At 39.4% G+C, this 49,763-nt stretch carries 33 protein-coding genes and 1 pseudogene (1 of these 34 only partly in view); 1 reads left to right on the top strand and 33 read right to left on the bottom strand.

Features of this window, described 5'->3' with window-relative positions; genetic code table 11:
- The 17 genes and pseudogenes from BM291_RS18045 to BM291_RS17965 form a co-directional block, all read right to left on the bottom strand.
- Positions 1 to 194, bottom strand: a pseudogene (locus BM291_RS18045) (hypothetical protein); the annotation flags it as partial.
- A gap of 34 nt (positions 195 to 228) precedes the next feature.
- A complete protein-coding gene (locus BM291_RS18040) occupies positions 229 to 1,731 on the bottom strand; it encodes a RagB/SusD family nutrient uptake outer membrane protein (RefSeq protein WP_092900043.1) in 1,503 nt (500 codons plus the stop codon).
- 18 nt (positions 1,732 to 1,749) lie between these two features.
- On the bottom strand, positions 1,750 to 4,818 hold the full coding sequence (locus BM291_RS18035) for a SusC/RagA family TonB-linked outer membrane protein (RefSeq protein ID WP_092900041.1): 3,069 nt from the start codon (positions 4,816 to 4,818) through the stop codon (positions 1,750 to 1,752).
- Positions 4,819 to 5,393: 575 nt separating this feature from the next.
- Positions 5,394 to 6,905, bottom strand: a complete 1,512-nt coding sequence (locus BM291_RS18030) for a sialate O-acetylesterase (RefSeq protein WP_092900039.1) — start codon at positions 6,903 to 6,905, stop codon at positions 5,394 to 5,396.
- Positions 6,906 to 7,129: 224 nt separating this feature from the next.
- Positions 7,130 to 7,321, bottom strand: coding sequence for a hypothetical protein (locus tag BM291_RS18025; RefSeq protein WP_092900037.1), 192 nt, complete (start codon positions 7,319 to 7,321; stop codon positions 7,130 to 7,132).
- 127 nt (positions 7,322 to 7,448) lie between these two features.
- On the bottom strand, positions 7,449 to 8,447 hold the full coding sequence (locus BM291_RS18020; RefSeq protein WP_175499738.1) for a family 43 glycosylhydrolase: 999 nt from the start codon (positions 8,445 to 8,447) through the stop codon (positions 7,449 to 7,451).
- A gap of 13 nt (positions 8,448 to 8,460) precedes the next feature.
- Positions 8,461 to 9,630 carry a DUF6786 family protein gene (locus BM291_RS18015; RefSeq protein WP_175499737.1) on the bottom strand — a complete coding sequence of 390 codons (1,170 nt, stop codon included), beginning with the start codon at positions 9,628 to 9,630 and terminating at the stop codon, positions 8,461 to 8,463.
- A 124-nt stretch (positions 9,631 to 9,754) separates the two neighbouring features.
- The gene (locus BM291_RS18010; RefSeq protein WP_245786909.1) at positions 9,755 to 11,650 is read right to left on the bottom strand and encodes a glycoside hydrolase family 97 protein; all 1,896 of its coding nucleotides are present in this window, start codon (positions 11,648 to 11,650) and stop codon (positions 9,755 to 9,757) included.
- Positions 11,651 to 11,715: 65 nt separating this feature from the next.
- Positions 11,716 to 13,143 (bottom strand): sulfatase family protein, encoded by a 1,428-nt coding sequence (locus BM291_RS18005; protein ID WP_092900029.1) that lies wholly within the window; start codon positions 13,141 to 13,143, stop codon positions 11,716 to 11,718.
- A gap of 52 nt (positions 13,144 to 13,195) precedes the next feature.
- Positions 13,196 to 14,986: an alpha-L-fucosidase gene (locus BM291_RS18000; protein WP_092900027.1), complete on the bottom strand. Its 1,791-nt coding sequence runs from the start codon at positions 14,984 to 14,986 to the stop codon at positions 13,196 to 13,198.
- Between the two features lie 146 nt (positions 14,987 to 15,132).
- Entirely contained in the window at positions 15,133 to 16,773 is a 1,641-nt protein-coding gene (locus BM291_RS17995) for a sulfatase family protein (protein WP_092900025.1), read from the bottom strand.
- 148 nt (positions 16,774 to 16,921) lie between these two features.
- Positions 16,922 to 18,709, bottom strand: coding sequence for an arylsulfatase (locus tag BM291_RS17990; RefSeq protein WP_092900023.1), 1,788 nt, complete (start codon positions 18,707 to 18,709; stop codon positions 16,922 to 16,924).
- 331 nt (positions 18,710 to 19,040) lie between these two features.
- Entirely contained in the window at positions 19,041 to 19,277 is a 237-nt protein-coding gene (locus tag BM291_RS17985) for an alpha-hydroxy-acid oxidizing protein (RefSeq protein ID WP_317045669.1), read from the bottom strand.
- 45 nt (positions 19,278 to 19,322) lie between these two features.
- Positions 19,323 to 20,105, bottom strand: a complete 783-nt coding sequence (locus BM291_RS17980) for an L-fucose dehydrogenase (protein ID WP_092900021.1) — start codon at positions 20,103 to 20,105, stop codon at positions 19,323 to 19,325.
- A gap of 70 nt (positions 20,106 to 20,175) precedes the next feature.
- Positions 20,176 to 21,024: a fumarylacetoacetate hydrolase family protein gene (locus tag BM291_RS17975; protein WP_092900019.1), complete on the bottom strand. Its 849-nt coding sequence runs from the start codon at positions 21,022 to 21,024 to the stop codon at positions 20,176 to 20,178.
- 4 nt (positions 21,025 to 21,028) lie between these two features.
- Entirely contained in the window at positions 21,029 to 21,796 is a 768-nt protein-coding gene (locus BM291_RS17970; protein ID WP_092900017.1) for an SDR family NAD(P)-dependent oxidoreductase, read from the bottom strand.
- A complete protein-coding gene (locus BM291_RS17965) occupies positions 21,793 to 23,400 on the bottom strand; it encodes a UxaA family hydrolase (RefSeq protein ID WP_092900015.1) in 1,608 nt (535 codons plus the stop codon). Before BM291_RS17965 ends, BM291_RS17970 begins: the two co-directional genes overlap by 4 nt.
- A gap of 112 nt (positions 23,401 to 23,512) precedes the next feature.
- Here BM291_RS17965 and BM291_RS17960 point away from each other — a divergent pair, with 112 nt between their 5' ends.
- Positions 23,513 to 24,553 (top strand): LacI family DNA-binding transcriptional regulator, encoded by a 1,041-nt coding sequence (locus BM291_RS17960; protein WP_092900013.1) that lies wholly within the window; start codon positions 23,513 to 23,515, stop codon positions 24,551 to 24,553.
- Between the two features lie 429 nt (positions 24,554 to 24,982).
- Here BM291_RS17960 and BM291_RS17955 read toward each other — a convergent pair whose 3' ends face one another.
- The 16 genes from BM291_RS17955 to BM291_RS17880 form a co-directional block, all read right to left on the bottom strand.
- Positions 24,983 to 25,423: a nucleoside deaminase gene (locus BM291_RS17955; protein WP_092900011.1), complete on the bottom strand. Its 441-nt coding sequence runs from the start codon at positions 25,421 to 25,423 to the stop codon at positions 24,983 to 24,985.
- Positions 25,424 to 25,630: 207 nt separating this feature from the next.
- Entirely contained in the window at positions 25,631 to 28,807 is a 3,177-nt protein-coding gene (locus BM291_RS17950; RefSeq protein ID WP_092900009.1) for a DUF7133 domain-containing protein, read from the bottom strand.
- 31 nt (positions 28,808 to 28,838) lie between these two features.
- On the bottom strand, positions 28,839 to 29,525 hold the full coding sequence (locus tag BM291_RS17945) for a 3-keto-disaccharide hydrolase (RefSeq protein ID WP_092900008.1): 687 nt from the start codon (positions 29,523 to 29,525) through the stop codon (positions 28,839 to 28,841).
- A 516-nt stretch (positions 29,526 to 30,041) separates the two neighbouring features.
- Positions 30,042 to 31,493, bottom strand: a complete 1,452-nt coding sequence (locus tag BM291_RS17940) for a helix-turn-helix domain-containing protein (RefSeq protein ID WP_092900006.1) — start codon at positions 31,491 to 31,493, stop codon at positions 30,042 to 30,044.
- A 396-nt stretch (positions 31,494 to 31,889) separates the two neighbouring features.
- A complete protein-coding gene (locus tag BM291_RS17935) occupies positions 31,890 to 34,298 on the bottom strand; it encodes a glycoside hydrolase family 18 protein (RefSeq protein ID WP_092900004.1) in 2,409 nt (802 codons plus the stop codon).
- 7 nt (positions 34,299 to 34,305) lie between these two features.
- A complete protein-coding gene (locus BM291_RS17930; RefSeq protein ID WP_092900002.1) occupies positions 34,306 to 38,577 on the bottom strand; it encodes a contractile injection system tape measure protein in 4,272 nt (1,423 codons plus the stop codon).
- Positions 38,574 to 41,435 carry a hypothetical protein gene (locus tag BM291_RS17925; protein ID WP_092900000.1) on the bottom strand — a complete coding sequence of 954 codons (2,862 nt, stop codon included), beginning with the start codon at positions 41,433 to 41,435 and terminating at the stop codon, positions 38,574 to 38,576. The genes BM291_RS17930 and BM291_RS17925 overlap by 4 nt, the downstream gene beginning before the upstream one ends.
- Entirely contained in the window at positions 41,436 to 42,191 is a 756-nt protein-coding gene (locus BM291_RS17920) for a hypothetical protein (RefSeq protein ID WP_092899998.1), read from the bottom strand.
- A 20-nt stretch (positions 42,192 to 42,211) separates the two neighbouring features.
- Positions 42,212 to 45,799 carry a hypothetical protein gene (locus BM291_RS17915; protein WP_092899996.1) on the bottom strand — a complete coding sequence of 1,196 codons (3,588 nt, stop codon included), beginning with the start codon at positions 45,797 to 45,799 and terminating at the stop codon, positions 42,212 to 42,214.
- A gap of 11 nt (positions 45,800 to 45,810) precedes the next feature.
- Positions 45,811 to 46,224 carry a GPW/gp25 family protein gene (locus BM291_RS17910; protein WP_092899994.1) on the bottom strand — a complete coding sequence of 138 codons (414 nt, stop codon included), beginning with the start codon at positions 46,222 to 46,224 and terminating at the stop codon, positions 45,811 to 45,813.
- 5 nt (positions 46,225 to 46,229) lie between these two features.
- A complete protein-coding gene (locus tag BM291_RS17905) occupies positions 46,230 to 46,529 on the bottom strand; it encodes a PAAR domain-containing protein (RefSeq protein ID WP_092899992.1) in 300 nt (99 codons plus the stop codon).
- A 7-nt stretch (positions 46,530 to 46,536) separates the two neighbouring features.
- A complete protein-coding gene (locus BM291_RS17900) occupies positions 46,537 to 48,333 on the bottom strand; it encodes a phage baseplate assembly protein V (protein ID WP_092899990.1) in 1,797 nt (598 codons plus the stop codon).
- A gap of 3 nt (positions 48,334 to 48,336) precedes the next feature.
- On the bottom strand, positions 48,337 to 48,975 hold the full coding sequence (locus tag BM291_RS17895; protein WP_139229133.1) for a CIS tube protein: 639 nt from the start codon (positions 48,973 to 48,975) through the stop codon (positions 48,337 to 48,339).
- A gap of 25 nt (positions 48,976 to 49,000) precedes the next feature.
- Positions 49,001 to 49,183, bottom strand: a complete 183-nt coding sequence (locus tag BM291_RS17890; protein WP_092899986.1) for a DUF5908 family protein — start codon at positions 49,181 to 49,183, stop codon at positions 49,001 to 49,003.
- Between the two features lie 3 nt (positions 49,184 to 49,186).
- The gene (locus tag BM291_RS17885; protein ID WP_092899984.1) at positions 49,187 to 49,642 is read right to left on the bottom strand and encodes a phage tail protein; all 456 of its coding nucleotides are present in this window, start codon (positions 49,640 to 49,642) and stop codon (positions 49,187 to 49,189) included.
- Positions 49,643 to 49,647: 5 nt separating this feature from the next.
- Positions 49,648 to 49,763 carry the end of a phage tail protein gene (locus BM291_RS17880; RefSeq protein ID WP_092899982.1) on the bottom strand. It continues 340 nt past the right edge of the window, so only the last 116 of its 456 coding nucleotides appear in the window; its start codon lies off the right edge, out of view; it ends in the stop codon at positions 49,648 to 49,650.

The following is a 49,763-nucleotide window of genomic DNA, read 5'->3' as shown; positions in this document are numbered from 1 at the left end:
AGGATTTTCGCCATCATCGGCATGGATTCCTCAGATCTATACTCATCATCTCCTGAGATCAATACGACATTTTTGCCTTTTCCAGGCCCTTCTTTTCCTTCAAACTGTAAGAAGGTTTTGCCTTTTTGGGCAAAACCTTCCATAGTACAGCATAGAAGAAAGGCCAAACAAGCAATTCTTAGTATACCTTTCATAGTGTTTTATTCTTAAATTCTTAACGGATTAAACTCAATATCCTGAGTTCTGAATCAGATTCTTGTTGTTTCTAATTTCAGCGGTAGGAATAGGGAATAGCAATTCACGCTCTTTCAAGGTAGGTCCATAGACGAACTTGTGACCAACATATTCTTCAAATTCCAACGTTTTGGCATTGAATCCTTTGCGAATTCTCACCATGTCAAACCAGGTTTTGTTTTCGTAGGACAACTCATAAAATTTCTCTCTCCAAATTGCTTCTCTCAACTCGTCTTTGGAAAGTCCGTCCAGAGGTGCAAGCTCTGCTCTGTTTCTCACTTTATTGATTGCATTATATGCTTCAGAATTAGGACCATTTGCTTCGTTTGAAGCTTCGGCATAAATCAAGAGTACCTCAGCCAATCTTAAAATTGGCCAATTCATTCCGCTACTAGTTGTGCTAGTTTGAGCTAACACATCAAAGTGCTTGTAGATATAATAATCGCCCAATTCCAATGTTTTGGATCTATCTGCTCGAAGCGAATAACTGGTGTAATAGAATTCTTTTTCATTTGCTCTTTTGTCACCCGTTTCATAAGATTTAACAAATTCCTCCTGAGCGAAAATACCACCGGTTTCTGAACTGTAATTGGAAATACCTCTGTTGTAGGGGATGATGGACACTTGCCAGCTTGATGGTAAAATAAATGCGGCAAATTGGGCCATAAAGATGTTTTCTCCCAAGTTTTTCATGGCAGGATTGTGCAAATCCCCGTAAGAAGTGAAGAGTGAAAATGTACCGGAATCTATTACCTCTTTAGATTTGGCTGCTGCGAGTGTATAGTATTCAGCTCCCTTTTGAAGCGGATATCCTGCCATTGTCAAATACACAGAAGACAACAATGATTTGGCTGCTCCTAAGGATGCTCGTCCACTAGCGTCACGCATCGGAAGTCCGGAAACTTCAGCATCTTTTAGGTCCATAACGATCTGATTATATACCGCTTCAGGATTGGCTGGGGCTGCAAATAAATCCTCAGAAGTTAAATCAATAGGCTCTAAAGTCAACGGGATGTTCCCAAAGATTCTTACCAAATTAAAATAGTAGTAAGCTCTCATGAATTTTGCTTCACCGATTAATTTTAGTTTCGCTGTTTCATCCATTGTGATTCCAGGAATTTTTGCAATCGCAATATTTGCGTTGGCTATCCCTTTATAGTAGCTAGTCCAGATAGTTTGACCGTAGCCATTATCGGAGTTGTTGACTAGGTCCTTGACAAATAGACTATTTTGAGCTTGACCCAATTCTGTGTCGGCCAATCCAGTAGCAAACTCAACCATCATCCATGGTCCGCCTCCGAATCCACTGGCCATAACTGGTTGTAAACTTTCATATACGGAGTTTACTACACTTTTTGCATGCTCAGGTTTGGTGAAATAATTGTCCAATGTGAAGTTTGAACTGTCACTTTCATCCAAAAAATCAGCACAGCTGGCGGCTGAAATCAGCAAAGCAACCAGAGATATCTTTTTTATATATTGTTCTATACGTTTCATAATTCTGCTAGTTAAAATTTACAATGTGATACTTACACCAAGCATAAAGACTCTCGGCTTTGGGTAGGCATAAAGATCTACCCCTTGATCAAATGCTGCTCCTGAGGTGGACACTTCAGGGTCATATCCAGCGTACTTTGTAGCTAGAAAGAAATTTTGCACAGACACGTATGCTCTCATTCTTTCCACGTTGATTTTTTCCAATGTCTGAGGGAGGAAATTGTAGGAGAGCATTAGATTTCTACCTCTTACGAATGATCCATCTTGCACACGGTCTGAGTCATTGTTTGTATTATACCCAGCGGTAAGCGGTCGGATTTGAGCAATGTTTGTATCCTGATTCTCTGGAGTCCATGCGTTTAGAATGGTTTTGAAACTGTTTGCGATCCCCGTTCTATCCTCGGCTGAGTGCTTACTTCTAAAAAGCACATCATTGCCATAGGTATATTGGATATCTACCAGTAATTCAAAGTTTTTAAAAGTAAATGTGTTGGCGAAAGTGCCAAATCCATCAGGTATACCTTTACCTATTACTACTCTGTCTGAATCATTGATAACTCCATCCTCATTCACATCCTTATACTTAATGTCTCCTGGGCGTTTGTTGTACTGGGCAGCTATAGATTCTTCACTTGTATTCCAGGTTCCTTCATGGACAAATCCAAAGAAAGCTCCTACCGATTCACCCTTTCTGACGATGGTGGATCCAAGGAAAATATCAGACCCTCCAGCAAGTTCCAGCACCTCATTCTTATTATAGGAGAAGTTGAACGTGGTATTCCAGGAGAAATTATTTCTCTCAAAATTGACCGTGTTTAGCCCCAGTTCAATTCCTGTATTTTCCATACTTCCCACATTCTGGCTCACTACTGAATACCCACTGCTTGATGGAACAGGAGCACTTAGGAGCATATCATCAGTAATCTTTCTGTATAGATCAATTTCAAACATTACTTTATTCTGGAACAAACCAAGTTCAGCACCTATATCAATCTGTGTTGTCTTCTCCCAGCGTAGGTTTGGGTTTGCCAACCTACTTATTCCTATTCCTATTTCTCTTTGGTTATTGAAAATCACCGAGTAATTCCCCATTCCGGCAAGTGCCTGATAGGCTGTTATTTCAGAGTTTCCAGTCATTCCTATGCTGGATCTGAATTTCAAATTCGAGATGGAAGAGCTATTCTGTAAAAAGTTTTCATCTGAGGCTCTCCAAGCAAAAGCTGCAGATGGGAAAAATGCATATTGGTTAGATTCACCGAATTTGGAGGATCCGTCAACCCTACCTGTGAACGTAAATAAATACTTGTCTTTTAGCGTGTAATTCAAACGCGAAAAGTAGGAATTAAGACCATATGCTACACTACCTGATTGCGGTTGGATTGCATTTGCTCCAGCCCCCAGATTATTAAACATGAAATAATCATCCTGAAAATTCTGAGCTCTTGCAGTAGAATTAAACCTGTCTACATGCTGCCAGGAAAGTCCAACCATAGCGTTGAGCGCATGATTTTCATTAATGGTTTTGATATAGGTAAGGTAGTTTTCAAATTGCCAGGAGTTGAGTCTATCATTAGAAACTGAAGCATCTCCGCCTTGATTTTTGGCGATGTAATTTAGATTTCTGCCTCCATAATAATCAACTCGCTGATTGACGATGTTAGTGGAGACATTGGATCTTAGCTCAAGGCCTTTTGCCAGAAAAAAGTTAGCATAAATATTTCCCAGAACCGTTTGTGTGTTCACTAGATATATCCTTTCCTTAGCCACCTGAAGAGGATTGTTTCCGCCTTCCATGCCAGGATAATCTGCATTTCCTGCCCATGAACCATCAGGGTATCTTACCGGAATAATTGGTAACGCTTCCAATACCTGGCGCATAGCTATAATACCACCATTTCCAAGAGGATCAACTTGACTTTCTTTTTGGTCATTGTAGCTTAAACCTCCACCAACTGTCACCCACTTTTTGATTTTACTATCGAATACAAATCGACCGGAAAATCTTTTCATCCATGACTCTTTCATCAAGCCATCTTCATCTCTATAACCTAAGTAAGCCCCGAAGCTATCATCTTGATTTCCGCCGGTTAAGCTTAGTTGATGGTTTTGGGTAATAGCTTGTTGGAATGATTCATCTTGCCAATCTGTATCATAAAGTGGGTTTCCATTACTATCGAAAAGCTTTGGATCTGTTCTTTTAAGTTTTGGGTCTTTATAGATTCCATTTGCCCAGCCATTAGGATCATATTTTTGAGCATTTTGATAGGCTAGATCTTCAGCTGCAAGGAATTCTGCTGAATTCAAAAGCGGAATTTTTTTAGGAAGTGTCCCTATGCTAAAGTTACCATCGTAAGTAATGGTACCACCTGTTTTGCTTCCTCTTTTAGTGCTTACCAAAATAACTCCGTTCGCTCCACGCGCACCATAAATGGCGGTTGCAGATGCATCTTTCAACACCTCTATAGAAGCAATGTCATTTGGGTTGATGTAATCAATTGGAGTGCTACCATTTGCTAGGCCAGCAGAATGTAGGATTACTCCATCAATCACATAAAGTGGATCATTTGCAATACTAACAGAGGTGTTACCTCTTATTCGAATATTTGCTCGTCCGCCTGGTCGGCCCGAATTGACAGAGACATTCACTCCTTGCACTCTACCTGAAAGATTTTGGCTAAGTGAAGCAGAAGGCCTATCTCTTAAGTCTTTTTCTCCTACAGAACCAACAGCACCTGTTAAATCCGATTTCTTTTGAGTTCCGTAGCCAATTACTACGACCTCATCAAGCTCAGATTCATCTATCTGTAACGTTATATTCAAGACGTTGCTACTTCCAACAGCTTTTTCAATAGTAGAATATCCGATGAAAGAAAATACTAATGTAGCTCCTTCAGAAACTGACAATGAATACTTCCCGTCGATATCGGAGGCTGTGCCGTTGGCAGTGCCTTTTTGGATAATAGTAACGCCTGGCATTAACTCTCCTGACGAATCGATTATTTTTCCGCTTACTATTTTGTTTTGGGCCTGTAAGCCAAAAACTGCTAATAGCATGAAAAACATAAGCATAGTAATGTGCTTTTTCATATGGTATAATTTTGGGTTAAAATGATTGATTAAATACAGCCTTATGCAGTATCCTAATTTTTCAAAAGGTATTATTATCAACTTGCTGCACTGTCCTGTTACACCTATATAAGTAGGACACACCTGTGCACAACTATTTTCAGAGTAATATTTTGTGTTTAACACAAACTTTCTATCGAATCAACTGACATTACCTATATGTCAGAAAGAAAATTTCGGAAATACAATTTTGATCTATTAACCTTCTATTTTTCATACACATCTCGAATGCTTCAGAAAAAAAAATGAGTAAAAGGCTGTGGGTCTTATAAATGTGGTGATTTAAGATTCCAAGCATGCGGGCGATAGTCATTTCCCAACATATAGTCTGTTTTTCTACAATCGCTATATCTTCAACTTCTGGTACTACCTCAAGAGCATTACCTTTCTACATAAGTTTGTAGATAAGCCTGCACTAGCGACTACACCAAATCTGGCCCTGAGAAGCTTTTTTTTTGGAAACACTATCTTGAATGAAATTTCAATTAGCTGTGAATTTCAGCAGCTTATGATCAATTTTCACAAAAAAATAATTTCTATTTCTTCTGAAGTGGTACAACTTCGCGCTGATGGAAACTCAAAGCTCCCAAATTATTTGCACTTCCTGTAAGCCAAGGACCTTCGTAGAACTCGTTGGTTCCTGTATAGAATTTACCAGGCAAATACGTGACAAACGGATACGACTCTGCTTTTTCAAATGTAAGGATCAACTTATTTCCTTGTGATTTTATACTGCTAATCATAGCAGAAACAAATGCGCTATCCAGTTCTATTTTGAAGAAAAATTGATCCTTTAGGAAGTACGTTTTTCCGTTGACTTCCCGCTTTTCTTCTACAGCTATGGCTTGGTCAAACAGAAGTTCCAATTCATTTTCACTAACATATTTTGCGCTCAGCAATTTGGGCGGAGTGATGACAGAAGTAGGCTGCTCTCCATAAAAATCACGAGAAACCAAAGGGAAGATGCGCTCGGCAAATTCCAGATAGCCCTGATAAGAAAAGTGACACCCATCATGACCACTCACTCCCATCGTAGACATAATCTCTACATTATCATAGGTGTCCGCTAGTTGGGTTTGAATCTCCCGAAGCTCATTATAATAACCTTCCGTTTTTGCTCCACATCCGGGATGCAATTGGAATAGATAGATTTTTTCAACTCCTGTATATACCCGCTCCCAGTCTTTTTTTAAGGTATCGAAATTTGCAGGATAGGACTGATATCCTTCCAGCGTATTGGTGTTGGTTTCTCCCTGGTGCCAAAAGATAGCTTTCACCTGATCCTTCAATCCTGCTTGGTTAACCCGATAGGCAAGGCGACCGAAACTGGTTTCCAATGAAGGTAGTTCCGGATAAAGCATATTTTCCTCGATGGAAGAGGAACCGCTGCCTCCATTGATAATGCATACAGGTACCTGATGTTTTTCTATGATCAATCTAGCCAACTCCATTCCCCAAACTCCAACGCCATGGGGATTCTTGATAAACCAACCTCCAACTTCCTTTTCCAGTCCGGGACAATTTCCGGTTGCACTTCCCCAACGCACGTTTTTATCTTCTTCACTATAGGGTTCATAACCTGTTTTGACGCCAAAACTTCTGGCGAATGGACTGCTATAGGTAGATAAAGTACTACTTGGGTGGGAATTGGATTGTCCGGTAATGATGTAAGCATCACCGCAAACCACATTGTCAGCTACCATATATATGCTTTCTTTCTGGCCTTCTAGGGTAAAAAGTTCAAAACGAAACAGATGAAGACCTGCATATATTTTAGAAGTAATCGAAAAAGCTTTATCAATTAGTGGCACTTCTTGAATTTCATACAGCACGTCGTCCTTATAGACTTTAAGTGTTAAACTGCTTACATCCTCTCCCTTTGTTACTTTCCCTGTATATCGCACCACAGCACTATCGTTCTGATTTCTTGCATACAGGCGGTAGTTTTCCGGAGCCTCAGTAAAAGTCAATTCCTGAGCGTAGCCAGCACTAAACACCAGCATACCTAAAAGAAACACATTTAAGGCAAAGAATTTTTGAGTTATCATATTACTATCTTTTGACTTCTAATCTTGTCTATCTTCAACTTATTCTCGAATGACTCAAATATTATTTATTGATTTATAAATCCTGCTAAATTATTTAATACTATCTCTTTACGTATGTCTGGTTTCGGGTGGTCATTGTCACATTCTTAAAGGTTATACTTGTTGCATTTTCAGCGAAAATCAAACATTCTGAATCCCCCTTTCTTGGATGCGTCAAGTTTTTATCATAAAACCGCCATATACTGACTTCCAAGCAATGAGGCCACATAATAGAGAGAAAGCGTGATGTTGCTCTTCAACTGAATAGTGCCAATTATATAATTACCAGCTGGTGCCCTGACTGTACCACCACCTTTGGCGTAACAAGCGTCAATTGCTGCTTGAACACCTTCGGTATCCATGGCAATATGTATCATTTATCCCCATAATTTTTCACATTGAAAACGTTAGGATCTGAGCTCACAGATGGAATTGTAGCACTGAATGCATGAGCAAAAACCATATTCATGGTAGGTATTAAATAGAGCGATGGTTTTATTCATATCATTTCATTTCAAAACGTACCAAATAGGCTTCTCCCTTTTTCGAGCGCATAGCTATTCCCCAACCAGGTGTCACACCAGCTTTGTTTCCATCCTCTAAATCTGGACGGTAAAGTCCCGGAGCTTGGGGAAGATTACTTATACTGTCCTGAAATACAGAAAACTGAAGTCCGTCAACAGCAAAGTTGATAGTGGAACTGATCGATGCTAAGGATGCTACTCCGCCATCTTTCATCCAAATCAATACTTCATGGCTTTTATCCAATAAAGGGCCATCATGTTTAGTAAAAGGACCTTCAGGATTATCAGCGAAGGCTACGCTCATCTTCGTGCGGCTCGGCCCCTGTTTACCATCCAAAATACATCTGCCTTTGTAGTAAAGCCACGTCTTTCCTCCTTTCACCAATAGGCTTGCATCATCAATTCTGAAGCTATCAAAAGCCGCTGAATCAGCAGATACTTCTAACACAGGCTCAGAATTTATCCGTTCGAAAGGTCCATCAGGACTATCTGACACAGCTAATCCAATAGCAGTAATGTCAGTAGTAGAATTATTCTCAAACTCCTTATTAACATTCCCCGGCGTTAGTTTTACTCCCGTGTAATAGAGATAGTATTTGCCTTCATGTACCAAAATATTTGGAGTAAAAACTGAATGTCCATCGAATGAATCTTCGTCCCCCAGTCCCAAAGCCATGCTTTGCTCAGTCCAGGTATATCCCTCATCCTCAGAAGTAGCATACCAGATGGTTCCCCAATATCCAGCCGTCACTGGACTATCCATTCGGGTGTACCAGACATAGTATTTGCCCCCTACTTTGATCACATCACTATTATCTCGTCTGTTGTAAATGGAATCCTTCCCTATTCCAGTAATATCCTGATAGGTAAACTGAATACTTGGCTCAGCTGAAGCTAATTCTGACACTTGATTCACTTTAGGTTGGCAAGCAATCGTGGAGAAAAAAGCTAAAATAATCCAGACAAAACTTCCTTTCATAGTATAGTATTTTCTAATTAAAAGCCTTAGAAATTTCATCAATCGAAACGCCCAAAATCTGCTTTGATATCCTATCCAAATCCTCTTCATCGCCTTCAAAATGGCATGTCAGTTGGATGTGTGACCCTTCTTGACCAGATTTCAAAGCAAGGGCCGGTGAAGAAGTTTCTAGCTCATAGAATGGCCCCATAGGTTTCTTTCCGGGCTCGGCAGGACCATCGTTATAAGAATTGATTACATCTCCAGTGAATGGAGAATCTTGAATTTCCCATATGGAGTTGACATAGTCTTGGACACCTTGAGGTTGATTGTATTGCAGTATGGTCAAAATACGACTAGTCGCATCGTATGAACCGAGAATGTTTTTTGCGCGGGCAGGTGATAAACCGATTTTGCTTCGATAGGTACCATCTGCAGAGAAGTACAATACACTGTCTTGGACGATTAGGCGTTCCTGTGGCACTTTGCCAAAGTAATTGTCGTTCACAGAGATTCCAAAATCTGATTCTGACCCAGGGTGAAAAGGAATGACAATCGTGGTAGATGGTGAGGGATTAAACATTCCTAATAGCCAAATGGACAAAAGTCCGGTCTCCTTCTTCCAATCCTCCGATCCGATATTTTTAAGTGTGTTAGTGGTTTGATAAGCTACTGCATTAATTCCAGAAATTGATTCAATACCTAATTGCATAAAAACCTCCGCAGTGGATAATACCTCTACTTTTCTTTCAATTCCCAGCTCAAATTGGAAACCTGAGTAGTTGGTTAATGTCGCTTCTTTGATAAAAACCACACTTGAAGCGCCTTGTTCTTTGATTTCAAATTTCTCCAAATCAATTAAGCGAGGTGTGTACCAATTATCCAAATTGAAGTCATCTCCATTTTTGAAAAACACAGAAAACTGCCCACCTTCTGGTCCTAGCCAAAACCGCTCTTCTCCACCATAAGCATTAAAATGCTCCGAAGTATCTCCTGAGTTAAAAAGTGCTCTATTGATCCACCCGTAGCTTCGCCCATTATCTCCCAAAGAAGCACTGGTCATCACACGACCCTGCAGCGCAGCCGAAACTGCTACTTTTGATTTTCCACTTGGATCCGTAAGTTCTATAACCTCTACAAAATCCTTTAAGAATGAAACATCGTCATCATAACTGGAATAGTCTTTTGAGTCAGAGTTTTTCATTTTCTGGTTTGTTGATCTCTTTTGATTACACCCACCCAAGAAGACAACTATTCCCAGAATAAAAAGACTTTTTCTAACGCTATGCATCATCCTGTATTTTATACTTTTAGTATAGTCATCACTTTCATTCTACCATTCTTATCCACATACAATGTCCCCCGCCCGGAGCCATTTTAGCATGGACTACATCTCCATTTTTCACCTGACCGGATCTTATCTGATATGCCTCTGGATTAGTTTCCCCGTGGGTTGCATCGGTATCTTCATAGTAAGTGATCTGATATTCTTTTCCTGGCTGAAGGAAATCAAGTGCTATATCCAATGTACCGCCCTGCTGATCATGTACAGATCCCACAAACCAACTATCGCCCTGCCGTCTCGCAGTAGAAATATACTCGCCCATCTTGGCGTCTAGTATCATGCTTTCATCCCATTTGCCTACTGGCTGCTTTTGGATAAACTCAAACAAGTCTGCCTTCTCCCTATATTCCTCAGGAGCATCAGGAATACAAACCAAACCACTGTGGATGATCAAGGTCCTTGCAGCTTCTGAAACCACCGTGGAAATGTAAGAATTAGTAATCTTAGGTCCTTTCTCCCGATCTCCCCGATTGATTCCAGAGAGATCAAAATTCCCGTTGTTCATATCCAAAGGACCTTGAATGGCGTTAATCAAAGCCATTTTGATAAAAGTCTCTGGAGTAAATGCCTTTCGTGAATCCTGCTGGGCATGGCAATATTCCTTGGTAATCGCATTAGGAAGTGTTCGCTCAACACCCGTAAAAGGCACCGGACTATCATGGAAATCAATGAGGAGTTCGCTCTCCGCACTGGAAGCAATTGCATCTCTGCTAAAGGGAACATTTTGTCCCATAAAGCCATATTTGATTCCCTTCATTCCTAAGGATTTATAATACTCAAATAGCTTCTCATCACCATATTCCCCGTGTCTTCTATCGTAATAAAGCATCAACTCCACATCTTTCTCTGCGGCATATGTAATTACTTTCTGAAGATCCAGTTTTTCTGATAATTCAAATTTTCCTGGTGTCACCTTGTCATACCAGGAATCATCTATTAGGAAATACTCTATGTCCATTTCAGCAGCAAAATCAATAAAACGCAAATAGCTTTCGGTATTGATTCCATAGGTAAAACCATCCGAGGCGGTATACCCATGAACCCGCCAATCCCACAGCGTTTTTCCGGGTTTGATCCACGAAGGATCCTCAATCTGATTGGGCGCGGCGAGGTTGAGTGTAACGGTGTTGGTAACCAAATCACCTATTTGGTCATTCACCAAAATAACTCTCCATGGAGTTACTAATTTTTCTTCTGTCACTTGAGCTGTGTTGGAAGAGACAATTGCAGACCTATTTTGATCATAAGATAAGCTTATTACATCAAACCCTGGCGCTGAAAACAGATCAGATTCTAAGATAGACAGGTAGGGCTTTTTGGTCTCCACAACTATAGGCATGCGTAGCTTAGGTGTTTCATCTGACGTTACCAATTCATTGATTGCCAAAGGTCCAACTGGAGGATTTTCACCTGAAGGAAAATAGAGGATATCATTACCATCTAACTTATACTCACAGTACAAGGTGACCTCCGCGCCAGCTTTCAATCCCATCAGTTCATACCTGAAGCCAAGTCCATGATCATACACTCGCGCAATTAACTTAGCCGAAACTTCACCTAAAGCTATATCCAATGTCAACTCATTGTAATGGTCGGTGATTTCACTAAACTGCCCCCAGACTGGTTTCCAAGTTTCATTTTTCGTGCTTGTAGCCGAACCTTGGATTTTAGATGCAGTGCTGGGTAAGATTGATATTTCAGAGGAATTGACGACTGCTTCCCCATTCCAAAACACTTGATAATTCACTGCCTCTCCCACTTCTGAAAGTTGCACTTGTAGATTTCCATCAGGAGAACTTACTATGAAAAGGCTTTGTGCATTTGCAACATTGAAAAGCATAAAGAAAAATAAGATTAACCTCAATTCGATGTTGATCATTTTATACATATGGCTACGCTTCTTCCTTTTTATTCACCTCTGATTTAACTAATTCAATTACTCAATTATTCCGGCAATTCGGATTTCCATTGATCCCACATTGCCAAAAGCTGTGTTACTTTCTCTGGATTAGCAGCAGCAACATCAATGGACTCAGCGCGATCATCTTTAATGTTATAAAGCTCAACTCTCCCGCGTTTTTCATCGGACATAAGCTTCCATTCCCCATCTCGAACTGCTGCCGAAACCCAGCCATTTGGACGGTCAGCTACCGCAAATCTCCATTCCCAGAAAAGTGGTTTTGTTCTATTGAAAGTCTTGTTATCGAAAATTGATATGATGTTTTCTCCATCAACTTGGTAATCTGAAGGCAAGTCTTTATGAGCCAAAGCAGCAAATGTAGGAAGTAAGTCTACTGTGGAAAGCACACTTGTACTATCAACTTTGCCAGCATCTACTTTTCCTGGCCACCTCACAATGAAGGGAACATTCACGCCGCCTTCAAAAATATCTACTTTTCTGCCTCTCAATCCTCCAGTCAAACCCGCTGTTAAGGATGGTCCATATGCGGCAGGACCATTGTCACTACTAAAAATCACGATGGTATTATCATCTAAGCCCATCTCTTCCAATGCTGCCATCAAGCGACCAATATGTCTGTCAGCATCCGTAAGCACTCCGAAATAAACTTCCTTATCTGGCCCCATCCCTGAATAAGGAGCTTTTTGCTCATCCGTTGGCCAAAGTGGCGTATGCGGATCTTTCAGCCAAAGATTCACAAACATTGGTGATCCTTTATCCTTATTTCTCTCGAGAAAATCGATGGTCACATCTACCACGATTCTACTTGAACTGTGCACCCAAGTACTGTCATCATCCATGTAGCGGGTAGTTGGCCACAATTGGTCGCCTTTCCAGGTTGGCCCATTGCCATTCCAAACACGGGTTTCATCGTAGCCATACGCCTTTGGTTCGGGAGCGGATAAATCACCGTGAGGTAATCCGCCTCCACCTAAGTGCCACTTGCCAAAATGAGCTGTAGTGTATCCGGCATCCTGCATTACCTGAGGCATGTAAACTGGCAGATTTTCGTCCAGCCAGTTAGGCATATTCCGCTTCGCATTGGGTTCATTCCCGGCAAAGTGTCCATGTACTCGATGCCTTGCTGGAAAATGTCCTGTAATCACAGAACTCCGACTTGGAGAACATACACCACTGGTCACATGAAACTGTGTGAATTTGGTTCCTTGTTCGGCCAATTTGTCAAGGTTCGGAGTCTTTACTTCAGTAGCTCCGTATGCGCCCAAATCTCCATAACCCCAATCATCCGCGAAGATGAAAATGATATTTGGGCGATCATCTGACACTACTGTGCTTTCTTCAGTTTTTGGAGCTTGGCAAGAAAATCCTAGGAAGAGCAATCCTCCTACGAGAGCTTTTGGAAGGCTCGGAAATTGAGGAAAAGTGAAAGACGGTAGAAAGGAGTTTTTCATGATGCTAAATTCTTCTTTAGATTCTAAAAGTTTGTGAAGCCATGTTCAAGGACTAATCTAAAATCGATAATGGTGTGAACCTGATTTCTTTCAGGCTTGCGCTTTTGATATCGCCCTCTTTCACTTCTACCGAGACCGTATGTTTTCCGGCTTTCTCAAACTTAAGTAGCCCCATTTCATAGTAATGATACACGTGAGAGGCATTTTGCTCATTTTGCACCAAATCACCTTCAGAGTTGGTCACTCGCCAAACCAATCTGCTGTCTCCGGCATAATTTAAGTCCACCTGATAATAGCCCGGCTCCAACACATCCACTTCCCAAGTTACTTTTCCACCTTCAGTAAAGTCCTGAGCTTGGGAAATATGCTTCCATTCTCCAAATTTCTCCATCCATCTCTTTTCCTTTACCGTAGCTCCATCACCCTTAGCAAAAGCTGCAGATAACATAGTTGAGTAATATGGATCTATGCTGAGGGATTGATCTATAGAAAGCTCCCCTTCTACTTCAATTTCAATTACAGAAATCAGTTTGTCAGGTCTATTTGCTGGAAGTGTAATGGAAGTCCAAGATCCGTTATTTACGGTTTTGACAGCCTGCAATTTCCCATCCACCCAAAGACCGGCTGATTTGATTTTATTCTTTAAACCAGGCAGAACTATTTGCCCATCGATAGGCCAGTCATATATAGCAAGGTTCAGTTTTCCATTGGTTTCTGTAGCATCTCCCCAAGGAAGTTCACGTCCCCATGGAGATGGATCAGCTGCATAAATTAACTGAGGATATGATTCTATCCATTCTCCAGCACCTCGAAAGCTGTTTTGAGCTTCATCAGGAATAGTACCATCTGGCTTTGGACCTACGTTCAGCATGTAAGTTCCTCCTCGTGCTACAGTGGAAATAGCGGATTTAAGGATGCGCTTAGGGCTTTTCCAATTTTCATCATACCATGCGTATCCCCATGAATCATTGGTTACATCCACTGTTTCCCAGAGACCGGGAACATTTTTCACCGGAATATTCATATCACCCAGAGAAAGATAATCTCCCAGATTATGACCTGCACGGCCGGAAATCATGGCATTTGGCTGATTTTTCCTCACCACATTCACCAATTCCTCCACATATTTCTTTTCCATATTACCTGGTGTATCAAACCAAACCATGGCAATATCTCCGTACTGAGTGGTGATCTCCTCTACCTGAGGCAAGCACTTTTCTCTGAAATAGTAATCGAATCCTACCTCTTCACCTTTTTCATTGACTTTAGGTCCGCCATTTCCTCCGGGGAAAGTCCAGTCCTGATTATGCGAATAGTAAAAGCCAAACCCAAGACCTAGTTCCTTGCAGGCCTGAGCCAATTCCTTCATCGGGTCACGGGCAAAAGGGGTGGCTTTAACAATATTGAAATCGTTACTTTTGGAGTCGTACATCGCAAATCCGTCGTGGTGTTTGCTGGTGACGACGATGTATTTCATTCCGGCATCTTTTGCGAGTTGGGCTATAGCCTTCGCATCAAAATTTACTGGATTGAAGTTTTTGGCTTCGGCCATGTATTCGTCCACTGGGATGCCTGCCCGCCGGGGATTCATGATCCATTCACTGATGCCATAGTAGGTGGTATCCTTCCACTTGTTTGCAATATTGGAATAGAGACCCCAATGGATAAACATGGAATAATTGCCATCATCAAACAAAGCAGCCATCTCCCCCTTATCCGCCCGTGTCACCATCTTTTGAGCGCCCCACATTTCGTCCATGCTTTCGGATTTCTTATCCTGGGCAGCGAGGTTTAAAGCTGCCGTAAAGCTGAGGACTGTCAGGCCATATTTTAGAATATTCATGTATTGCTTATTATCTTAACTAACCACTTGCTAATCTTGCTCAATAGCCACTCAATCAAATGAAGCCCTTATTAACCCACAAATTGTCCTGCTGTATAGGGTTATATGAAGCATAATGCTTGAAATAAACTTCAAGCAAGCTGGTATTAATCAAGCTTAAGATTTTTGTAAACCTGCCGAACACTTGCTTTAAATTCCTCATCAACAAAATTGCTGATATAGGTGTTAGGCAATTCGTTGTCTTCTTTAGCTTTCTTCAGCAGTTCCGCACATCTTTTCCTGAACATCTCCATTAGCTCCTGCGAACCTGGTTTATTTGCCAAATTGTTCACTTCGTTCGGATCATTTTTCAGATCATAAAGCTCCTCGTAAATAGGCTCCTCACCTAAGATTGTTGAGATCAGGGAAAGGATATGATGCTGATCTTCATCCTTGCTGAAGTACCGAATGTATTTCCAATCCTTCGTCCGAACTGCCTCGCTGCGTGGGTAGTTTTGCTCCATGAACATGTTTTCACTAAAAAAATCTGTTCTCCATGCGACGTTTTTATTCTCGATCAGAGGCTTCAAACTTTTCCCCTGCATTTCCTCAGGAATCTCCACTCCTGCCATATCTAGCAAGGTTGGTCCAAGGTCAATATTCAGACTCAACTCATCCACTACTTCTTGCTGATCCAAGCCCGGAGCATAGATGACCAAAGGAACTTTCAAATCCACGTCGTAGAGCAAGGTCTTTCCTCCAAGTCCAAATTCTCCATGCAAAATGCCATGATCAGAGGTAAAGACTATGATGGTATTATCGAGAACTCCTTGAGCTTCCAATTCCTGGATTATATTTCCCACCACCTGATCCATTCCCGTAACAGTCTCCAGGGTTCTTATCTGATTTTCATTTAGTGATTCTTTAGACTTCACCCAATCGTAACTCGGTAGATATTCTCCGCTGTACACGTTGATAGGAAGCTTAGGCGATTGGATGGAATCAAAAGGAATATAATTAGTAGGTAGAATCAATTGATCCAGTTGATCTCTATAGCCAGTGCGATAGAGCGCTGGATCACTTGGTAACTGCTTCATGCTGTTGGTGCTGTTGCTATGAGGGACGTTAAAGTTGATCAGCAGGCAAAAGGGTTGATCTTCAGGACGGGTTCTCAGGAAACTTTTGGAGGTCTCCATGGCCTCATCCACACTCAAAAACTCATCTATTGCTTCTTGAATAATGTCGATCTGATTATCGGCTTTGGCGTCACTGAAAATCTCATGGACATTCTTAGGGTAAAAACTAAGATGTCCATGGCCTGCTCTCCAATAGTCAAAAGACTCCTCCATTATACCACTTGAGTAGCCCAAGCCTTTATCAGTTTTCCCTATTGGCGTGTGGTTTTTCCCGACCCAACCAGTATAGTAGCCGCTTTTACGAAGAAGCATGGGATAAGTATTGCCCCAAGCCTCTTCGGTCATTACGGAATTTGACCCAAAGGTGACTCCATGTTTTCGCTCATACATACCCGTGAGTATGGAAGTTCTACTCGGCGTGCAAATAGCAGATGTCACAAATGCATTACTAAACAAGGTTCCTTCAGCTGCCAATTTATCCAGATTAGGAGTTTGAATGATGTCATTTGCACCCATGGCTCCAAGGTAATCCCAGCGCATATCATCGGCTAAAACCACTACTATATTGGGTCTTTTTGTTTCCTGTGCGTCTACTTTTTGGAATAAAAAAAGCAGGGTAACCACTAGCAAATGAATTAGAAAAGCAGGTTTATTGGTTCTAGAGTTATTCATATTATCTGGAATCTAACTTCTTGCTGGAAATCGATTTAAAGGCAATGATTCTATGAAGCACCTTTTGTGAATACAAAGAATCTAGCACCTAAACAGCAGCTGCAATCCTTTTCAGCATTTTAAGTATTCGTCAATAGGGCAATATGAATTATTTCAACTTTTCTATATAGATGTAGTAAGCTGGATATACTCTCTTGTCTGCGTCAATAAGTTGAGCTTCCATGTCATACTTGCCTGCAGAGATTTGTCCTGTAAACGTGACTTCTTCCTGGTCTTTCTGAATACTTTCGGATTTCTCCAAATTAGCAACATATAGGTAAGCTTTTTCAAAATCATCTTTAACACTTGCAGGCTTATCGCTTTCCAGTTCTATGGTTTTCTTTTGAGAAGGGAAAGTCGCATTGATTGCCAAGCCGCTTTCTCTAGGAAATCTTCGAAGTGTAATAGCATATTCACCATCCTCTACAAATTCGATTTTCCATCTTCCAGTCACCTGAGAAGCTGTAATAGCTCCATTCTGATGCCATGAACTTTCATGCTTTCCTGTCAACATATCGTGAGCAGAAATACGGCTAGGGTTCTCTTTGCTCGACCCCACTTTAATGTACGCATACCGCTCATTTGGATTTTCACCCATGATGGATTCCCACCATTTTTCGTAGCCTAGAGCTAGTTTCTCTGCCACCAATGGATTCTGGGCGATGACATTTTTGGATTGAATTTTATCATTTTCCATGTCATACAATTCTTTACCATTGACCAATCTCCATCGATCGTCCATCACTGAGTAATCTTTGTATTTGTTCAGGTTTTGTAGTCGCTGAGTATCCACGTAAAGGACTCTGTTTGGCCACGACTTAGCACTATTGGTAAGCAACGGCTTGAGGCTAGTTCCATCAAGAGGTTTTACCGGGCTGAAATCAAATCCAAGTAAATCCACAAACGTAGGTAGTAAATCATAATGGGCTACCAACTTATCAATGTCTTTACCTCCTGTCAACTGTCCATCAGGCCAGCGAATAAATAAAGGCACACGATGACCACCCTCGTAAACACTTCCTTTAGAACCTCTCAAACCACCATCATATATTTTATTTCCACCTGCTGTACCATTATCTGTAGTAAAAATCAGGATCGTATTATCAGTCAGATTGAGTTCTTCCAGCTTTTGCTGCAAGCGCTTAAAGTTGTCGTCAATATTAGTAATCATACCGTAAAAGCGCTTGAAATTATCAGGCAGCTCCTCTTCGCTTAAATCCTTATATAAATTGTAATATTCCTCAGGCACGTTAAGTGGGCCATGTGGCGCATTGGTGGCTATATAAGCGAAAAATGGTTTTTCTTTGTTTTCTTCAATAAAGTCCATCGCCTCATTAAAGAACACATCGGTACAGTAGCCTTCGTATTTCTCAAGCTCCCCATTGTGCCAATAGGTATCATCGAAGTAATCATTGTCCCAGTAATCAGGGCCTTGAGCGATTCCACCGCCACCGTGCCGAACTACCTCATGAAATCCTCTATCTTCCGGACGAAATGGATAATTATCACCTAAGTGCCACTTGCCAAACATGCCATTGGTGTAGCCATTTTGAGCAAAAATCTGCGGCAGGATCACTTCATCTTCATACAACAAAGAACGACCGCTGATCGTGTGAAAAACATTGAGTCTATTGGTATATCTACCTGTCATGATAGCACCTCTGGAAGGAGCACAAGTGGTAGAAACATGATAATTGGTAAACCTCACAGCATCCTCATGAAAAGCATCAAGGTTGGGGGTTTTGATAATTTTATTCCCCATTGACCCCAGGTCACCCATTCCCTGATCATCTGTGATCACAAAAATGACGTTGGGTTTTTGTTGAGCAAATACTTCACTCTGAATCGTCATAGCTAATCCTATTAGAATGACTAGCGGTCTAAACAGGTTTTTCATTTGGTTTTATTTTGGGTTAATTATTAATTGCTTTCAAAATCACGTCCGCAATCGATTACTAAGCTACCAAATGAGGATTAACAACAAATACAATTACCTGTTTTAACATGTACACACCTGTGCACAAAAACCTATTTCTCGCATAGAGTAGTTTAATTTCATAGAAGTCAGGGATAAGTATTTTCGCCTTAATATTATTTCACCACAGCAGAACCACTGTTGCATTTGGTAGATTTCATAAAATAAAACTCCATGATCAATGAAGATCATGGAGTTTTATGAAGCACCATCTTTTGAAGGTACCTGTTCTTAGAATTTGGCCAGTGTATCCCTAAAATCCCCGACCTCCATACAGCACACCTGTTCCATCACTTGCTGCAATTGGGTTTTCAACATGCCGATTGCATGGTCGCCCTCCGTGATTGGATACAATAATTCCATCCAATCCCAGTCGAATCGCCTTCTCAGCATCTGCATCCGAGGTAACTCCTTTGAGTACAATTTTGCTTTTCCACAGATCTCTGATTGGTGCTATTTTCTCCTCATTCAATCGACCAGAAAAAATCAATAGGACAGGAGTTTAATTCATTTTAGGTTTGGTTAGTCTGGGCAATTAGGTAATTGCGCGGTCTAAGTGCACATAGCCGCCGTCAGGAGATAGCCATTGACCGGTGGTATGTCCACTTCGGCCGGATAATAAAAACACAGTCATGGCTGCAATTTCTTCCGGAGTGGTCATGCGTTGACCAAGAGGAATTTTAGATTCAATCGCCTTAATCTTAGCTGCCGGATCTTCAAAGGTATTCAACCACTTCGCATATAGTGGTGTCATCACCTCTGCTGGGAGAATTGCATTCACACGAATACCGAAGGGAGCCAACTCCACAGCCCATTCTCGGGTGAGGGCTAGCTGAGCTCCTTTACAGGCAGCGTAGCCAGAAGTTCCTCCCTGCCCTGTCAAAGCAATTTTTGAACTGATATTGATGATTGCTCCTTTGGTTTCCTTGAGATAAGGCACTGCATAATGCACCAGATCATAATAGTGAGTCAGGTTTTTCATCAAGGAGTCCCTGAAAGCAGTTGAGCCACCACTGATTAAACTCACGCCATCATTTGCACCGGCATTGTTTATCACACCATCCAATCTTCCAAAAGCTGCTATAGTTTGATCTACAATAGATTTGCAACCGTCACCTTCCCCAAGCTCAGCCACGATAACCATCGTTTTTCCACCAGCTGCCTCAATACGATCTGCTAACTGTTTGGCTGCGTTTTCTGAACGCCCGACGATTACAGGAATCGCACCTTCACTGGCCAATTCTAAGGTAATGGCCTCTCCTATGCCTTTAGCACCACCGGTAACTATAAATACTTTTTGTTCTAAGTCTAATTTCATCTTTAGTTTTTTGATCCTAGTGCTTATCAGGCTATCCTAGTTTTAATCTTGGTTCATTGAGGTAATTCTATTAGGACGCGTAGTCTTGGACTTCTTGTTTTGCACTACCCAAGTCATCAATTCCCAACTCGATCACATCCCCATCTTTCAAATAAAATGGAGGTTTTTGCCCGAAACCAACGCCTTCCGGAGTACCGGTAGAAATAATATCTCCAGGCATCAAACTCATAAATTGCGATAGATAAGAAACCACGTGCTGAACATTGAAAATAAAGTCACTGGTATTGCCATCCTGCATTTTCTTGCCATTCAAGGTTAACCACAACCTCATGTTATTAGGATCAGCCACCTCGTCGTTGGTAACTAAATAAGGCCCTAATGGCGCGAAAGTGTCACAGCTTTTTCCTTTGACCCATTGTCCACCACGCTCTATTTGAAATTCTCTTTCGCTCACATCGTTGTGCAGCATGTAGCCGGCTACGTGATCCAAGGCTTCCTCTTTAGAGATATAATTGGCTCTTTTGCCGATGACTACCGCCAGTTCTACTTCCCAGTCTGTCTTCCTGCTGTTTTTTGGGATGATAATGGTATCATTCGGCCCCATCATGGAGGAAGTTGCTTTGAAAAAAACTACAGGTTCTGCAGGTTCGTCCATACCACTTTCTGCAGCATGCTTACGATAATTCAGACCTATGCAAATTATTTTCCCTGGACGCTTCACCGGAGCACCTAGCCTAATAATGTTTGATACTATGGGAGCTTTCTCTTTGTCAAAAGTAGATTGGAGCTGAACCAATGCGTCTCCAGCAAAAAAATCTTCGTCATAATCATTAACAAAGCCACTTACATCGTAGCGTACCCCATCAAGTTCTACTCCTGGTTTCTCCAAACCAGCTTCTCCAAATCGTATTAATTTCATTGAATTAGTTGTTCAAAGTGATAAATCCCCCATCTATTGGAAAATCTGTTCCCGTAACAAAAGAGGCTTCATCCGAGCATAAATAAAGTACCAATGCGCCTATTTCTGCAGGCTTCCCCATACGGCCAATAGGCTGTGTACTGGAGAGGGCCTGAAACATTTCCTTCTCATTTCCGGGATAATTTTTTTCCAAAAACCCATCTACAAAAGGGGTATGAACCCGCGCCGGTGAGATGCTGTTGCAGCGGATATTGTTTGCCAAAAAGTCTCTCGCCACAGACAAGGTCATCGCGTGAACAGCACCCTTACTCATTGAGTAGGCAAATCGATCTGAAATACCCACATGCGCTGCTACTGAAGACACATTGATAATCGTCCCGCCTTTGGTTTTCATCAGATTCACTCCTTCTCTCAGACAATGGTAGGCACCTTTCACATTGATATTGTAAATCCTGTCCATGTCCTCAGGAGTAGTATTGCTCACATTTCCTATGTGTGCAATTCCTGCATTATTGATCAAAATATCTATTGCATTATTATCCATCGCCTCTTTGACACTTTTCTCGTCCGAGACATCACATTTCACAGCCTTAGCCTCTCCTCCGGCGTTAGTGATTTCCAGCGCTACGGCCTCTGCGTTGTCCATATTGAGATCAAAAATGGAAACTTTAGCTCCGTTGGTTGCGAGTGCTATGGAAATAGCTCTGCCTATTCCACTTCCGCCTCCGGTTACGATGGCACGTTTTCCACTTAAATTAAATAGTTTGTTCATAGTGACACTCCCCTTTTCCATGGTATAAAATCGTTCTGTTCAAGCTTCATTGCTTTGGTTTCTTGCCCACTGGCTACCGCAATGATTTCTTCTAAAAATGCCTCTCCTACCTGCTCTATAGTAGCTTCACCGCGGGTAATACCGCCTGCATCCAAATCAATCAAATCATTCATTCGATTGAAAAGCTCTGTATTACTTGATATTTTGATCACAGGGGTAATCGGGTTACCTGTAGGCGTGCCTAATCCCGTGGTAAAGAGAATTATATTAGCCCCAGAACCTGCAAGTCCAGTCGTTGATTCCACATCATTTCCAGGTGTACAAAGAAGATTTAGTCCCTGCTCCGTTACAGGTTCAGTATAATCCAAAATTGCAATTACCGGGGCTTTCCCGCCTTTTTTGGCAGCTCCGGCTGATTTGATAGCATCGGTAATCAAGCCATCTTTGATATTACCCGGAGAAGGATTCATGTCAAAACCAGAACCCACAGCTTTCGCCTTATCTTCGTAGGCTCTCTGAATTTTTAGAAATTTCTCTGCTACGGGTCTGGAAACACAGCGATCTACAATGTTTTGTTCTACGCCATTGAGTTCAGGAAATTCGCTTAAAACCGTTGCTCCACCCAGAGTAACTATCAAATCTGAAACATGACCTACTGCAGGATTGGCAGAAATTCCTGAAAACCCATCAGACCCACCACATTCTAATCCTACAACCAATTTGTCCAATCCGGCAGGTTCTCTTTTAATTTTGTTAGCGATAACTAACTGCTCCAGAGTTTGATCGATTGCTTCAGTGATTAACTTCTCTTCGGAAAGGAGCTTTTGCTGCTCTAGGTAAATGACCGGTTTTTCTACTTTAGGGTATAATTCTTTTTGAATATCCTGAAACCAACTAATCTGAGCGTGCTGACAACCTAGACTCAACACAGTAGCTCCAGCTACATTGGGGTGACTTACATATCCAGCCAATAACCTCAATAAAGTTTCGGAGTCCTGCCTGGTTCCACCACAACCTCCGTGATGGTAGAGGAATTTGATGCCGTCTATATTTTCGAAAACCTTTTTCTCGGAAGCCAGAGACTTAAAAGTAGAATCGGAGGAGATTTTAGTCCGGACATATTCCTCGTATTTATTGGGTTTGTAATAGCCCAGGCCTTTGGACAAAGCTTCTTCAATTACTTTTAGATTCCTGTTTTCACAAAAAACCAAAGGAACAAAAAGCCAATAATTAGCTGTCCCAACTTTTCCATCCTGTCTGTGATACCCTGAAAAAGTTCTGCCTTCCCACTGAGCTATGTTTGGCTTTAGCCAATCATATCCACCTTCATTGATCGTCACCTCTTCTGCAAAATGAGTGACATTCGCTATGGTAATTACCTCACCAGCCTTGAGGTCCCAATTTGCCTTTCCTACAGGCACCCCATACATGATGATTATCTCTCCCTTCCTTAGATCAGTTGTTAAAAATTTGTGCTTTTGCTTTACTTCCCCGGGAAGATTTATACTTAACTCTTCGTAAGAAATAATACCTGGGTCAAGGTCGACAAGAGCCACGAGTACATTGTCTGAATTATCGATTTTCAGCAACCTGTTTTTCTGCATTTTGGGTCTAGTTAATAAAATACTATGCTTGCATATTAGCGGTATTTGTTCTTGATTTCGACCTCAAATAAAAATAGTTGCTATGCACAGGTGTGCATATTATATTACTCCCATGGGAAAGTATGTCACTATTACCGAAATAGCCAAACAACTGAATTTATCGCATTCTACGGTTTCTCGTGCGCTTAGCAATCACGTTCGCATCAGCGAAAAGACACGTGCATTAGTACAAAACCTTGCCGATGAATTGGGATATCAGGCGAACTCTACTGCCCATCATTTGAGCAAGGGAAAAAGTCAGATTATTGCTGTGATAGTACCTCAGCTTTCGCTCCACTTTTTCTCAAAAGTTGTAGAGGGTATACAAAAAATCCTGAAAGAAACCGATTACTCACTGCTCCTTTTCAGTACTGATGAGTCAATAGAGGAAGAAATTAAGGCTACGCAAACCTGTCTCAAACATCGCGTTGACGGGGTTTTGGTTGCTATTTCCCGAGAAACTAAGACATTTGATCATTTTAAACAGCTACTAAAACATGAAGTACCAATTGTATTTTTTGATAGGGTAGCGAACTTCCTTCCGGTTCCGAAAGTAATTACTAATGATTACCAGGCCTCGTTCAATGCTACTGCTCATTTGTTGAAAACCGGCTGCAAATATATTGCGCACATCACCGGCAGTATTAATCTAAACAACAGCAATAACAGGCTCTATGGGTACTTGGATGCTCTAAACTCCCATGAAATAAAGGTGAGAGAGTCCATGGTTCATTATTATGAATTTGAGCTTTCTTCAATAGACAAATTCCTAAAAAAAACATTGATAAAATACCCCAAGCTTGATGGTTTATTTGTATTCAATGACTACGTAGCCCACTATGCTGTGAATGTACTCCATAAAATGGGCAAGAGGGTTCCTGATGATATTTCTGTAATTGGTTTTTCTGATGAACCAGTGGCAACTTATATGAGCCCAAAACTTTCCACAGTACAACAAGTGGCTGCAAAAATGGGAGAACTCACCGCCCAAAAAATCATCTCAATCTTGAATAAGAACGAACCCATGGTTTCTGAAAAAATTATAATCAACCCAGAACTTATATTAAGAGAAACCACTAAAAATGAACTTGCTAGTCCTGAGTCAATTCAATAATTTTTCCATTAAAGTTTTAGAGTCTACCTAGAAAGCCACACGGTGGTGATGTACATGGTACAGAACTGCAACTATTTCTCAAAAAAATGTATGACCATGCCATCAGTTATTTTTTCTAATCTTCTTGAATATGAATTTTTGAAAACAATTAAATTTCTGTATCGAAAATAGATTTAAAAGCAACTTCTATTTCTTCACTATCCAACTACAAAAATTCCTTTTCTATGGCTCTTTTAATAAAAATCATTAACCCTATAGGTAAAGAAGAACTAATCAAGAATCTTTAGTAAGCTATACATGCAAACCATAGAAGAGAATTGAAAAACCAAAAACTATTACCTCGTTTGATTCTAAAGCAAACAACTGGTTATTAAAACCTTATAAGGAAACAGCTTTGATATGCTAAAGCTAGTATTCACACTTTTATGCTTAAGGTTGACCGATATCCTCATTCCATAATTTAGGGTTCGTCTTTATAAAGTCTTGCATCATTTCTATGCATTGAGAGCTGTTTACCACGACCACTTCAACTCCATTTTCCTCCAATAATTTTTCTGATCCCTTGAATGTTTGATTTTCTCCTATGATAACTTTAGGAATCCCATAAAGTAAAATTGCTCCGGTGCACATTGGGCAAGGGGATAATGTGGTGTATAAAACAGATTCCCTATATACAGAAGCAGGTTGCCTACCTGCATTTTCTAATGCATCCATTTCTCCGTGGAGTACGACACTTTTTTGCTGAACACGTTTGTTATGTCCTTTCCCAATAATTTGTCCACCATGAACTAAGACCGAACCTATTGGTATTCCACCTTCTTGAAGTCCCAATTTGGCTTGATTAATTGCTTCACTTAGGTATTTATCCATGATTTTAGGTTTTAAAATGTACTGGTTTTACTAATTGTTTGTCGCTCGGCGAAAATCAGTCTAGCGAGCGCTGAGATGTATGCCCGCTCTGAAAATGACTTAGCAAGCAACATATTAGTCATAACAAAAGAGACGTAAGCATAGAACCGTAACCCGATGCTATCTAAATATATCTTTAAAAACTGTAACAATTATTCAAGCTAGTTACTATTTGAGCGTCTTTATATAGGCCAATAAGTCAGCTACCTGCTCTTCCGAGAAATTATCTATCAGTCCTTTAGGCATAAATGAACGACCTCCCAAATGACCTTCAAATCTAATTTCAGAAGCTTGAATAAACTGTTTGCTACCCCCCATAAACCCTATGGTGGTGCCCCTATCGTCTTTTTTGACTAGATATCCCTCAATATTGCTTCCGTCATTCTTGGTCACCCGATAGATAGAATAATTACTTTCCACTGCAGCATCAGGTTCAAGGATCGCAGTCAGCAAGGCTTCATTTTCACGTAAAGAAGATCCATCCAAAGCGGGCGCAAAATCAAACCCCTGGTCTCCTACTCCATGGCACATGAGGCAGGTCTGGAAAAGAGTTTTACCATTTTTGGAGTTTCCTTCTCCTTTCTCCGCTATGGCCATAAATGTCTGTAATCTTAATTCCAAGCCACTTTTCTCCTCCTTGATTCTTTTCTTCACCTGCTCAAAAAGTTGTATCCCCTTTTCATCGGCTGTATTTGATTGGAATACTTTTTCTGCACTTGAAAGATCAAATTCATTGGCAGAGATTAGTTCTTCGTTGAGTAACAGTTTTAAGAGCTTGCTACCTTCTTTAGAATTAGCCAATAGGTTGATGACCTTTTTCTTTTGCTCCAAATCCAAATTGGGTACCCAGTTAGCCAAAATTTTGTTGGCTGCATTTAAATCTGCAATGGCAACAGTCTGCACTGCTAAAGCCCTTAACTCAACCTCCAAGGTTTCCATTTTTGAAAGCTTGATGAAAGTTTCTTTGTTTTCAATAGGCTGGTTGTTAAGCGCTGACATGACCAATTTGATCATTTCAGAAGGGGAAGTGCTATCAACCAGCGGCAACACCTCGTTTCTTAAACCTAGGATTTTTAATTTACCAACGGCCTCTAATCCTAACATCTGTTTTGACACATCTGCGCTTTTTAGCAAATGCCTTATAGGCGCTTTCAATGCTTTTGTCAATTCCTCTGATTGTACCTTAGCTAGATTCTGTAAGGTTAGTGTTACATGTCGTTCTGCTTTGTCCTCATTGCTTAAAATTGGTAATACTAGGTTCAATACGTCCTTGTTCCCCAGCATTTCTGCTACCAGTACGAATGTCACTTCGTCTAGATCCTTTAGATTATTTTTCTTCCATAAATCTATGAATACTTGTTCTTTTTGAGCTTTTGGCAATGCTTGACTAGCCCATATCAAATTGGATGTTTCGTATTGTGCTGCAACAGGAGATCTGATGAAATTCAACAACTCTTTTGGATAGTTCTCTAGTGCTTTTCGGGCAAGAAACCGTTCAAAATTTCTTTCGAATGCACCACCCATAGCATTTCCTTCCAATGGCGCCTTGCAGGCTCCGACTAGTATTCCAATAGTTTCTGCATTCGCAGTATTAACTGCTTCCAAGGTCCGCAGCACCTGAGATCGTACCATGGGATTGCTATCAGCGGATGGTTTTTTGAGTAAAGTAGCGAGTGCATTTGCATCTAGTGGAAAAGATTGTAATGCACGAACAGCTTCTCTTCTAAGGTTATCTGATCGAGTATCCAACAAAGCCTTCATCAGATTCTGATCGTAATGCTTTATACCCTCCAGTGACCAAAGAGCCACTATTCTGGTGATTTCATCCTGAGCGCTATCGGAAGCGAGCGAGATAAGTTCTTTGGCAAGGCCACGAGTTTCTTCGATAGGACGATCAGAGATCTGGTGCCATGCGGCCCGTTTAGCCCAAATCGAAGGAGACTTCAGATAGGCTACAAGCTCACTTGTTTTCACCTCATAAAAATTGGGGATTTCCCTCGGCTTTTGAGATTCATGGCGAACTCTCCAAATACGTCCATGCGATTTATCCCGGTCTGGATGAGTGGTTCCTACTTCGTTATGGGAAACTATTTTATTGTACCAATCGGCAATGTATAAACTACCATCAGGTCCAAACTCCATATTCACAGGTCTAAACCAATCGTCTTGTGAAGTCAAGAAATCCGGCAAATGTTCGGCTGTCACGGTACCATCACTGTTGCGTACGATTCTCACAGCGTTGATAGAACTGGTAATGGGATTTGCAATGAAGCCCACATCTTTCCATTCCTTTGGGAAACTTCCTTCCAGGTCATCTGCAAAAGCAAGTCCAGAGATACCAGTTCCTCCTATACGAAATTTATGTAACTCTGGCATCCAAGGCTGATAGGAACGAAGACGTTCACTACCTATTCCCGGAAATCCTGTCCCTATTTCCATGGGAACGATGGAATATCCCATGTCATTGGCTTCCATACCATACCACTGCCCATTTCCCCTAAGCTTATATCCCCAGATATTATTCAAACCGGAATTAACCAGTTCTATCTTCTTGGAGTCTAGTGAGAAACGAGCGATTTTACTGTAATCAATACGCACTTCAGCGTCGCTAACAAGCGAACTTACCTTTCCTTTATTTAAGGCGCCATGGCTAAAATGGATCCAATCACCAGGTCCACGAACCAGTGCATGTGCCATGGTATGTGTATCGGTGATTCCAAAACCAGTGAACAAAGGCGTCCGTTTGTCTGCCTTTCCATCGTTATCTGTATCCTCTAAGAAAAACAGTTCGGAACCTTGAGCAACATAACTTCCATTTTTGTATGGCAAAATACTTTGGGGTATCGCAAGTCCATCTGCCCAAACTGTAGAGGTAACGCCATATTTTCCATAAAGATCAGAAAGCACAACTATCTTGTCCGTCCCTTTAGTTTTACCACGATACAGATCAAAAATTCTTTTAAAACTTGGATCCTTTTCCTGAGCTTCAGGATCGTCCATTAGTTTTAATAAATCCTGCCAAGCGATATCGGCAACCGGATCCAGAGGATACATCTCGGCAGTTTGGGTCCACAATTTCCCAGCATCGTCAAAAGCTATGTGGATAGGATTAACCACTCCGTCTCTTTCACTGGCTACCAATTCTACTACAAAACCTTCAGGGACTTTAAAGCCTGCCAATTCCTTTTCAGGAGTAAACAGTTCCGTTCTGGTGGACTGGGTTTTACGGTTGTAATCAATGTATTCATTACCTGCAGCATCGCTTTGTGAGGTTGATGATTTTTCCTCACAGCCAAAGCCGGCTAAGATTATTATGCTAAAGAATAAATAGAATGCTTTTTTCATTTGTAATGCTTAACTGTTCCGTTATTAATTCTTAAAGCTTGGTGATGGTAATGTGCTTAAATTCAATCTTGGCATTTCCGCCACTGTGCAACTGAATGCCAATGACACCTTTTGATGGAATTTCAGAGTCCATTTCGAAATATTCAGTCGTTTTGACCCCATTGATATACAGTTCGTGTTTGTTTCCTATGCACCTAATGATGTAACTGTTCCAGCCATCTTCGTTCAAAATATCGTTGAGCGTACTGAGATCTCCGCCAATAAGCTTGGCCCTACGGTGCTCATCGTAGATGTCTCCCCAATACCCCTTTCCTATATCAGCCTGATACCCGATGATAGTATTTCCTTCGATAAGGGATCGGTATTGAATACCGCTGTTGATCAGGCCAGTGCTGTGATCACCAGTTAAGCGGAAAAGAGCACGAAATTCAAAATCTATAAAACTTTCAGTCGTACGCAAATAGGTGTTTGTCGGAATATTGATTGTTCCATCCCCACCCGTAATGACACTATCCTTTACTGACCAGAATTTTCCGTTTTCCGGATTTACCACTTCCCAACCTTGTAAGGAGGTACCATCAAATAGCGAAGTCGTATGACTTTTACTTTGGGCGTAGCAACTCAAATTACCGATTAAAACAAAAATCAAAATCAAGGTGTAGGTTTTCAAGCTACTCAGTTGCTCCTTGAGCTTGGGTATTTCGTTGTGATTGTTCATGTATTTATTTTGGTTATGGGTTCATTTTGTGAAAAGTACAATCAAATGGAAGTTCTGCTATACTAAAACAAGCCAAAAAAGTCCCAGACAGCTTTTGGGACATCCCAAAAGCTAAAACCACCAATCAGATGCATGATCTAAGTGCATTCAATAACTTACAAAAAAATGATTGAGTTATAATTGCCGATAAGAATGCTTGGAGATTTTCTCTAGCCAAATTTTGGGATGTCGTATTAAGCTACTTAAAAAATGACTCTTTAGCCTAATGTGGTTATTAAGATGAATCACACTTATAGTGATCTCCAGTTGTGACGAATTTTAGAAATGCAATAATATTCAACCCCTCAATGGATGTAAACCCATTAAATACTTAGCATTAGAATGGAATGCCTTGTAAAACTGGGGTAAATGAATTAGAGGCTTTTAATTTTTCGTATGAAAAATCTTTTCATGAGGAATTGCTGAGCTAAAGCAAACCCCAGTCATTTTAAAACAGCTATTACTACCATCTGGCCGCTATAACTGCTTCTTATAATCGGTAGGGGTGATTTTGGTCACTTCTTTAAAAATCCTATAAAATGAAGTTTTGGAACTAAAGCCACATTGATTTGCTATGTATATCATGGTATACGCTTTGTTTTTGGGGTCATTCAACTCTTTTTTAAATTCTTCGACTCGCAACTCGTTTATGAATTCCAAAAAGCTTTTTCCTTCACCAGCCAGAAACAACTGTTCGATCCTGTCTGCATCAATACCCACAGATTCAGAGCACATTTTTGAATTATACTTGTGATTTAGAAACGCTTGATCAACTATTATTTGATCTTTTAATTCTTCTAATTTGATTCGATCCGTATCGGAAATTTCTTTTTTGGGCCTATTTCGGATCTGAAAAAATATCAGCACAGAGCTTATTAAAATAATTACAAAAATCACCCCTGCTAGTATAGCAACTTCCTGCCACCATGGCTTATTAAAAAAAACAATTTCATCTACCATGATATGTCCCCATGAGCCAGAATGATGATCTACAATTTCAATGGTAGCCATTTCTCCCTTAAAGTTGCTTACATCCCATTCCTTAAGCCTCAAATTCCCATCATCGTCTCCGGTAGCTGAACGAGCCACCCTCCCATCAATTAGAAGATTAACACATGTCTCACCTTCATGGCTTCCCCCTCCTATCAAAAACTGAATTTTATCGTACTCAATCTTAAAGGGTGAAGAAACCAGTTTTCCTTGTCTGGCATCCTGCTTTTCACCAAAACTAAAAGCATAATAATTTCCTTTGTAGCCGTTTGCTGATAAGGGATAATAAACTTTAGTTCTGCTGTTTGGCTCCGAAAAAGCTTCACCAATTACTTGCCAGTTATTGAATGTTCCACTTTCAAAATCTTCAAAGACCGTTATCCGATCTACTTTTTTGTCACTTAAAACAAGGTGATCAACCAAAACTCTATTGTCAAACCCATTTTCTGAATCAGGAGCCAAGGCATCCACTATTTCCAGGTAGGCTTCTTTACCCTGATATTTGTCAATGTCCCAAACAACCTCTCTAAGTAGTAAATCATCTTTCCCAGTAGCCGTTCTTACTATGGTATTATCGATGATTAGATTGACGCTGGATCTAGTTTCGTGCTGATGTCCAGCAATTAAGAAACTTAAAAATTTTCTATTGATAGTAAAACGGTTAGAAATCAGCTTCCCAACTCCTCTAAATGATCCCGAATCTATAAATGCAGAATATGCAAAATACTTACCGTGTACATTAAAAATTTTCTCTGGTATAGAGTCAATATTTATAGGCGCATTGAAGGCCGTTCCCTGAATCTCCCATTTATTGAGATAGCTGCCATCTTCAAAATCCTCCAAAACAATATCTGGATTATCCTTTTGAAGACAGGAATAGAAAAAGAAAAATATAAATGCTAAAAATCCATTTCCAAAATATAATCTCTCTGATCGCATCCTGAGTAAAATATAATCCTGTTTATTTTGTAAGTGTAAAGCAACAAATCAGCTTGATTTCACGAATAATGTGAACGACAAGATACTTCAAAAAATGCTGAAGTCAGGCTCCAGTTAACGATTTTAGACTGCCTTGGTCTATGGTTGAACTCTGTTAACAGCCGAAGCTACCATAGAGAAATTGAATTACAGACAACTAAGACCCTTCAAAAATGAAAACAAGTACACATCGCCAATCGCCTGCTTCCCATTGATAGGTAAATCATCAAAAAGCTATTTCAAAGGCAAATTCTGAAAAACCTCGAAAGGAAATAGTTCCATTGAGCAAGGAGATTTATCATGGAAAAATCAAAGATTAAATATGCTTGCTAGAATAAGAAACAAGGTGACTTCTTATTATGGAAGATCTTTCGATCTCAACTTTCTTCTATTATTCACTTTATTAAGTAAAACTCCTATGCCTATCCCGAAAATTAAAATCAGTAGCAAGAACCACAATGCTACTGCTTCACTACCTACTCCAAACATCGTAAAATTGCCATTTAGGAATAAAGTGAAAAAACCTGAGATCAAACAAAGTATTCCCAACCCTATAGCAATGACAGTAAAAAGACCTCTATACCTCCAATCATCGCCAACCCTGATAACCATATAGATTAAAAATAGTGCTATTAAGATAAATACACCTATAATCACCAGGGTGGCTATTTTAAAAATGCCCGTGTATGTGTCCCATCTGCTTACTAAGCAAGCACACTCTAAATCATCTTTCAGAAAGTTGTCATAGGGATCAATAAACATATTGTAATCTAAACGCTTAGACCAAACGTCTGAAACCCCAGCACTCATTAAGATCATTTCTTTAAGTGATATAGTCGTATCAGGCGAAAGCATTAATTTATCTACTAAGCTTTTATAATAGCTGTTTTCTGAAAGCTTTGATCCGCTAAGCTTTTCCTTAAAAATTTTGTACTCGCAGTACATTTCAGGCCCTAGTTCAGACTTTTCAATGTAAACATCATTAGCAGAGGCCCATTCCAGATCGTCTTGAAAAATTGCGAGGTACTGAAAAACCCCCAACTTCTTCTGCTTAATAAGCTCTTGTTTTAAAACTACAGAATCAACATATACCAAACTCGCACCTATTGCATCCCACATTTCAGTGTACCCTTCATCTTGTCCTAGCCCTTCGATAGCTACTCCTCCCAAACCTTTCCCCAAAGCCCACTGCGCCTTTAAGTACAAGCTTATTCCGTCTTCATACCACAACTGCCTAAATTCACCCTTCTTTTCATAATTATAATAGGGAGAGGTTTGTTCTGCATCAAAGCCATATACTGCGTTCAAAGTCGTGTCTCCGCCGGTGACAAAATCCTCTTGAATCGTTCTAAAGTTTAAGGATTCTCCACTACGAAGGGCTTTGGAATTGCCCAAAAAGTCAGGAACTGGCCAGGAAATCCCTCCATAACCAAGTGTCATAACTAATTTACTTATTGGTATTTTTCCATTGGAGTAAAAACCCATAGTTGCTTCAATAGAGCCTCTATTTACTTTGGGATTGGTATATAATGGACTTGGGGAAAATGGTGCTTTTGATGAAGGAACGTTTAATTTATCTGTATCAATCAAAAAATAATCTATCAAAGAAACTAGTTGTGAAAATTCATAATTATTCACAGAAGTGATAATACTTTTAACATTGATCGCAGGAAGGCTCATCGTCAATAAAAAGTCTGGATTTTCAGAAGTCAGCTCCTCATTCAAAGAAGCAATAAACTGTGTAAGTTTATTTTGATCAGAACTTTTTACTTTCTCAAAATTGATATTGATCCCTCCGATTGAATATTTCTTTATCAATGTCTTGATAGTAGACAGAAATGCATTTTGAGAATAACTATTTCCCAGGAATTGGCTCAGCTCCGTTTCTGACTTACTGTAAATGGACAAAGAAACTGTTTTTTTAGCCTGTATTGCTAGCTTAATAGAACCCCCGTTGAGCAATAAATCCAACTGCTTAGAATTTTTGATCTCCCCTTTTCCCCCAATTTCAAAACCATAAATAATGAGGTCAGAAATGTAATTTAAATTGTAGCTTTTATACTCCGCTGACTTTTCTGATGATTGCCAGCCAAACACCCTCACACTAGTTTTGAGGCATTTTTGATAAGTAATCCTCAATGAATCTTGATAATCTACCTCCCAAACTTTCACGTTTTCAGACTCACAACTATACTGCACTTTCTGTAATTCTTCTAATTTCGATGTAATCTCTTTTTGAATCGCCAAGCCATTTTTATCTGTTTCATTCATCATTCCCTGAAGTACAGATTGTAATTGAGATTGTATGGAATCAATTTTGGACTTCGGTGCTTTAGAATCTAGCACCTGCAAAGCTTGCTGAATCTCAGCGGCCAGCAATTTATTTTTGTCCGAAAGAGCTGAATTAGCATTTTGATTGACCGCTATATTTTTAGCCTGAGCAATAAGTTCCTCTGTAATTTCACTTACCGTTGCACTATCTATCTGCAAATCATTCTCGGTAATCAAAACTTTAAGAAAGTCAAAAATCCTTTGCCTCTCTTTAGTTTCCCTATTGTCTTTGAACCGTATTGGCTGAATCAATCTTTGTAATAAACTCTTGTCTATGGAGTCTTTCAGGCTCAAAGAATCCAATTTCAATTTTGCAGGAGAGATGGTCTCTTGAGCCCAAAGATGAAAGCATCCTAAACATAAAAACGCGGTCACCATCACTGTTTTGTGAAAGCAACTCACTGGCAAACGGAAAAAATCAAGCATATATTTCATAGCATTTTTACCTCCAAATAATTTCTAAGCTCCTTGTCATCCAAGGTAATTTAACCATCGATAGACCCCACGGAATGGAATCTAAAAGCACATCTACTCCCTTTTTCTCAACTTCCAGTTTCAGCCATGTTGGCTCAAAAGTCAAGTATCCTGCGCGTTGAAGAAAAGTCTCACGTATAGCTTGCACCGAAGCAGATTTCATCTTGTCCCAATTGTTTCTAATTCCATGAAAAAGTGTCAAGGCCATTTCTTTTTCCTTTTCCTCGAGAAGTATTGTCCGATCTAGATGATTTTCGAGTGGAATTCCTGTCAAAATTTTATTAAGAACCATTTCATATTCTGGAAAATGAACGTCTCCGAAAGCTATAAACTGAATCAACAGTGCCGCTTTTTGTTGCTTTTCATCAGATTCAAATCTGTTGCCTTTGGTAAACTCTAATAAGGAAAAGAGCTGCGACAAAAAAGGCCAACATAGTATTACTCCTGCATTGGCCAAAAGAACACGGTCCCCTAGAACAGGGCTTGACTCTTCTCGAAAAACATTCAATTCCTTCTCTAAATAAAACTCCACAGCCTTTTTCACTTCCTTTTTGGTAGATTTTTGAAAAGCATCTACTTGATACACTTTAAGGAAAATTGCCTTCCAAGCATATTTATGATGGTTTCTCTCTAAATAATTGAGAAAGAATTGAAAGAACCTATTATCAGAAGGTGAGGCCTTCTTGAGTAATTGATTCCAGCCAAAAGAAAAAACCAGCCATCTCCAAGTACCTGGATTCAGATTACCAACAAAGAAAAATGGAGCCATTCTCAACAGTTCTTTCAATTGAATCTTAAAAGAACTGTTTCCAAACAATTCTTCGATAAGCAATTCTTCATCGAACCGAAAAGTCAATTTTCGTAATACCTCAGAATAGTCAGATCCTACTGACTTTAGATGAAGTATTTGTTTTGATATCACTGACTCCTTTTTTCCCAATGGAGCTAAACTTTGGCTTGGAGGATTGGATATTTTCTTTGATAAATCTAATTTGAATGACTCCTGGATTCCTCCCAACTCCTTTTCTGAAAAAATCAGGAAAGGAATCGCTGTAAAAACAACTCCTAATTTTTGCCTGTTTTGAATCGAAAGCACTTTTATCTGACCTTGAAAAGACTTTGCTGAAAAATTCGAAAGCATTAATTTTCGAGTGCTTTCGTTTTCGATTGAGATTTTTTGTAAGTACTCAATCAAAAACTCAGCACGACTTTTTTTAGGGCTCCACCAGGGCAAATACCCATTTCTTTCCAAGAATAAATAAGTTTCAATCCATAGAACAGTTTCCTGGAAAGACGAGACATCCTGAGAAGTTGATTTTGAGTGCAATATCTCCAATATCCCATCCTTCAAATAGGAACTCATATAATTAGAGTTCCTGATGTTCTTTACCAATTCAAGTGATTGCTGTAGGTGAAGGATAGTTGGCTCTAAAATAGATTCAAAATTACTCAACCAAGCTTTCAAAAACAGCTTTGGATCCTGATCTCCCTTCCAAAATAAGGCGTATAAAGTTGCTTTTTTAATAGCGGATCGCCATTGATTCCAGGATATATCCGATGAAAAATATTTTTGACTTATTTCTGAATATAGTCTGCTAATTTGATCCAATGCGACCTGTGGAACGTGCGTCGAATTAATACCAATACTTCCAAAATCAAACAGGTTGGTAAAATCAATTGACTTCGTATTACTATTTTCTGTTAAGAACTCACTACCCCAACTATCCAAAAGCTTTTCAGGAATGTGCTTTTTAAAAGCCTTTTTCGCAAGTACTCTTTGGGATATCGGAAGATGAAAATATATAACTCCGATTAAACTTGGTATTTTGGTTGCCTGAGATTCGAAGTACTTTTCAACTATTCTATTATGAGAGCTATACCTTCCCCAGATTTGAATTACTGTTTGCTCTATTTCTTTTTGTTTTCCTTTAGAATAATCCCATTTCAAGCTTAACTTATGTAGCTTTTGAAAATCCCTTTCAATTGAATAGTAAAGAAAACTGTCTAAGTAATCCTTTGCCTTAGCGAATGACTCTTGTTCTTTGAAGGACTTTAATTTTGCTATTTTTTTTAGAGAACGATAGATTTGATAATCGCGAGTTCTAAGTTTGAAGGTTGAATTATTTCCAAGGAGGCCTTTACTATGCAAAGTTGAAAAATGCTTTCGATGTTGACCTTGAAGTAAAATTGGTGAAAGCATTAAAATCCTCAAGTACTGCTGGGCTTCATTTTCTATGTATAAATAGTTGAAGTTGTCGACAATTAGGTTTGAGAAGGAATTAGCTCTATGCAGATCAATCACATCTTTTCCATTTCTCTTGGCTGATTGCGTACTATCAAAAAACAGCATAAGAAAACTGGAAATCAACTCATTATCATTCCCAATTCCGTGAGTTTTTAGGTGTTGAAATTGAGAAAACAGACTAGACAATAGATGTTCTCTTTTCTTTGTATTTGTTTGGTCGTTTAGGATTGGGACTAAAAAGTCAATATACTCTTTCAGCACAGGAAATACTGATTTGAAATAGCTGATTATGGTAGGATTCGGAAGCGCACCAAATAACTTAATCAACCTTGAATTGGATTCTAGATTAGAATCCTGAGAAGTGATCAACTCCAAAAGAAACTCATCCTTTTCAGCCACCAAATGCCCCAAGGCCTTTTGTAGATCCTGAAAACTTACCATTTCTTGAGAAGTAGAAATTGCTCCACTAGTTAGATAATAGAGGATAGTTTTCTTTACATCCAAAGCCCAAAATCCCAGCAACGCTTCTTCCACATCCGGATTTGACTTTTGGAAGGATTTCTTATGACTTTCAAAAAACACTTTCGATTTAGGATTCTGTAGAAATAGAAGAATGTACTTCGCCGTTGGCACTCCATTACTTTTGCCTATTTGTTCAAAACGTTCAATTGAAATGGAATCTGTCTGAAACTTCTGATTCACGGTCAAAATGAGAGCGGCAAACCAAGAGCCCTTTGACCCGAACACACTATGATTATCTACTTCTAACCAATTTAAAAGGCTAAGTTTTAGATATTCTTTTTTTTCAATTCTGTTATTATTATCCCTAGCTATCGCTTCGGAAAAAACAGTAGAAGCCAATGAATTGTAACTTTCACTTTGTCCACCTTCTAATATCTGAAGTAAAGAAAGGATCTGTTTTTCAGTTAAATTAAGAACGAACTTGGTATGTTGATGAAGAAGGTAAGTTAATTTTTGTCTATCAGACCATAAATCCCAACCAAGCTTAGTAGCATGTTGTATACCGCCCATCATCTCTAAAATCTCCTCCAAGATGGAGCGATTTTTCTGTTTTTCTCTTGGTATTTCTGTTAGAGAATCATCACTTTCCAAGTGATCTTTGATGATAACAATTGTTTCTTTAAACTCTTCGAATAGAGCACTTCTAAACTCAGTGAGATGCACTATAGTATAAATAGTATTAACAAGCCGACTGAGTTCAATATTGTAATGGTGCGCCAGTCGATTCAGTAAACTTTCTGTGAAAATAACTTTGTTAAACCTAGATCCTGATTCTACAAGCAGATAATTAAGAATCAGGATATTCAGTAGTTTATCTTTCAATACCTGCTTTTCTCCGCCTTCATTCTCTATCACTTTTTCTGATAATCCTTCTCGTATATCTAGTATCCAATTGGCATCAGATGGTTCCAGTATCCGAATTAACCGGTCAATTTGTTTTGAGGTGAATTCTAATGCAATTCTTTTTCGGAATTCATAAGACCTGCTTCCCAGCTTCTTAATCATCTCCGCGAAGTGCTTGGGTGAATTATTCAATAAGTGATCGAGCAATTCCTGGAGGCTAGGTGGATGAACTGACCATGAAGGAAAATAACCATGCTGTAAATAATAAGAGATAGCATTCAGACGAATATTTGAGTCTATGGGGAGACTGTCATCAATGTTCAAATAATTCTCCCCAAAGGAATTGCTCCTTAATTTTTGTAGCTGCTTCTTCAACTCAATCTTAACACGATCTGAAAAACCAGCTCTTAATTCCTGCTGAGTGATAACCCCCAGATCAATAACCAGATGATCCAAAGCCAAAAAATATTCTCCAGGAAACACTTCCTGCATAGTTGCTTCAAGTGCAGGAAACAAGTCACCTTCACAGGTATCTTCAAGCCAAGCATTATTTTGAATTGCCTGATTGCGGGAATGATATTTCAGATCTATTATAGACTTATTGATTTGGTGATTTTCCGGATATTTCATGGTGCTTTACCCTCCCATTCCCTGATAATCTGATAGATTGATAGCTCAGCCTTTCTAACCTCATCTGTTGTGCTTTTCAGATGTTGTTTATTTTTCCACTTAAAATAAACTGTTTCAAACTTCTGAAAATCATTAAAATTCTTCCAATGAATTGTTAATTTGATGTGAGTAGGAACCCGCTGCTTAACGAGTTCTTCGAAGTAGTATCTAAAATGTTTCTCTTGAAATCTAGCAGGCCAATCTGGCAAAACAAGTGTTGATCTCAAATTGAAAAAGTCTTCCCCAATAATTAATCCTGAAGCTAATTTTCTATTGAGTACCACTTTCACTTGTTGAACTACACCCTTGGAATCCAAAGTGCCTTTAAGCCGAATGTTCTCAACTTGTTGCAAAGCGAAATAGCTTTGTTGATCTGCTGTCCCAGCCATTAAAAGCACCGTTATCTTGGTTTCCGCTATCAACTCATCAAAACCCCGTCGTCTTCCTTTCAAATCATAGATTTGGCAACTTGCTAAAACACGTGAATGCTCATTTGAAATTTTGAATTGATTCCCGTCAACCGAGTAGTTACTTCTCACAAGAGCGGAAGTATAAAAATCCTGAATCAAATCGTCCCTTTCTTGTTCAGATTTCACGTAACCTGAAGAAAAGGAAATTTGTCCCTTAGAATCCTCCAAATGAAATCCAAATTCTGAACCTGAAAGAAATTCCCCCAAAAGAATGTGATCTACCAGATAAAACCCTTCACAGGCCTTATTAAGATTACGAATATGCTGTAGTGTAGCTCCAAGTCTATTTAAAGCATCTTCTCTGTCAGAGCCAGACCATATACATTCCCAAGAATTATGTTTTTTTTGAAACAATACTTCCCAATTCCCCAAAAGACTTTTTGATTTAGAAATCAGATAGCTATTATGCTCGAGAGGATTCGCAAAAAGACTTTTAATGGAAATTTTATTAAAGGTCAGGCTGGATGCATCAGACGGCATTAAAATCTTATCCCATTCCTCAGTGCTGAAAGACCTATAGGATTGATAGAGCTTCTCGTCATTTTCAAGCCTACTGGAATTCACCTCCAACACTTGAGGAGTTTCAATATTAACGGGAATTTGCTTGGACAAATAGTCACTTGAAAAATTCATCCCAGTCTTAGCATATAACACTTGCTCCAGACCTGACAATGCACTCATTCCCGACGAACTTAAATTTTGTCCTTTATTTCTATAGTAATTAAAATCATCAATTTTGGACAGCAAATTTGCTTTGCTTTTAATTAGCACTTCTTGTAACTCCTGTTCTGAAGTCAGGAGATTGAGTTTCTTGGCAAGACTAAAAGGCAATGGATCCAAATTTTCTCCAAATCGAGCTAAAAAATGATCTAGGAATCGATTTTTTCTATCCAACTTTCCTTCTTCAGTTTCTCCTGAATAATGATCCAAAGCTGTTTTATGAAATAAATGATCTTTTTCAGTCAATTCCCTCTCAAGACTTTTAAAGTTGACTATTGAATCCACTTTTTGAGAGAAATAGGTAGGATTGGAAATCGCTGCCTTAGGATCAATCAATTCTGGAAAATTTGCCAGCTGCATTAGCGCATTTGCCATTAACTGCTCCATCAAAAGTAAATATCCTTGAAGCTGCCGTGCTTTAGCTTTTCTTTCAGAAGTGTTTTTAGAGGAAAGTCCTTCTACTCCTATTCCATAAATAATAGGGAAATGATGCTGAATGGAAGTATATTCTTCAAGAGCGCGAAACCTTCCCTTCAGTTTAGTCTCTAAGTAACTTTCTTTAAACTGGTCAAACTGATATTGCCGAAAATTTTTGGACCAGAGTTCCAAAACCATCTGATCTACAATCTCTCGGTTAATGGATTGCTTATTTCCATTGATATACAGACTGATGGTGTTATAAATAGATTGAGGATTTCTCAAGCCTGTAGTTAGGTTCGCATAGCAATTCTCTTTTACTCGAAGAAAAGTTACTTCTGGATTTCTATCAAAAACGAGATTAACAATTTTCTTTACTCCATTAATTTTTGAGAAAATTCGTTGAAAGCTCTCTGTATACAAGGTTGCGGCTCTAGGTCTTAGTTCTGAGTTTTTAATAAACCCACCTTTAAGTCTTGGGCCAGTAAATATCTCTTCAAGGGTTTTATTTTCGGCCAACAATTCTTCCATACTTGAATAAGCTACCGGCTGATAAAGGTATTTTTCAATGGAATAAAGCAGTTCGGAAAAAACCATGTTAGGATCCCGTTCCTCACCAATATCAATCTTCGCTTCCAATACAAAAGGAGAGGGCTTAAGTACTACAGGTTCTTCGAAAAACTCTCCGATGTTTCGGATTGAATCCAAAAAACTTGAAACCTTGGTTTTCACCACATCCAAAATTTGTGGTGATTTGGTCAGTGCTTTCTGAAAGGCTAAAGAAGGCATGATTTCTATTTTATAGAGACCAGAAAGTTTCGCTTCTCTCGAGAGAGGAGTTGTTGGGATCACCCATACATTTTGAATTTCTTCAAACGAATCGATGATCAATTTGCGGAAATCTAAAAGTGTCACAGGATGACTACTGAAAATTTTAGATGGAGCATGAAAGGAGTTTTTTTTCCAATCAATTTTCCCTAACGGAGCCTCAGCAAGTAAATCTTCAATTGGGAAATTATTTCGAAATGCAATATCCGTCAACCCATAGCAGAGCTGCTCTAGTATGGTGATGCCCGGATCATGAGAATTATAATCAGTCCAAAGACCACCGCTCAATTTTTGAACAATGCTTAGCCCTTTTGCCTTTAATGCAAAAAAATCTTCCGCTGTAGAAAGTGCTTCTTCCTTTGATATTCTAGCGTAATCCTTCATTTAAAAATCCTTTAAGAAGGTGTCATCCCATATTTTTGAAAGCTGAAAAGATATTTTCTCTCCCTCTCCATAATTACTAAGCGTCCTAATTTGAAGATTATAATTTCTGGTATCGCCTCTCCACCTTAATGAAAGCTTGTGCCACCATAACCCATAATAGGCAGAGGTTTTTCTTATTTTGGGATTAGATCGGCCAAAAGTGCTCAACGCAATTGCATGGGTTAACGCGTACTTACCATGATCCTTTTTCCCTGCATAAGCCATGATTTCAAATCCGTGACAACCATCTAACCCCCCTATAACCTCGTGCCATTTGCCATCAGCAGGGACCTGACCGTTGTGAAATACGCCTACCCTACCCTCTGAAGCCACAATACCCTGCACTTCCAATTTAAATCTCGGCGACATGGTTCCTATTCCAATATTCCCTTCTTTTTGAAAATAAATGGTAGGATAAGCTGAATCTCGCTCTCTTAAAATCAACCCCTTTGATTCTCCTTTGCCATTGACAATCATCCAGCTTGACTTTTTGTCCTTCAGGCTATCATAAAAACTGAGTAGTTTTTCTTCATCTCCAGCAGGGAATATCATCAGACCATCTTCGTCTGTCTTGTTGATTCCATCATCTACTTTGTTGAACATGGAATCTATCAACACCACAAAATGGTTTTCTTGAGGCAATTCACCTCCAGCAAAATACTTCTTTAGTTGTTTGCGGTCATTAATCACCAAACTTGAGGAACCTAATTCTTTCATTATATTATTTGGTTCTAAGACTATTTAATTATGAAATCTGAATCGATTGTAAGATCTCCAATGCCTACTGGGCGGGGATCTTTCCAGTCATCTTTTTGAATGATTTCGATCTGATGTTGCTCAGCTGAGGTGAGGATTGCGTAAGGAGTAATGGTCCTAAGCACCTCAATTTTAGGCACATTCTTGGCCGTGTCTATAATCCTGTTATTGCCAGGAGATTCTATAATCTGTAAAACTGAGAACCCCGAAACACTTTCCACATAGGGTTTAGATTCTATGAAATTCAGAATCTCAGATTTAGAAATCGAGTTCATAAATCCTTTACCAACCGCATCACTGATTGGATCAGGTGCCAAAAACTCAATTAACTCCTTCTCCAAACGATCCCTTAATAATCCAGCCATTTGAAATTCTATGAACTTGACCGTACAACGAACTTTAATTTTTTCGAATACTGGATTACAAACTTCCAAGGAGGCATAAGGTGAAATAAACTGTTTCAAGTATTCCTTAATATCTTGGAGCAAGCCAAAAGGGACTCTAAACAGGGTGTAGTTAGCTACCGAGGAATCAAAGCTTAGTGGAACCACTACAACTTGAATATTGCTCCCGCTTACTATACTGTTCGGGAAATCACTTCGACCATAAACCATTGCTCTCCCTATCTCTGGGAATTCTTCCAGAATTATTCGTTCAATGTCCCAGCCAATAGAAGGTCTATTTCTATGCCTCAGGGTTTCACTGGTTTTACCAATCGCATGTATTGGGTTTTGCTGGTTAGTAAAAACTTTTAATCCATATGGTCCAGAAACACTTTTTATGTTTTTATATCCGAGGACATCGGCTGAGATTATTTTAGGAAAAGATTCTTGCGGTTTAACTGATCTAATGGCAGGCAACTGCTCCCTTACTTTTACAGCATTAATAAATACAGCTTTGATTCTAGAGTTCAATTCCGTTCTGCCTGAGTTAGAGATACGCAGCCAGAATTTACCCGAAGGCAAAATTGAATGCTGAGAATATATTTTAGTTGGAAGTCTAATTCTAACAATTCCTGGATGTATAAGACTTTCTGTACTGTCTTCCAATAGAAGCTTATCCAAGGGATACCACTCGTTGTTCTCGAGAAATTCCCAAGATATCGCGGGGGCCTTGGTAACTGAATGAATAAAAAATGCAGGCACCAAATCAAACCCTATAGAGATCACTGAGTTTGGAGTAAGGCCTGAAAGCCCTATCAATAGGTTCCCTTTTCTATTAATTTGAGGCATAAGAAATTCAAAACCTTTCTTACTTCCGGGATAAACCTCTTCGTATCCAAATGGGTATATATGGATCAATTTTATACTGTCTTGGTCTTCAGAATTAGAGCGTGATAGATTTTCTTTGGCCCAATTGGAATACAAAACATCAATATGATCCAAGGTGGGAGTATAAGGGAGGTTTGGAACTATAGCCGTTTCTTTCTTGAAAAACCCTTTGCGAAGAGATGCTCTGGTAAAAAGTTCTGGATAGATCTGATGACCAAAAATCATACTTCTCGGTTCCTTCAACTTCAGAAAAAATGCAGGTTCCTTTCCACGATAGATTGGATTACCTAACACAGGAAAATTCGAAGTTTCTAAAAGCTTAATATTGACATTTATGTGTTTATTAGCCTCCAAGGATCCATCACCTGATTTTTTGGTCTCAAATAATGAAACCGTTTGCTTGTCTTTCGCATCAACGTCCTGATTAAGAAAATGCTTTTGAAAGGATAATAAATCAGCCTGAAAACTTTCGTTGTTGATCTGCTCAGGATATCCCTTGTAATAAGATTCAAACCCTTTTCTACTTTTGGGAAGCCCTGTCCAATACAGATTTAATTGAAGATTTTGAAGATGACGATTTAAAATTAACGGGCTGTAGATTTTAAAATAGGAATCAAATCCTGGTAGTGGACCAAAAGGCTGAAATGGATTAGACACATCCAATTTCCCCAATTGATTTGAAGCTAGAATAGCAACTGAGCTATTTGCAGACTGAGTTTCAATTTCTATTTCCTTGATTTTTAGCAGCTTCAGTGGCTTGTAAGATGGAAGTGAAGCAAAATTATTTATCAAAAGACGCACACAAGGCCAGGCTGTTCCACTAAATCCTCCATGAATTTTCTCATCAAAAGGTACGAGAAACTCATTCGGATACTCTGGTTCCAAAAAGAGTTCTAGTTTATGCGTTTTGATGTCCACCGAGAAATAGCTATAGCTCAGGTTTACCCAACCTTTCATCCCTGTAACAGAGACATTAAGAGCCTTATTAAAAAATGCTTGAAAGAATGATTTTTTTTCCAAATCAGAAATATCCCCACTTTCTGATTCTCTTTTTTGAGTAAGAAGAGATGCTAGCAGGTTTTGAATAGCTATGAAAGAATCTGAAGTGAGCTGAATAGAGATTTTGATTCTGTGCTCACCCTCTGCCAAAATCAAAACGGGAGAGGTAATCACCAAACCAATATCACTGGGAAACACGGTTCTTTCCTTCTTCCCCAATGATTCCTGATCTTCCCCCAATACCATAGGATATCCACCCTTATGATTTGTAAAATCAACAGAAGAACAAGGTTCCCCTTGGTAAAGGCATTCATCAAAAATGGAATTGAGTTCTGATTCCTGATCGAATACATTATCTGTAAAAGGAGAATATGTATTTTGATAAACTGTCCAAATCTCAGTGATTTTAGCTTGACTAACTGGCGTATCAGTCAACGTATTAAATGTCAGCGAAGATTTGGCTTCCGTTTTCATCTCTACCTGTGTATTTGCTGGAAGAAACTCAAGTCCGAGGGATTCAATTCCTAGGTAGGCCGTTGCAGGTTTAGGTTCAGCAGGCATCTGTCCCAAAATCTCTTGATAATAATAATCAAGGTGTCTCTCAAGTAGGTTGTTCTGCTGATTTTGAACCTCTTGAAAGAGTTTCAAAAATGAAATTATCAAGCCAATATGCGGCTGGTGTTGATTGGATTCAATCTGATCCAAATCAAACTTTTGAGATGCTTTCTCTTGGACAAACATCACATTTTTGTAAAACAATTTAAAAAGTTCGTCCAAATCCGCAGGGGATTTATCCATAGAGTTACCTGGGTAAAAATTGAAACTGGATTCAGAAAACTTAGATTGTAATTGTATTAGTTTTCGAATATCTGTTTCCAGATAGCTTGAAGCATTTTTTAATTCTTTTAAAATAACTCCCTTATATCCGCTTGCTAAAAGTGATTCTTCCCAATCAAATAAGTTTTTGGCCAGTGCCAATAAATTGGCACTTTGCTGTGAAATCAACTCTTCTTTTTTCCTCTTCGCGCTTTCCTCTAACTGTAATTTTAGAGCCTCATGCCTTACTTTGTAATAAGAAATATCTTGACCTGCGATAGATGCGATTATGAATAAAAAATCACTCATCAAAAATGACCTCCATGAATTATTTGGGGTATTTGAAAAGTCGAAAAAATTTACTTTTTCTGAGTACTTAAGCGTAAAATCTATTAGATCAAAAAAGGTGCGCTCATCAGGAAGCACATAGGAACGTCTTAATTCCTGAGGCACTCTTCCCAATTGATTAATTCCTTTTGACATCGTAAATAACTTTAAAGGTTTGTGCCTTCATTTATATAAAAGGGGTATACCATATTGTGTCTTGTATTCGTAATAATGATGGTATACGTAATGGATATCCGGAGTATTCCCTCGAAGAGTTCTGCTTTATCAAATAGAATTTCTGTCACCTTAATACGGGGTTCATAGTAAAGTAAGGCATCAAAAATTGTATCTCTGATCATGGTATATACAGTTGGATCATTCGTTTCGAACACATATTTGAGAATACCACAACCAAACTTTGGATACATGACTCGCTCAGTAGGTATTGTCCCCAATATGATAGATATACTTTCCATGATATCCTCTTCACCTGCGACCATGATTACCTTTTTATAATCTTGATCGAACGCAGGTGGAAATGACCACCCTAAACCTAAAAATGCATTTTCGTTAGTTTCCATCTAATTTAACCTCCTATAATAACTGTAGGGCAGCCTAAAATAATAGACCCACCGTGCGCAGTAGAGTCTCCCATTCTGGCTGCTGGCATTCCCATGATCATTACTGTGGCTGATCCCTTAACTATAGAATCGGGAGGGCCTACGCATACTAGCATATCACCCACTTTGGCTGCAGGAAGACTACCTATCAAAACCGTAGGAGCACCAGGCCCTACTATTGGCCCGCCCACATGAGGAATAGGTGGCAATCCTGGTGTTAACATGGGACAAGTATGCATATCTGTAAGTCTGGCTGCTGGAGGCATATTTTCTTTAATTTATCATGACTATTGAGCCTTTTACAGTCGTTTGACCTGAGGCTGATAATTCAGCTGTTGCTGATCCTTTTCCTTTAAATCCAATCTGACCCGACATCTCGACATTTAATCCTTCCCCTTTTAGGTCTCCCCCACTGGCAGAGAGCTTAATATCTTGATTAGCACTGATACTCACAGAACCTTGAGCATCTAGTGTAATATCTTTAACACTGGAAATTTTTACGCCACTGTCATTTAGTACAAATTCATTCCCATTACTATCCTTTAATGTTATCGACTTGTCGTCGTCACTGAATACTGCTGAATGTCCACCGGGAGTCTCGGCGGTCAGAATCTTTTTATCATCATCAAACGTGATAGAAATACCCGATTTGGAAAAAATAGATTTGAATTCATTTTTTTCCGAAGGCGTATGTTTTGGTACATTCTTAGGAGAATATAGACTACCGGTAATCACAGGAAAACGAGGATCATTCCCGAGAAAGCTGATCAATACTTCATCTCCAATTTCAGGGAAAAAGAAGAATCCGGCATCTGATGAAGCATAGGGAAAAGCTATTCTTGCCCAAATGGTGTTTTTCTGATCTGCATTGGAAGAAGTAGGAAGCTCCACTTGTACCCTGAATGAGTCACTAGGATCTGCATCGATCTTTTTTACTTTTCCGATTTGCATTCCTCTTGCCGCAGGTAATAGCCCGATTGCGTCATCATCTTCAATATCTGGAAGAGAAGAATGCCATCTAGAATTCATTCCAAGAAATAAGGTAGTCAACCAACTTCCCTCTTCTACTTGGTTTATGATTTTTGAGACAAAAGCTTTCCCATTGAACCTCTTTGAAAAATTACTTAATTCGATGAGCTCACCCACTTTTACACTTGACGTTCCAGGAACTTTAATTTTCCCCTGGATTTTGGATAGCATTGTCTTACTGATCCAGCTATTGGTGTATGCTACTAACTCCGATTGAACGAGTTCGGCGGAAGCATACTTATTCATAGCAGGCATATTTAGGTCAGATGCTATCTTGACCGCAGAAAGATTCCCTTGAGAAATCCCGTCAGCTAACCCCCCTTTGTTCTGGATGATCTCTTGGCTAGAACTATCCCAAGCATTAAATTCAAAATCAGAATAGAGATTCTCCCCATTTAGATCTAAGTCCACTTCAATTGCGACGCTATCGGCCGAAAGATTTGCAACCGCAGATTCACTGAAATCAAATTTTTTGATGACTAACTTATTACTATCTGTGACTACGTAGAAGTTACTAATTTCAGATCTGATCACTAAGTAATCCCAATCAGTTGAATTATGTTGAACTAATGGATATAGTAACTTTTCGGCAGACGCTGATTCAATTGAAACTCCAGCTTTACTAGCCAATGACTTGAACAATTCATCATCTGAACTTGAATCCATAATCATATTTGATCTAGATTTAGTCAGAAGAAAGGCTTTGTCTTTGCATAGAATCTGAAGATATGAAGTTGATTTTTTCACCATCAAACGCTGACTTAGCACAATACCTTTAAATACAGATTTTCTCTTGTCTCCGTAACCAAGACTTATTTCAATATCATTTCCAGGAACAAAATCTTCTCCGTCGCTATTGGAGAATAACTCGTTAGAAACACCAAAAGCCCCCCCATCCGAAATTCTAATCATTGCTGAAGAGATACGATTTAGCTCTTGTTCAATTTGAATCGAAATGATTTCTACGGTACTATCCAACACCTGTCCATTGACCGAAATCTCGAAACTAAGTACATCTGGATTTTCCTCTAGTTTGATCATAGACTAAATAATAGGTGGGAAAATAATTTGATCACCAGGTAAAATGCTTCGGAAATTACTAATCCCATTGTAGCGTGCTACCTGTATATAATATTTACTTTCTCCATAGATCTTATAGCACATGGCAGGTAAGTGATCACCCATCTTTACCTCTCTGATATGCGTGAGGTCGGAAGAGTTCTTATTCTCTAATAGTGCTTTTTTCTTTGGGGTAATGGAATAAATAAAAACACAGGCAATCTCAGCTCTCAGCGGAGTGCCGTCTGGATCCATCATGGTGTAGGTAGGCTGCCAAGTCTTCAATCTACCCTGAAACAGGAACTGCGTTCCCCAAAATATCTTTACATAGTTTGGTTCGTGTATATCCCCATTATAAGTGAAAATCAAACTTTTTAATTGATTGATCTGATCATCAACTTTTTGTTTGGTCATCACTCCTGTCCCATCAAAGAAAAAATTAATCTCAAATTCGTGGGCACCAGCACCTCGAAATTTCACAGATTCCATGGAAGTCCCAATAGGTGAAGAATTCGAACTGTATCGTAATTCCGCTTTATCCTTATAGTTATCAGGATTCACAAGAACCTCATATTCGCCAATTTCTGCCGAATAATCAGACTCCTTGTATCCAATCACTTTCATTTTGGTCAGTTTCCCACTTTCCATCTTATCTTATCAAATGCTTATCGACTAACTCATGAAATTTTTCAATGCATTCTTCCCTTATTTCTTTCTTGATTGCCTCCATCAAAATCAAAAGTTCAGCGTCGGAAAACTTGCCTTTATTAGAGGAAGTATCATCACCAATCACCTCGCCTCTTATGGTTAATTCTTTAATTATTAGCGTCATACCTTAAGTATCTTTTACAAATTTGTTATACTTCAGTGTAAGTGTTTCAATGACCAATTCGTTTTTAGTACTGTTCAGCGTGGACAGTTCCCAAGAAATTGGATATGCATTCGACACTGTCCAAGAGGCCATATTTTCCCTATCAGGTCCCAAAAGGATAATCTGTAAGTCCAATGGATCAAATTTGAAGCGCTCAAGTGCATCGGTGCACCATTCAGTAAGTTGAGAATTGGGAAGCAAGCACCTTTTCAATACTAGATCAGAATATACTGGAGGGTTAGGGAGATAATGAACATTGTCATTATCTCCACCTTCCTTCTTTTCTGTAACTTTTACTGAGACTTTAAGGCCGGAGACCTCCTGAAAACTGCTATCCATTTCGGTAAGCTTGAAAAACTTGACATTGAAATAGAAAGCAGTAGGTGGAGCATAGTCATCCTTAAAAAAACCGTAGTCCATTCTGATTAGCTATTAGCTATCACAAGTCCCTCATGAGATATCTCAATACTCTCAATTGCCACTTCATTCCCCTCTGACTTGAGGTCTGTAGAGCTGATCTTTGTCGGCCAAGCATTATTTA

The sequence above is a fragment of the Algoriphagus aquimarinus genome, from assembly GCF_900112005.1.
Taxonomy (GTDB): domain Bacteria; phylum Bacteroidota; class Bacteroidia; order Cytophagales; family Cyclobacteriaceae; genus Algoriphagus; species Algoriphagus aquimarinus.
The sequence above is the reverse complement of the archived record's forward strand: the minus strand, read 5'-3'. Positions and strand labels throughout refer to the sequence as shown.

Excerpts from the sequence above, each read along its gene's own strand:
- BM291_RS18040 (WP_092900043.1), bottom strand. The coding sequence starts at position 1,731 with ATGAAACGTATAGAACAATATATAAAAAAGATATCTCTGGTTGCTTTG.
- BM291_RS18035 (WP_092900041.1), bottom strand. The coding sequence starts at position 4,818 with ATGAAAAAGCACATTACTATGCTTATGTTTTTCATGCTATTAGCAGTT.
- BM291_RS18030 (WP_092900039.1), bottom strand. The coding sequence starts at position 6,905 with ATGATAACTCAAAAATTCTTTGCCTTAAATGTGTTTCTTTTAGGTATG.
- BM291_RS18025 (WP_092900037.1), bottom strand. The coding sequence starts at position 7,321 with ATGATACATATTGCCATGGATACCGAAGGTGTTCAAGCAGCAATTGAC.
- BM291_RS18020 (WP_175499738.1), bottom strand. The coding sequence starts at position 8,447 with ATGAAAGGAAGTTTTGTCTGGATTATTTTAGCTTTTTTCTCCACGATT.
- BM291_RS18015 (WP_175499737.1), bottom strand. The coding sequence starts at position 9,630 with ATGAAAAACTCTGACTCAAAAGACTATTCCAGTTATGATGACGATGTT.
- BM291_RS18010 (WP_245786909.1), bottom strand. The coding sequence starts at position 11,650 with ATGATCAACATCGAATTGAGGTTAATCTTATTTTTCTTTATGCTTTTC.
- BM291_RS18005 (WP_092900029.1), bottom strand. The coding sequence starts at position 13,143 with ATGAAAAACTCCTTTCTACCGTCTTTCACTTTTCCTCAATTTCCGAGC.
- BM291_RS18000 (WP_092900027.1), bottom strand. The coding sequence starts at position 14,986 with ATGAATATTCTAAAATATGGCCTGACAGTCCTCAGCTTTACGGCAGCT.
- BM291_RS17995 (WP_092900025.1), bottom strand. The coding sequence starts at position 16,773 with ATGAATAACTCTAGAACCAATAAACCTGCTTTTCTAATTCATTTGCTA.
- BM291_RS17990 (WP_092900023.1), bottom strand. The coding sequence starts at position 18,709 with ATGAAAAACCTGTTTAGACCGCTAGTCATTCTAATAGGATTAGCTATG.
- BM291_RS17980 (WP_092900021.1), bottom strand. The coding sequence starts at position 20,105 with ATGAAATTAGACTTAGAACAAAAAGTATTTATAGTTACCGGTGGTGCT.
- BM291_RS17975 (WP_092900019.1), bottom strand. The coding sequence starts at position 21,024 with ATGAAATTAATACGATTTGGAGAAGCTGGTTTGGAGAAACCAGGAGTA.
- BM291_RS17970 (WP_092900017.1), bottom strand. The coding sequence starts at position 21,796 with ATGAACAAACTATTTAATTTAAGTGGAAAACGTGCCATCGTAACCGGA.
- BM291_RS17965 (WP_092900015.1), bottom strand. The coding sequence starts at position 23,400 with ATGCAGAAAAACAGGTTGCTGAAAATCGATAATTCAGACAATGTACTC.
- BM291_RS17960 (WP_092900013.1), top strand. The coding sequence starts at position 23,513 with ATGGGAAAGTATGTCACTATTACCGAAATAGCCAAACAACTGAATTTA.
- BM291_RS17955 (WP_092900011.1), bottom strand. The coding sequence starts at position 25,423 with ATGGATAAATACCTAAGTGAAGCAATTAATCAAGCCAAATTGGGACTT.
- BM291_RS17950 (WP_092900009.1), bottom strand. The coding sequence starts at position 28,807 with ATGAAAAAAGCATTCTATTTATTCTTTAGCATAATAATCTTAGCCGGC.
- BM291_RS17945 (WP_092900008.1), bottom strand. The coding sequence starts at position 29,525 with ATGAACAATCACAACGAAATACCCAAGCTCAAGGAGCAACTGAGTAGC.
- BM291_RS17940 (WP_092900006.1), bottom strand. The coding sequence starts at position 31,493 with ATGCGATCAGAGAGATTATATTTTGGAAATGGATTTTTAGCATTTATA.
- BM291_RS17935 (WP_092900004.1), bottom strand. The coding sequence starts at position 34,298 with ATGAAATATATGCTTGATTTTTTCCGTTTGCCAGTGAGTTGCTTTCAC.
- BM291_RS17930 (WP_092900002.1), bottom strand. The coding sequence starts at position 38,577 with ATGAAATATCCGGAAAATCACCAAATCAATAAGTCTATAATAGATCTG.
- BM291_RS17925 (WP_092900000.1), bottom strand. The coding sequence starts at position 41,435 with ATGAAGGATTACGCTAGAATATCAAAGGAAGAAGCACTTTCTACAGCG.
- BM291_RS17920 (WP_092899998.1), bottom strand. The coding sequence starts at position 42,191 with ATGAAAGAATTAGGTTCCTCAAGTTTGGTGATTAATGACCGCAAACAA.
- BM291_RS17915 (WP_092899996.1), bottom strand. The coding sequence starts at position 45,799 with ATGTCAAAAGGAATTAATCAATTGGGAAGAGTGCCTCAGGAATTAAGA.
- BM291_RS17910 (WP_092899994.1), bottom strand. The coding sequence starts at position 46,224 with ATGGAAACTAACGAAAATGCATTTTTAGGTTTAGGGTGGTCATTTCCA.
- BM291_RS17905 (WP_092899992.1), bottom strand. The coding sequence starts at position 46,529 with ATGCCTCCAGCAGCCAGACTTACAGATATGCATACTTGTCCCATGTTA.
- BM291_RS17900 (WP_092899990.1), bottom strand. The coding sequence starts at position 48,333 with ATGATCAAACTAGAGGAAAATCCAGATGTACTTAGTTTCGAGATTTCG.
- BM291_RS17895 (WP_139229133.1), bottom strand. The coding sequence starts at position 48,975 with ATGAAAGTGATTGGATACAAGGAGTCTGATTATTCGGCAGAAATTGGC.
- BM291_RS17890 (WP_092899986.1), bottom strand. The coding sequence starts at position 49,183 with ATGACGCTAATAATTAAAGAATTAACCATAAGAGGCGAGGTGATTGGT.
- BM291_RS17885 (WP_092899984.1), bottom strand. The coding sequence starts at position 49,642 with ATGGACTACGGTTTTTTTAAGGATGACTATGCTCCACCTACTGCTTTC.